The organism is Cohnella sp. CFH 77786 (assembly GCF_019400745.1).
Classification (GTDB): Bacteria; Bacillota; Bacilli; order Paenibacillales; family Paenibacillaceae; genus Cohnella.
Map to the genome: position 1 here is coordinate 172,159 of NZ_WJIB01000001.1, position 56,371 is coordinate 228,529.

Here is a 56,371-nt window from a genome sequence, read left to right on the forward strand (position 1 = left end):
TTCACCTCAAACTCAAGGATAAACGACGATCGCCACTTCGGACGGCGAATACGTGGGGATCGCCGCCAGCGTTCAATCGCCCGCCAGCGCCCGAAGCGCCTCCGAGGCGGCGCGCTGCTCCGCTTCCTTCTTCGAGCGTCCCGCTCCTCTGCCGAGCGCCTTCTGCCCGACATGCACGACGGCGACGAACTCGCGGTCGTGGGCGGGCCCGCGCTCTTCGACGATCCGGTATTCCAAGGGACCTTGTCCCAGCTGCTGAACCTTCTCCTGCAGCTCCGTTTTGTAGTCCTTCAGCGGCGCCAGTCCGTCCTGCGGCAGATGGGGAAACATGTACCGCTCCAGAAAGCCGCGAACCGCTTGCAAACCTTGATCCAAGTACAGAGCCCCCACGAACGCCTCGAAGGCGTCCGCGAGCAAGGAGGGGCGCGTCCTCCCTCCCGTCAGCTCCTCCCCTTTGCCGAGGAGCACGACCTGCCCGAATTCGAGCGCTTCGGCAAAACGGACAAGCGACGGCTCGCAGACGATGCTCGCGCGCAAACGGGTCAATTCCCCCTCCGGCCGGTCCGGAAACCGCCGGTATAAATATTCCGATACCGTCAGCTGCAGGACGGCATCCCCGAGAAACTCCAGCCGTTCGTTGTCCGACGTGCGCGCGCCGCGGTGTTCGTTGACGTAGGACGTATGGGTGAAAGCTTGACGAAGCAGGCCCGCGTTCCGGAACGTAACGCCCGTTCGGTCCTGCAGCTTGCTCAGAGGGTCGTTCATGCCTGTCGCACCTTCCTCATCCTTCCGGAAACGGCAGCGACGCAGACGGCACCGGCCGCCTGCGTCGCCGTATTCCGCGCCGATTAGGCTTCGTATTTGCGCAAGATAATGGTGGCGTTATGTCCGCCGAATCCGAAAGAGTTCGACAGCGCCGTCCGAATGTCCGCCTTGCGGGCATCATTCGGAACATAGTCGAGATCCAGCTCCGGATCCTGATGGTCCAGGTTGATGGTCGGAGGCAGGATACCGTGTTGCAGCGACAGCGCCGTAATGACCGCTTCGACGCCGCCGGCGGCGCCGAGCAAATGACCCGTCATCGACTTCGTGGAGCTGACGGCCAGCTTGTAAGCGTGTTCGCCGAACGTCTTCTTGATGGCGATCGTCTCCGATCTGTCGCCGACCGGAGTGGACGTTCCGTGCGCGTTGATGTATTCGATTTCTTCCGCCGGGATGCCGGCGTCCTTAATCGCCCGGGCCATGGAGCGCGCGGCGCCGTCCGGATCGGGTTCCACCATATCGTAGGCGTCACCGCTCATCCCGTAGCCGATCACTTCGGCGTAGATATGCGCTCCGCGCTTCTGTGCGTGTTCCAGCGATTCCAGGATGAGCACGCCAGCGCCTTCGCCCATGACGAAGCCGTCGCGGTCCGCGTCGAACGGACGGCTGGCCTTCTCGGGCTCGTCGTTGCGTGTGCTCATGGCTCTCATCGAGCAGAAGCCCGCCAGCCCGATCGGCCGGATCGTCGCTTCCGCGCCGCCGCAGATCATCGCGTCGGCGTCTCCGCGCTGGATCATTTTGTAGGAGTCCCCGATGGAGTGGGTGCCCGTCGCGCATGCCGTGACCGCCGTCGTGTTGGGCCCCTTCGCCCCGGTCAACATGGACACTTGGCCGCTGGCCATGTTCGCGATCATCATCGGGATGAAGAACGGACTTACGCGGCGCGGTCCCTTCTCCATCAGCACCGTGTGCTGCTCTTCCCACGTGCCGAGTCCGCCGATCCCGGAGCCGACGATGACGCCGACCCGTTCGGGGTCCGCGTTCCCGCCGATTTCCAAGCCGGAATCTTTAAGCGCCATTAAGCTGGCCGCCGCGCCGAATTGCACGAAACGGTCCATTTTGCGCGTGATCTTCTTATCCAAACCGAATGCTTCGGGGTTCCAGTTCTTGATTTCCCCCGCGATTTTCGTTGTATACTCTTCCGTATCGAACGCTTCGATCCGGCTGATCCCGGATTTGCCCTCGATCAGGTTGTTCCAGAATTCGGAGATCTCGGTCCCGAGGGAAGTCACGACTCCCATCCCGGTCACTACCACGCGGTGTTTCAAAACCTGTTCACCTCTTCGGGTATCTCAATCCGCGTTCCCGAACGGAAACGACGCCTTGAATGTGGAGAAGTCCCGTCTTACGAACGGGACCTTGGCGACCATTACGAATGAGATTGTATGTAATTTACGACTTCTCCCACCGTTGTGATCTTCTCTGCATCCTCGTCGGAAATCTCCAAGTCGAATTCGTCTTCGAGCTCCATCACGAGTTCTACCACGTCGAGAGAGTCAGCTCCCAAATCGTCTTTGAAGGAAGCTTCGGCGGTAACTTCCGCTTCTTCCACTCCCAGGCGTTCGACGACGATGCGTTTCACACGCTCATAAACATCGGACATCCGGTTCACCTCCCTTAACGTATTATACGTGAATCATGGACAAAAAGCCATAGAAGTAAGCGTAAACGGAAACGCCGAAAGATGCAAGTTCCGGTTCGCCGCGGGGCGTTCCCGGGCTTAAGCGGGCCGCCGTGACGGTTCCGATTACATGTACATGCCGCCGTCGACGTGAATCGTTTGCCCGGTCATATAAGACGAGGCATCCGACGCCAAATACAGGACGGCCGCGGCGATTTCTTCCGGGCGGCCGATCCGGCCGAGCGGGATGTCCTTCTCCAGCTTCTCCTTCATGTCCGCGGGCAGCTTGTCCGTCATGTCGGTCCCGATGAATCCCGGGGCGACCGCGTTCACCGTGATGTTGCGGGACGCCAGCTCGCGCGCGGCCGATTTGGTGAGGCCGATAACTCCGGCCTTGGCGGCTACGTAGTTGGCTTGCCCGGCGTTGCCGAGAGTGCCGACGACGGAAGAAATGTTGATGATGCGTCCCGAGCGCTGCTTCATCATCGAGCGGGTAACGGCTTTGATGCCGTTGAACACGCCCTTCAGATTCGTCTCGATGACCTCGTCGAACTCTTCTTCCTTCATCCTCATGATTAGGTTGTCACGGGTAATGCCGGCGTTATTCACCAGGATATCCAATTTTCCGAATGTTTCCAACACGGATTGTACCATGGCTTCGAATTCCGCCGCTTTGCCGACGTTCGCCTTGATCATGACCGACTTGCGGCCCAGCGCCTCGATCGCCTTCACCGTCTCCGCCGCGGCGGCTTCGCTGCCGGCGTAGTTCACGGCGACGTCGGCGCCCGCTTCCGCGAGGGCGATGGCGATCGCACGGCCGATCCCCCTGGACGCTCCCGTCACGAGCGCCGTTTTGCCCGTCAAATCCCACATGGCCATCGTAAGACCTCCTTGAGGAAAAATGGCATTTCGTCTGCGCGGCAGCTTGTGAGACCGGCTTAAGTTTCGCTACCTCGACGCTCCCGCGTGAGTAAAGCTTGCCAGACCGGCCGATCTCTCAAAATCTCCCGTCATTTTGGTGGAGTTAAGGCCTTTTGTGCCTCAACTGGGCGGATTTCCCGCCTTTGTGGTGAGATAAGGCCTTTTGTACCTTAACTTGGCGGAACTCCCGTCATTCTGCCGGAGTTAAGGCCTTTTGTACCTTAACTTGGCGGATTTCACGTCATTCCGGCGGAGTTAAGGCTTTTTGTACCTTAACTTGGCGGAACTCCCACCATTCCGGCGGAGTTAAGGCCTTTTGTACCTTAACCTGGCGGATTTCCCGCCATTCCGGCGGAGTTAAGGCCTTTTGTACCTTAACTTGGCGGAACTCCCGTCATTTTGGTGGAGTTAAGGCCTTTTGTGCCTTAACTTGGCGGATTTCCCGCCATTCCGGCGGAGTTAAGGCTTTTTGTACCTTAACTTGGCGGAACTCCCGTCATTCTGCTGGAGTTAAGGCCTTTTTTGCCTCAACTTGGCGGATTTCCCGCCATTCCGGCGGAGTTAAGGCCTTTTGTACCTTAACTTGGCGGAACTCCCGTCATTCTGGCGAAGTTAAGGCCTTTTTCACTTCTCCTTAAGCCTGCCCGAGCGCGGCCGCGGCCGTGTTCACCGCCACCACCTGCACGGCTTTGTCGATTTTGCGGATCAGACCCGCCAGCACGGTGCCCGAGCCGATCTCCACGAACGTGTCGACGCCCTGCCCGATCAACCAGCGTACCGTATCTTCCCAGAGTACGGGCGATACGACTTGCCGGACGAGCAGCTCCCGCAGCTCGGCTCCGGAAGTGACGGGCAGCGCATGCACGTTGGCCACGACGGGCACGGCCGCGTCACGGAATTCCACGCCGGCCAGCGCTTCGGCCAAACGGTCCGCCGCCGGCTGCATGAGCGAGGAGTGGAACGGGCCGCTCACTTCCAGCGGGATGACCCGCTTGGCTCCGGCTTCCTTGCCCCGTTCCCCTACTTCGGCGACGCCTTCGGCGGTGCCGGAGACGACGATCTGCCCCGGGCAGTTGACGTTCGCCAGCTCGACGCGGCCGACCTTCTCCGATACGTCGCGGCACAGCGCCGCAAGCGGCTCCCTTTCCGCGCCGAGCACGGCTGCCATCGCCCCGCGTCCTCCGGGGACCGCTTGCTCCATGAATTGCCCGCGCGCCCGGACAAGCCTAACGGCGTCCTCGAAGCCGAGCACGCCCGCCGCGACCAGCGCGCTGTACTCGCCGAGGCTGTGTCCGGCCACGAAATCCGGCTTCACGCCTTGCCCTCTGTAGACATCCAGCAGCGCCACGCTCGTCGCGAGCAACGCCGGCTGCGTGTTGGCCGTCTGGCGAAGCTCCTCCTCCGGACCTTCGAACGCCAGACGGCTCAGAGGAAACCCGAGCGCGTCGTCCGCGCGGTCGAACGCCTCGCGCGCCGCCGGCGCCTGCTCGTAGGCGTCTTTGCCCATGCCGACCGCTTGCGCGCCTTGGCCGGGAAATACGAATGCGATTTTACCCAACTCGATAGCCTCCCAAACGCTTAGCTAACTTTTACGAACGAAACGGATGCCCAACCTTCTACCAAACCAATACCGAAGAGCCCCAGGTCAAGCCGCCTCCGAAGCCGACCAGCACGAGTCGGTCGCCTTCGCGGATCCGGCCTTCCTCGGCGGCCTCGGCCAGCGCCAGCGGGATGGAAGCCGCGGACACGTTGCCGTACCGGTCGAGATTGACCATCGCTTTGTCTTCCGACAAGCCGAGGCGCTCCAGCGCGGCTTGCACGATGCGGATATTGGCCTGATGCGGGACGAGCAGATCGATGTCGCTTTTGTCCAAACCCGCCTTCGCCAGCGCTTCTTCCGCCGAGCTTCCCATGACGCGTACCGCGAATTTGAACACGTCGCGGCCGTTCATCTCCAGGAAGTGTTTCTTATCCGCCACGGACCGCTCCGTCGCCGGTACGCGCGAGCCTCCGCCGCAAATGCGGAGCAGCTCTCCGCCCGATCCGTCCGCTCCCAGCACGAACGATTGGAAGCCGCGGCCTTCGGGCACTTCGCCGACGACGACGGCGCCAGCCCCGTCGCCGAACAGGATGCAGGTGTTGCGGTCCGTGTAATCCGTTATGCGGGACAGCGTTTCCGCGCCGACGACCAGGACGCGGCGGTACATGCCCGTTTTGATGAAATTGGTTGCCGTCGCTAGACCATAGATGAAGCCGGAGCAAGCCGCCGACAAATCGAAAGCGGCCGCTCTTTTGGCGCCCAGCCGGTCCTGCAGCAGGCAGGCCGTGGACGGGAAAAACATGTCGGGCGTAATCGTCGCCACGATGATGAGGTCCACGTCTTCCGCCGAAAGTCCCGCCGATTCCAGCGCGCGGAGCGACGCTTCATAGGCCAGGTCGGACGTCGCCTGTGCCGGATCCGCGATTCTCCGCTCCCGGATGCCCGTCCGGGTGACGATCCACTCGTCGCTCGTCTCCACCATCCGTTCCAAATCCTGATTCGTCAGCCGGCTCTCCGGAACGTACTTGCCCGTTCCGAGGATGCCGACGGGGATATCACGCATGCCGCTTCTCTCACTTTCCGCTGAATTCGCCCTTGATCGCTGTCAGGAGTCCGCCGGACAGGGCGGTGCGTGTCTGGCGGATCGCCGTCAGCATCGCTTTGGCGTCGGAGGAACCGTGTCCTTTGACGACCAGCCCGTTTAATCCGAGCAGCGGGGCTCCGTTGTATTCGTTGTAATCCATCTTCTTCCGGACGCGGCGGAAGCCGGGTCTCAGGACCGCAGCCGCCAGCTTCGACTTCCAGGACGAAGTCAGCTCTTGGCGCAGCACCTTGAAAATGACGCCTGCCGCCCCTTCGAACGCCTTCAGCATAATGTTGCCGGAAAAACCGTCGCATACGAGCACGTCGCAAGCGCCTTCGAGCACGTCGCGTGCCTCCACGTTGCCGACAAAGCGGATCGGCGCCTGCTCGAACAAGTCGAACGCCGCCTTCGTCAGCTCGTTTCCTTTGGCGGCCTCCGTGCCGACGTTCAGCAGCCCGACTCGCGGTTTCGCCATGCCGTGCACCTTCTGACGGTACAGGCTGCCCATGAGGGCATATTGCAGCAAATGCTCCGGCTTCGCGTCCATGTTCGCGCCCAGATCGAGCGCAAGCACGCCGACGTCGTCGATCGTCGGAAGCATGGGGGCAAGCCCCGGCCGTTCGATGCCGGGCATGCGCCCGACGACGAGCAATCCGGTAGCCATCAAAGCTCCCGTATTGCCCGCCGAAATCATGGCATCCGCGGCGCCCTCCTTGACCATGCGCCCGGCCACGACCATCGACGAACCGGTTTTGCGCCTGACGGCCCGCACCGGCTCGTCGTCCGCTTGGATCACCTCCGCCGCCTCTTCGATCGAGACGTTCGAAGGCTTCCCGTTCCCGAACAGCGGCTCCAGCGCTTCCGGGCGGCCGACGAGAACGAAATGCGTATCCGGCCACTGCGACGCGGCTTGCACGGCCGCCTCTACCTGTGCCTTGGGCGCATGGTCGCCGCCCATGGCGTCAATGGCGATTCTCACGGGCTCCGCCTCCTTCCTGACCGGTTTCTCCTGGCGAGCGGTAGATGACGAAATTGCCCTGAAACACCATCTCTTCTCCGACATACGTGAAAACTTCGACTTTCGCCTTGCCCTTCTGGCCGCCGCTGGACCGAACGTACGCTTTGGCGATGCACTTCTCCCCCAGCCGGGCCGGGCGGATAAAGCGGATATCGGCGGACGAAGTCAGCGCGATTTCGTCGTTTATGACCGCCACCGCGAGCGAATTCGCCTGCGCGAACACATGGTGCCCGCGCGCGATGCCGCTTCGGGAGAACACGTGCTCGCCGCCGATTTCGAATATCGAAATGCCGCTCTTGTCGAGCTGAAGATCGACGATATCGCCGATCACTTCATGCAGCGGCAAAGATTTCACGGGATCGTAGGAACGTTCCGCCATCATTTTCAGCCGCTCGCGCAGCTCCGGAATGGCCAGCTCTAGACGGTCCAGCCGGATGGTCTGGATGCTGACCTTCAGCAGCCGGGTCAATTCGCGGTCCGTCAGAAACGGGTTTTCCTCCAGCAGCTTGCTGAGCTGCTGATGACGCTGTCGTTTCGGAACACGTTCCAAACTCGCCACCGCTTTCATCGAATTAATCGTGGATGCTCTGAACACCGGGCCCCTCGTGACTTCTATCCCCAAAAAGTGAAGCTTGCCTTTGATGCGCATTCCGATTCCTTTTCGGGGGCCCCGTTGAAAGCACGTCACGATTTGGGAAGTGATTTTAATACCAGGTAACAAAAAAAGTATAAAGAAAAACGCGCCCGCATGCAACGGCGATCGGCTTGTCGCGCGGGCCGTCCCGAAGGTCCGTTCCGCACCGCTTCGCCGCCCGGCTGGGCGCGTCGACAGGCATTATTGCTTGATTACTTCACGCGATTTGTAGGTTCCGCATACTTTGCAAACGCGGTGCGCCAGCTTCAGCTCGCCGCACTGCTCGCATTTCACCATGCCCGGAACGACCAATTTGAAGTGCGTCCGACGCTTGTTTTTGCGGGATTTCGATGTTTTTCCAAAAGGTACTGCCATGTTCCCACCTCCTTACCGTATTCTCCGTCCCCATGCGGACACGCCGTTTCGGATCATTCGGGTTTGAACCAATTCTGCAGCGCTTCAAGACGGGGATCGATGCGATCGGTCTTGCAGGAGCAGGCCTGTTCGTTCCGATTCGTGCCGCATTCCGGGCACAAGCCCTTGCATTCTTCGCTGCAAAGCGGCGCCAGAGGCAGATGAACCACCAGCTCTTCTTCCAAAAAGGGACGCAATTCGATCCGTTCTTCCGTCACCGGCACGACATCTTCTTCTTCGTCCGGCTCCGGATCGCCTTCCTTCATCACCTGGAACTGCACATCGAACGGAATGGAGAACGTCTCGTCGATCGGCGCCAAACAACGCGAGCACAGCAAGCGGAGCCTGCAGTTCAGCTCGCCGGCCACGACGATTCTCCTGTTCGACGCCTGAGCGGTCAAGCGGTATTCCAGCGGACCGAGCGGGATGACGTCCCGCGAATCCCGGAACAGCTCGCCCAGTTCCAGCGTACCTTTCAACTCCGTCGGCTGCTGCCGGGAGAGAAGCTCTTGGACACGAAGAAGCATAGGGATCACTCCAAACAAACAAAAGTTATTATATCGAGATGGAACGCCATTTGTCAATGACGCGCTTTCGGATCCTTGGCAAAAAGAACCTGGACGCTTTCCCGAGACGACCTGTGACGTGATATAGTAGGGGCGAGGTCATGTTTCGTTCCGGAGGGTGTCATGCGGACAGTCGGGGTCATCGTCGAATATAATCCGCTTCATAACGGTCATCTCTATCATTTGCAGCAATCCAAAAAAATAACGGGCGCGGAAGCCGCCGTCGCCGTCATGAGCGGCCATTTCCTGCAGCGGGGCGAACCCGCGATCGCCGACAAGTGGGCACGGGCCGAAATGGCGCTTCGGGCGGGCTGCGACCTCGTGCTCGAGCTGCCGGTCGCCTACAGCGCGCAGCCGGCCCAATGGTTCGCTTACGGCGCGGTGGCGATCCTGGAAGCGACGGGCGTGGTCGACGCCCTCTGCTTCGGCAGCGAGAGCGGGGACGTTACGGCCCTGGACGCGGTTGCCGGCGTGCTGTCGGACGAGCCGGGGACGTTTGCCGCGGCTTTGAACGCGGAGTTGAAGAAGGGCGTACCCTATCCCTCCGCCTATACGTCCGCGGCAAGGGAGTTGCTGGCCGCCCGGGGACTCTCGGACTTCGCTTTCTCGCTGGAGCAGCCCAACCACACGCTCGGGCTCCATTATTTGATAGCCCTCCGCCAGCTGCGCAGCCGCATCGTTCCTTACACCGTGCGCAGGGAGAAGTCCGGCTACGGCCAAACGGACATCACCGACGCCGCCATTGCAAGCGCGACGGCGTTGCGCAGACGGATCGCCGAATCCGGTTCCTGGGACGAAATCGCGCCGTTCGTTCCGTCCTTCACGCTCGAAATCCTGAAGAGGGAAGCAGGGGCCGGCAGGGCTCCTGTCGATTGGGAGTCGTTCGCCCGGCCGCTGTTCCACGAGCTTCTCCGATCCGACGCGGCGGATTTGAGCCTTTACGCGGAAGTGACGGAAGGATTGGAGTACCGGATCCGCCGGGCGGCGGCCGAATTGAGCGAGTGGAGCGTAGAAAGTCTCCTCGCGCATCTGAAGACCAAACGGTATACGCGGACGAAGCTTCAGCGCACCCTTGTCCGCATCCTGCTGGGGCATGGCAAGGAACTACTGTCCCCTGCCCGTTTGGCCGAGGGCCCCGGCTACATCCGCGTACTCGGGTTTACCCCTCGCGGACGGGAGCTGCTCCGGGACATGCGCAAGCGGTCCGCCGTTCCGGTCGCGGATTCCGCCGCCCGCGGCGGCTGGTCCTTCCTGGCCATGGATGCCCGGGCTTCGGCCGTTTATTCGCTCGCATTCGGGAGTCCCGATCCGGCCGCCGCCCTGCGGGATTACACGCAGCCCCCGCTGCAAATATAAGATTCAACTGCCCTGGATCGGCCGGACAAGAGGTCTAACCCTTGTCCCCCCCGCGTACGATGGTAAGGAGTCGTGGCAAGGGGGATGCCGTCATGTCGATACCGAACCGCACGCGCCAGGCGCTGGCGTCCGCATGGCTGGGAGGCGCGGCGCTGCTGGTCGTCATAGGAGTCGTCCATTCGCCCGGAGAAGCATTCCGGGCTTCTTTGTCCGGTCTGCAAATCTGGTGGCAGCAAGTATTCCCGGGGCTCGTCCCCCCGCTCATCCTGGCCGAGCTGCTGGCGGCTTCCGGACTTCTGCACGGGTTCGCCGTCCTGGCCGAACCGCTCACGAGACGATGGTTCCGGCTGCCGGGCGCCGCCGGATGGGCGGTCGCCTTCGGCTGGTCGGCGGGCATTCCCGCCGGCGCCAAAGAGACCGCGCGCCTTCGGGAGGCCGGGCTGATCCGCGCGGAAGATTCGGATACGCTGCTGCTCGTCTCCCACGTTCCCAACCCGTTCCTGATCGTGGCGATCGCCGGCGCCGGCTTCCTGCATTCGCCCCTGCTCGGTTGGGCGATCGCGGCGGGCGTCTGGTCGGCGGCCATCCTTGCCGGAGTCATCTGGTCCCGACTGTTCCGGTCGGCGGAATCCGCGGCGGTCTCCGTCTCCACGCAGCCGGCCCAGCCGCTGCTCCGCAGAGCGGTTCAGGCGGCTGAAGAAGGCCGCCTGGGCGACGGAAGGCCGCTCGGCAAGCAACTGGCGGACGGCGTGACGCAAGCGGTGGCGACGCTCATGGGCGTAGGCGGGCTGATGATGATGGCGTCCGTCGTCCTGCGCCTGGTACAGCTCCGGATTCCGGGATCCGACGCGTGGCTCGCGTTTCCCGGTTTGTACGAGATGCATCTGGGCGCTTACGAAACGGGACGTTCCCCGCTGTTCGAATCCGCGCCCGCATCCGCCGCGGCCTTGATTGCCGCGCTGCTGGCTTGGACGGGCTGGAGCGGCCTCCTGCAAGCGCGCGCCGCGTTCGGCGCGGCCGGCGGCTTCCCGTGGGGCCGGCTGATATCAGGCAAGCTGCTGCAATCGGCGCTGGCGCTGCTGATCACCTTCCCGCTGGCCAAGACGGCGCTTGCGGGCGCCCCCATGTTCGGCGAAGCGGCGCTTGCCTATCTGCCATACGGCACCCTCGCCCGCGAGATGGCCGCATCCGCCGATCCCGCGTGGGCCGCGTGGCGGCATTGGCCGGAGATTTGGCTGTCCGGCCTGTTCAGTCTCGCGGTGTTCCTGCTGCTGGCCCTTCTCGCCGCGATCATCCGCCCCAAGCGCAAAAACCGGCCCCCGGATTCCAAATAAAAAGAACCGTCATCCCGGACGGTCCCCCGTATACTTCTTCCGCAAGGCGGCTTCCACGGCGGGCGGCACGAGATCCTGCACGGGACCGTGGAATTTGGCGATTTCCTTCACGATACTGGAGCTTAAATAAGAATATTTCGGATTCGTCATCATGAAAATCGTCTCGATGCCTTCGTCGAGCTGCCGGTTCGTGGACGCCATCTGCAGCTCGTATTCGAAATCCGTCACCGAACGGATGCCGCGAATGATGATTTGCGCCTGCTTCGACCGCATGTATCGGACGAGCAAGTCGCGGAAGCTGTCCACCTCCACGTTCGGCAGATCCTTCGTGATTTCGCGGAGCAGTTCCACCCTCTCTTCCACGCTGAACAGAGGGCTTTTGGTCAAATTGTTGAGGACGGACACGATCAAATGGTCGAATTGCTTCGCGGCCCTCCGGATAATATCCAGATGGCCGAACGTAACGGGATCGAAGCTCCCGGGGTACACGGCGACTCGATGATCGCCTTCTCCGCGGCCAATGTGGGCATTCATGGTTCGGTTCCTCCTTCCGGGGTTTGTTCGGGTTCCGAAATCGGTTCGGACGCCTCCCGTTCCCCCCGGCATCGGTAAATGGATAAGGCCGTTTCGCCGTACGCGGAGAGACGGGTACGCGCAAACCCGCCGATGCGGTCCGGATAATCGACCCTGGCGGCGTGCTCGATGACCGCGACAGCCCCGTCCGCCGTCAATCCGCGCTCCTCCAGCTCAAGAAGCAGCGCATCGCAATCTTCCATCGCGTAAGGCGGATCCAGAAATATCAGGTCGAACGGCACCCCTGCGCGTTCCAGCGCCTTGATCGCTTTGCGCGCGTCGTTGCGGTAGACCTCCGCCTGCCCCGCCATTTTCACGGCATCCAAATTGCGGCGGACGACCTCGACGCTGCGGGGATTCGCGTCCACGAATACGGCATGTCCCGCCCCGCGGCTCAGCGCCTCGATGCCTAGACCCCCCGTGCCCGCGAACAAATCGAGCACCCGCTCCCCGTCGAAATACGGGCCGATCATGCTGAACAGCGCTTCCTTCACCTTATCGGTGGTCGGCCTCGTGGTGTTTCCGGGCACGGCCTTGAGCGGCCGCCCTTTGGCTTGTCCCGATATGACCCTCACTCGTTCATCTCCCGGCTGCGAATCCGCCAGCGGAGCCGTTCGGCTGCCCTGGCAACTGGTGCTATGTTACCACATTCCGGTACGTTGCAAAAGCGCGGAGCGGAGGCGCACCCGGCGAACATGCGCGGATCCGGAAATTTTTTTCCGCGGGCATGTATATTTCCATCCCCGGAAGATCAACATGATAGTACCGGCGCCGAGAGGTGCCGGGGACAACCGCGGAGAAGACTTACGTTTCCCCATAAGCTCTTCGTCCGGTTTCTCCTCTCCCATGAAGGGCCCCGTCGCGAGACGGGGCTCGACTTTATTCCGCGGGGAATCCGACGATGGACGAACATTTGCGCCATGCCTTGGAAGAAGTCCGGAAACGACGTAAAAGAAATCCCGCGGGAACGGGGATGGCTCGGAATCCCGCCCTGCTGCTATCCGTGCGGATCCCCGCAAGGCTGGCCGCACGTCCTGCCGATCATTCCCGATTGCGAAAATCCTCCTTCCTTGTGATAATATAGTTGTACATTATCGGAAGAGGAGCATAAGGTTTTGAAGATCGCACGCATTCCCATGGGGTCGAAACTGCCGAACGGGTACACGTACACGGTCGGGGCAAATGATGAAAAATACGGGGAAATTTATATCGATGACGTAAAAGGCGGCCTGTACACCATCGAACAACGCGCAGGTACATTGGACCAGCTGGAAGAATTGTTCGTGGTGCAGAGGATTTTCCAGGATGCCAAGGAACGGGGCTTGAACTGATGGCGGAGTCTCCCTTAGGGGGGACTCTTTCCTTTTTCGGCGATTTCATCTGCTTTTCAGGTTCTTTTCACCTTGCTTTCAGGTTGGCCGGATAAGATGGTTCTACCAACCCCACTTGATATAGATATTTGGACCCGCAGAGATGCGGGTCGCTTTTTTTTATCACGGGGTCGCCAAACAGGAATCGGAATGAGCATCGGACATTAGCGCCGCTTGCCTTGGAGGAACGGATGTCCCAATTTATTCGACATAAGGGTTTTCGCGTAGAACCATCCTTGTCCCGGGTGCATTGGATATAGGGATGTCACGGGAAGCGAGGTGATCGAATATGTTCGGTTCTTTCAGCTTGGGATCGCGGTCCGGAACGAACGTGGATTTCAGCACGGGCATCAGCCCGGGAGCCGGCTCTGGCGGAAGCTTCAGCTCCGGCACGCAACCACTCTCCGGCGCGCGCTCGGGATCCGGAAGATCGAGAGGCGCAGGCATCCCGCGTCAAGCCGATCTGGTGCTCATCAGTTGGACCCGGAATCCCCTGAATCCCGGATCGGCGCGGAGAATCACGGCATCTGCCGTGATCGGGAGCGCCTCCCCCTGCACGCAGTTCCTGATTTCCGGGAGACGTCTCACGAACGCGCTCAATTGTTTGCTGAGGAACGGCTTCGTCGTCGTCGTTCAGCGGAGTACGTCGGCTATAAGCGGATTCGTGCTTCTCCAACGGGGAGGCAATATCCGCTGACGCCGTTTGCCGTCCCCAGATGAAAACCGCACCCCCGACGGGATGCGGTTTTCTGGTTCCGGGCCAAGACCAGCTCAGGAATTGCGGGGCTTCTCCACCGCGATCAAAGCGATGAAGGAAGCAAGACCGATAATGAGTATGCCTAACCAATCCATTCACAAACCACCCGCTCACATCGTTTTATCGATCATAAACGATCCCGGGCGGGATTTCTGTAACCTTCGTCACATTTTTATTCGATCGCCGCGTGCACGGCGGCTCAGGCCAGCCGGATTTTACGGCCCGTCCTGGCGCTCTCGACGGCGCCGAATACCATGGCCGCGCTTTTGATATTGTCCTTGCAATCCGTCTCCGCGGGGCGGCCTTCCTCCAGCGCGGCGAACATCTCGTCGAGGCAGCCGCGGTGGCCTTCCCGGCCCAGCCAAGGTTCGGTCAGCGCAACGGGCTTGACCGGACGGCTGAAGCCGCCCTGCCGGGATTCGTCCACGACTTCCGCCGAGGCGGGTCCCGTCCCGTCCCACCGCACCGTCCCCTTGTCCCCGATGATCCGCCAGTCGGCTTCCCATGAGGTGTTGAAGCCTTCGCTGCACCAGGAACCGCGGTAGGTATAAACGGAACCGTCGCTCATTTCGAAAATGCAAACGGCCGAAGCGTTCCCCGCATACCAGGAGCCGGGCGGATTGAATTCGTGGCAGTAGACCGACACCGGATCCGCGCCGGTGAGAAACCGGGCCTGGTCGAACGTGTGGATGGCCATATCCACGATCAGCGGATTTTCCATCGCGTCCCGGAAGCCTCCGAAATGCGCCCCGATGAAGAAATCGGAATGAACCGTTCCCACCGTTCCGATCCCGCCGCGCGCCAGGAAATCGCGAATCGGGCGGATATGCTTCAGATACCGGCGGTTCTGCATGACCGAATACCGTTTGCCCGCCGCTTCCGCGGTCCGGACGACCTCTTCCGCGTCGGCCATCGACTCCGCCATCGGCTTCTCCCCGAACACGTGGCAGCCCAGGCGCAGCGCGGCCGTCGTAATCGATTTATGACTCGCCGGAACGGTCACGTCGAAGACGAGATTCGCTTCCGTCCGCTTGATCGCTTCCGATATATCGGTGAAAACGGGGACCTGCAGCCCGCGCCGCTCCGCCATCGCCTTGGCGCTTTCTTCGTAGAGGTCCACCAGCGCGACGATCTCGGCATTCCCGCGCTGCGCCGCGTCATCCAACCACGCGCCCGCCATGCTCCCGCAGCCCGCGACCGCGATGCGATGTTTCATTTTCCATCTCTCCTTCAGCTCGCGTATCACCTGTAATCGTACAAGAACGTCAGGACCGCCGCTACGCAGAGGATTACGGTCTTTTCGCACGATTTTCCGATTCTGCCCCCAGAAACTGCAGATGTGCAGGCATATGAACCGCAAAACGTGATAAAATCGGTTGTATGCTCTGCGATAACGAAGCGAGGAGGCGGTGGACATGTCGCGCGCAACCCCGTATAAAGAACAAACCGTGCTTCCCGACCGCGGGTTTCCGATCAACGTCTTTTTCGTCGGTCCTATCCCTCATCATTGGCATGACCACATCGAATGGATCTACGTGAGGCAGGGGACAGCCCGCATCCAGGTCGACGCTTCGTTCGAGACCCTGTCGCAAGGGGAGCTCGTTTTCGTGAATTCCAAGCAGCTTCATGGAACCGACTGGCTATCCGAAGACGCCAAACTACTCTGCATCGTATTCAACGAAGCGCTCGTCAGGGGAAGCGGACTCGACGTGACGGAGCATCACTATTTTCTTCCCTACCTGCATCAGCGCAGCGAATGGCCGGCCGTCATGCGCAAGGATCATCCGATCACCGGGGAAATCGGGGAGGCGTTCGCCCGCCTCGTGGAAGAATTCGGACGCAAGGCTCCGGGCTACGAGCTGCTGGTCAAAGCCGAGCTGCTGCGGATCTTCGGCCTCTACTTCCGCTATGCCGAACAAAGCGCCAGGCAGAATTCATCCCTCATCCGCCAATCGAACGAGTTCGCGGCTCTGCTGCACATGATACGGGACCGCTACGATCAAGCGATCAGCGTCAAAGAAGCGGCGGAATTCGTGAGGCTGAGCCCGAACCACTTCTGCCGCGTCTTCAAGCAGCTGACGGGCAAAACGCTCGTGGAATACGTCCACCTGCTCCGGATCAACGAGGCGGAACGGCTGCTGCTGGACACCGACTGGCCGGTCACGGAAATCGCGGGCAGAGTCGGCTTTCCGAACCTGACCTACTTCGGGCGGGTCTTCAAAAAGCTGAAAAGCGTCTCTCCGTCGGCGGTGCGGACGGCGGCCGGCATGAGGGGCATATGAAAAGCGAAAGGCAGCCGCGCAAGGTCCGGCAGGAATCGCGATCCGGTCCTTCGAAGCTGCCTTCTTGGCGCTTATTCAACGGTTACGGTTCCCTGCATGGTCGGGTGGACCGAGCAATAATACAGATAAGAGCCCTTCTCCTTGAACGTGTAGCTCCACCGGCCGCCGCTCCGGATGCTCTTGCTGTCGAAGCGGCCGTCCAAATCGGTGGCCGTGTGCGGTTCCTTATCCTTGTTGACCCACGTGACGGTCGTCCCTGCCGGGATCCGCAGGTCCTGGGCCTTGTAGGAAGTCGCGTCGATTTCGACGATCTCCCCGTCCGGCAGCGCGCTTCCGCCGTTCTGCCCGGCCGTGCCGCCGGAATGATTCGAATGCTCCGGTCCCTCATGGGCGCCATGGGAAGCAGGCTCTTCCGCCTGCCCGCCGCCGAGAACCGCGTTCGTCCCTTCCTCCGTCGTGGAAGGGGACGGCGGCAGCGCCTTGACCGTCAGCGTCCATTCGCCGGACGGACCTTTCTTCAGCTTCGCGCCCATGTACGTTTCCGCCAGCTTGGCCGGCACGAGCACCGCGCCTTTCTCCGCGACCGGCAATACCGGCAGGTTGACGGCCTTGCCATTATAGAACGCCGGCTTGCGCCCAGGCGAGAACTTCAACTCGTTGGCCTTCATCGTCAAAGTGTACAGGCCGGCGGCCTTGTCAACCTCCAAGCCTGCTTGCGTCGCTTCCCGCAGCAGAGTGAGCGGCAGATAAAGCTGTCCATCCCGGACGGCAGGAGCCGTATCCAGCGCGATACGCTTGCCGTTCACCCACGCTTCCTTGCTCCCCGCCGCAAGCTTTGCCGTGGCGTCCGGCAGCGCCGGCTCCACCATCATCATCGTATGCATGCCGCCCGGATAAACCCCGTTGTTCGTGTTGTCCGTAATATTGTGGCTGTGAATCGGAAAATGCCCGCTCTGCGTGAGTTTGACGAGAATGTCGTACCGTTCGGCGGGTCCCACGTTGATCGTGTCCTTCCCGATCGGCGAAGAGAGCGGCCGTCCGTCCGACGCGATCACCTGGAAATGAAACCCGTGCATATGGATGCTGTGGGATTCGTAACCCGAATTGATCAGGCGGATGAGAATCGTATCGCCGACGCGCCCTTCTACCCTCGACATCGGATCCTTCTCCGTATCGGGGTAAGATTTGCCGTTGATCGTCCAATATCTCGGATGGTAAGAGGTCCGGTCGTACGCTTCGCCTTTCTCCACGGCCTCGTGCCAGGCGGGATCGATCTCGTTCAGCTGGAACGTATACGCCCTGTCGTACCTCGGTCCGCCCGTCCAAGCTTCCGGGCTTCCGCTCTTGGCCTTCACGATAAACGCGCCATGCATGCCCATCTGCATATGCTCGATCGTATCTACATGGCAATGGTAGAAATACGTCCCCGCGTGCGTCGCCGTAAACCGGTACGTGAAGCTTTCCCCGACCAGAATGGCTTGGGAAGTGTGGGGAACGCCGTCATTGGCCTGATCCGTATCCAGCCCGTGGAAGTGGATCGTATGGGCCGGCTTTCTGACCCCTTCCTTCTTCGGTCCGATATTGGTCAGCACCACCTCGACCCGGTCTCCTTCGTTCACGGTCAGCGTCGGAGACGGAAATACCGCGGTGCCCGGCTCGTTTTTCGAGCTGAAGCCCCAGATGTAGACTTCCTTGCCGTCCGGCAGCGCGAGACGCCCATCCGTGGCGTACAGCTCGAACCGCTTGACCGCGGAGCTTCCTTCCGCGGCGACTATTTGCACCCGCGAACCGTACCAGGTCACCAGCAAGGCGAGCAGCAAACCCAACAGCAACAGAAGGGCCTTGCCCGCCGGGACCGGTTTTCGAAATCTATTCTTCATGTTCTCCCTCCGAAAACAGGGAAAGAGAGGCGACCGCGCGCCTCCCCCTCCGATTCCGTTCTTATTTCGTCTTGAGCGTGAACGTCAACGCGGTCTGATCCCAGCTGTAGGCTTTGCCGAGGTGGTTCGCCACGGCATCAAGAGCCACATAGGTCGTGCCGCTCTTCTCATACGGCGCGGAGTCGCTGCCGCTGACGAGCGCTTTGCCGTTGATCGTCACTTTCTTCTTGGCGACGGCCGCTTTCGCGCCCAGCGCCTTGGCAACCGCGTTCACCGGAGCGAACACATGGCCGTTTTTCACTTGCGTATCCAGCACGACCGCTTTGCCGTCGACGACCAGCTTCGCGGCGCCTTTGGCGGCGACGACGACTTTGCCGGTAAAGCCCCAGAACGGATCGGTGATCGTATACGTGCCCGGTTTGGTGAAGGTCAGGCGGAACGGATCCGGACCCATCATGATGCCGGAGGTCGCCATGCCTTTGCCGTCATAAGCTTGTTTGGACGGAGTCATGAGCAGCGGGTTCGGGCCTTGCTCGGTGAACACCTGCAGGTCTTTCGGCATGTTGACCACGACGAGATGGACTTCGGGCGAGGGATTCGTCCACTCGATCGTATCGCCTGCGTTGATGTAGAGCTCGCCCGGCAGGTAGGCGTTGATCATGACTTCCGCGCTCGCCGCGGAAGCGTAAGCTTTATAAGTCAACGTTCCATTGCTGTTTTTGCTGTAGTTCACGACGCCGCAGTAGTTTTTCAGCCATTCCGCCTGCTTCATCAAATCTTCTTCGTGCGCCTTCTGCGCCGCCGCCTGTTCCACTTTGCTCGGGATCGGCTGGCCTTTCGGAAGGACGACGACCGTTCCCTTCATGGTCGGATGGTACGCGCAGTAGTAAGCGTAAGCTCCGCTTTTCGTGAACGTGACCGCGTACGAGGCTTGAGGCATCAGCTCTCCGGAGTTAAGGAGCTTGCTTCCGTCCCATTGCACGCCGCTCGGATCGGTGGCGATCGGCGATTTGTCGTCGGCGATCGGCGGACCGCCGACCAGGAAGGTCACCGTATGGGGGGCCGCCATGTCCCGGTTCGTGAACGTGACCGTATCCCCTTCATGAATGTAAACGGTGCCCGGCTGCATGGAGAAAAACATCGCCGAATCGTGATCCATCGCCTGCCCGACCGACACGTCCCAGGATTGCGGCGCGCTCTCCGCCGCGCCTTCCGCCGCGTAAGCGCCGGTCGATCCGACCGTCAGCAGGAGCAGCGCCAGCAGCAACATTCTTACTTTCTTCATCATGTTCTTCCTCCCGTATTCCATTGATTGACACGAATTGAAGTGTAAATCAGAAACCGGAATTCGGGGAGGATGAACTTTTTTCACCCCTCCCGCCTGGAAACGAGCCCGAGAATATATGCCGTTTCCGGCAATCGTGATAAAATAAAAAGGTTGAAAAATTTTCATTATTTCCGGGGGATGAACCCTATTTTCGTCTATATTCTCATGTTTCTGTCCCTGTGGACCGTCGCCTTCACGATTCTAGCCAAAAACATCCGCGGCGACGCCTCCAACCGCTGGATCGGCATCTCTCTGTTCGTCGGCGGCTGCGCCAGCTTCGCCTTCTCGATCCACGCGACGATCATCCCGTTCCTCGACCGCCATGACGCCCTTACCCCAACGCTGCAGCGCGCGCTCGAGCTCGTCAGCATCCCGGCGTTCTGGCTGTATTGGCACGGCCTCGGCTACTTCATGCTAGTCAGCGCCCTGCTCTACTCCCGTTTGCTGCGGCCCCCTGCCGCCCGGATCGCCGCCATTCTGCTTGCGGTACCCCCGGCAGCGGTGTTCGTCCGGACCGCGGATTTCACTCTTCCCTTCGAATTGGAGCTGAGCGATGTCCGGCTGGTGAACGGCCTCTACGTCGGAGCGGCCATTCTGCTGTTTTTCGGAGGAATCCGGCTGGAGAAAGACGCCCGCAAACGGAAAAACCTCGTCCGGACGGCCGTCGTCCTGTCCACTGCGATCCTTTGGGCGTACGTGAACGATTTTCTCGGCATGATCCGCTTTTCCTTCGGCAACCGTCATTTTACGCTCGAAAGCAACGGCATGTGGGAATACAACTATCTGATCATTTTCTGGCTGGTCGCATGCTTCCTGTATTACGGGCTCAAATACGGCTTTCTGGGGGTTAAGCTCAGGGTCGAGGAGCAGAAATTCGAGGATTCGATGCGGAATTTGACGCACGGCACGCAAATCTTGAATCATTCCATTAAAAACGAGGTCCAGAAAATCCACTATTTGGCCGGACGGGCCCAGACGTTCCTCAAGGACAACCGAAGCGACAAGGTGGAATTAAGCCTCACGGGGATCGGGCAGGTCGCCGACCATCTGCTCGACATGATCGACCGGATCAAGGGCAAAGCCGGGGAAGTCGAATTGAAAGAATCGAAGGAAAGTCTCGTCGAACTGATAGACTCCGTGCTGGGTGCGGTGAGGCCGCTTCATCCCGGGCAGGTCAGCGTGACGAAGGACTACGCGGCGGACGGCCTGCTTCTGTGCGACAGGTCCCATATCCGGGAAGTGCTCGGCAACCTGTTCATGAACGCGTTCGAAGCGATGCCGCGGGAGAACGGGCGGCTGCACGTCCGGACGGAGTACAAGAAAAGGAAGCTGCGGATCACGATTACGGACAACGGCTGCGGCATCGACAAAGACAACCTGCCCCGCGTGTTCGCCCCCTTCTTCTCCACCAAGAAGGATTCGCTGAGCTACGGTCTGGGCTTGAGCTATTGCTATTCGGTGATCGGCAAGCACGGCGGCAAAATTTACGTGGAATGGAGCGAGCCCGGGCAAGGTACGTCCATGCGGATCGAGTTCCCTGCCGCCCGCTTCGAGCCTGCCGCGACCGCCGCGTCAGTCCCGTTTGTCGTTCACTAGCTTCTCCCGGATGCTGCGGAGCTGGGTCTTGATCGTGTTGATCGATTTATTGAGCGTGCTGGAGATCTGGCTGCGGGTATAGCCCTTCTCCCGCATCTCGTACAGCTCCCTCTCCGAAGGGGTCAGCTGGCTGAGCTGAATTTCCTGCACGAGCGCGGGCACCGCGTCCGGATGAAGGGCCGGACGGCCGGCGTGCGCGTCCCGGATCGCCTGGACGATGTCCTTGTAGCTTGCCTTCGTGATGTAATTGTGCGCGCCGTTCTGGAACGACCGGACGATGATTTCTTTCTCCTGCAGGGATGTCAGCATGATGACCTTCACGTCGCGCCCGCTTCTGAGCTTGATTTCCCTGGCGGCTTCGAGGCCGTCGAGACGGTTCTCCGTCAAATTGATGTCCATGAGCACCACATCGACGGCAGCCTGCTCCAGCAGGGAGCAGGCTTCTTCTTTCGCGGAGGCGATGTGCGTGACGGCCAGATCCGGTTCGCCCGCCAAATCCTCCGCCAGCGTCCGCTGCCAGAACGGGTCGTCTTCGACCAGCATCACTTTGATTTTGTCCATGAAGCTCCCCTTTTCTACCGATCGCGGGTGCCGGCGGATACTCCCATAAGACCAGTATAAGGCATTCCGCTTGAACGGATAAGGTTGAAATTCCGTCACCCCCATTCCGGCCGTCCGTAACACCTGCGGGTATTCGCCGCGATCGCGTCCCGGACGGCAGCTTCGCCGAGCCCGCGGAGAACGGCGATTTCCCGGACGGAATCCAGCACCATCCGCAAATCCGTCCGCCTGCCGGCGCAGGGTCCCTCGAACGGCCACGGCCCGTCCGTCTCGACGAGCAGCAGCTCCAGCGGATACGTACGGGCGAGGTGCCGGGTTTCGTCCTCGTACAGCACTTCCGGGGTCACGGAGATGAAATGGCCGCCCCGAACCATTCGCTCCACCGTGCTCGGGCTTCCTTTGAACCAATGAAAATGGGCGTTCCGGACGCCGTACCGTTCCAGCAGGTCCATCGCGGCGTCGGCATCCTCATGGACGGCATGCAGGGCGATCGGGCGGCCCAGCTCGGCCGCGAGGCGCACGAACGTTTCCAATTGGCGCAAGTACGGCGCGGAGTCGAAGGCGATACCGGCCGCTTCGGCTTCCTTCCGAAGGAAGTAGGGCAGTCCCACCTCCCCGATCGCGAACGTCTCTTCCCGCGGCAGCCCGGAGATCCAGCCGCACATCCGCGCGAGCTCCGCTTCCGTCAGCGGCGGCTGTTCCGGGTGGTGCCCATAAGCGGGCAACACCCGGCCGGGAAAACGTTTCGCCAGCCTGCGATTCTCCTCGCACGATGCCAAGTCCATCGACACGGCCACGACGCCATGCACGCCGGACGCGAACGAGGTCCGAAGCATGTCGTCCCGCTCCGCCGGCTCATATTGATGCAAGTGGATGTGCGCGTCAAACAGCATGGGCATCCCCTTTCCCCAGCAGGTCCAAAATCTCCCGCTTCAGCTCCGTAAAGGCCGGCTCGGTCCAGACGTCGGAGCGGCGCGGGCGTCCGAAAGGCACTTCGATTTCGCGCAGCACGCGCGCTGGGGCTTTCGACAGCACGTAGATCCGGTCCGACAGCGTCAAAGCCTCTTCGATGCTGTGCGTGACGAACAGGACGGACCGGCGCTCCGCTTCCCACATCCGCAGCAGCCAGCCCTGCATCTCCGTCCGCGTCAGCGCGTCGAGCGCGGCGAACGGCTCGTCCAGGCACATGAGATCGCGCGGCATGAGGAGCGCGCGCAGGAACGAAATCCGCTGCTGCATGCCGCCCGAGAGCACGCCCGGATATTCGCGCGCCACCGCCGCAAGGCCGATCCGCTCCAGCCATTCCCGTGCCGTCCGGCGGGCTTCCTCCCGGCGGACGCCGGCGATTTCGAGCGCGGACGCGATATTGTCCGTCACCGTCATCCAGGGAAACAGCGACGCCTGCTGCGGCATGTAGCTGATGAGGCCCGGAGTCCCGGTCGCCTCGCGCCCGCCGATCGATACGCGACCCAGGTCGGGAAGCTCGATCCCCCCCACGATCCGGAACAGCGTCGACTTGCCGCTTCCGGACGGCCCGAGCAGCGTCACGAACTCCCCTTCGCGCACCCGGATCGAGACGCCGTCCAACACGGCGAACGGCCGGCGGTCCCTTTCGTAGCTTTTGAATACGTCCGCTACTTCCAACTGAAACCGTTCTTCCCGCGTCATTTGCGCCAACCCGCCTTTACCGGCCGGGTACGGAGCCGCCGCCGCACGACCCCTTGCTCGAGCAGCGACGCCAGCCCGTACAGCGCCAGGCATAGCGCGACGATGCAGAGGACGGCTCCGAAGACGGCGGACGTGTCGTACCCTTTGAATTTCAACACGAGGTAATAGCCAATGCCGCGGCTGGCGCCTAGCCATTCCGCCACGATCGCGCTCGTCACGCTGTACGTGACGGTGATCTTAAGCCCGGCGAACAGATACGGAAGCGAAGCCGGCAGCTCAAGCCGCAGCAGCATGTCCCGGCGGGAGGCCCCGATCATGGCCAAATATTCGCGCAAATGCGGCTCCGCACGTCCCAGGCCGGCCAACATCGACCAAGCCACCGGGAAGAAACAGACGAGCGTCAGTAAAATCAGCTTGGGCGTCAGGCCGAAGCCGAACCAGATCATGAGCAGAGGACCGAGCGCGATCAAAGGGACGTTCTGGGAAGCGATCACGAAAGGCGACAGCGCCGACCGGACGAAGGGCATCAGGTGAAGCAGAATGGCGACCGCAACGCCTGCCGCCAGGCCGATCGCGACGCCCGAAAGCGCGAGCTGCAGCGTGGCGCCCAGGTGTCCGGCCAGCAGCCCCGCATCCTCCTTCATGCGGAGGGCGATCGCAGAAGGAGCGGGCAGGATCCAGGGATCGACGCGCCCGAAGTCGCAAGCCGCCTGCCACAAGGCCACGAAAACGACAAAGGCGGCGGAAGGAGGCCACACCCTCCGCCACGCCGCTTTATTTGCCATCGGGATACTTCTCCAGCAGCCGTTCCATCGAGGCGTTCGGGCCGCCGACCAGCAGTTTGACCTGGGACATGACCGACGGGCAGCCCATCTCGAACATCGCTTCGTTCATCCGCTTCAGAATGCCGAGCAGTTCGTCGAACTCCCCTTCCATCGTCGTCTCCAGGGGCCCGACGCGGTAATTCACGCCGGACGCCTTGATGACCTCGATCGCGCGGTCGACATAGGGAATGACGTCCTCCCCGTTCGGCGTTTTCGGTATGATTTGGACGCTGAGCAGCGCTTGCGCCATGCGGATCCTCTCCTTCCGCCGGACTGGCCGGCCTCGCCTTATTTCGGCAGGAATTCGTTCGTGAACATGGCGTCGAAATCAAGCTTCTTCTTCATGATGCCATGGCTCGTCATCCAGTCCGCATACCCTTCCCACACTTCCTTCTTCTGTTCGCCCCAGCGCGGCGCGTCGTCCTGATAGCGCGGGCTCAGCCATTTCTGGCTGGCGCGAACGAGGTCCGCGTTCAGCTCCGGCACCGCCTTGATCAGCACTTCCGCCGCGTCGTCCGGATGGTCGATCGCGTACTTGTAGCCTTCCGCCGCCCCTTCCACGAACGCGCGGACGACGTCCGGCTTGCCTTGGATCATTTTCTCGCTTGTCATGAGCAGCGGCGTGTAGTAATCGAGCCGTTTGTCAAAGTCTTTCATCCAAACGATGTTGAGCGGCTCTTTGCGGACGTCGGTCGCTTCTACGCCGGTCCAAGCGTAATAGATCCAGGCGAAGTCGATGTCGCGCTTCACGGCCGTGAAATAGTCCGCCGTACCGATGTTGACGATCTTCACCTTGGAAGGATCGGCGCCTTGGTCTTTCATCAGCGTCTCGATCACGGCCTGCTCCACCGGCGACCCCCAGCCTCCGTAGGTTTTGCCCTCGAAGTCCTTGGGAGACTTGATGTTCTTGGAGACCGGCGATGCGAAGCCCGACGTGTTGTGCTGGATGATCGCCGCCAGGGACACGAGCGGAACGCCGTTCTCGCGACCGAGCGTCAAGTCTTCCTGGTAGCCGACGCCGAATTCCGCCGCCCCGCTGGCCACCGTCTGGCTCGCGCCGGTTTCCGGAGGCTGCACGATTTCGACCTTGAGGCCGCGTTTCTCCCAGAACCCCTTGTCCCGCGCGACGTACAGACCGGTATGGTTCGTGTTCGGCGTCCAGTCGAGCACCACTTTCACTTCCGTCAGCGGCTTGGCGGATTCCGCCGGAGCCGAAGCCGAAGGAGATGGCGCCTGGGATGCCGACGGCGACGCCGATGACGAGGGAGAAGCACCCCCGTTCGAACCGCCTTTGTCCCCGCAGCCTGTCAGAAGCAGCAACCCCGCGAGCACTCCGGCACCCGCCATTTTCCACGTTTTGAAACTTCCCTTCATCTTGCTCTCCCTCTCTTGTCTCATCTCGCTCGACGCGGATTCGCGAAGAAAGGTCCGGCGCAACCAAAAAAACGCCCCCCGATTCCGGAGGGCGTCCACAAACAAACATGAACCTGCGCGAAAGCAGCCATGGGGCCGCTCGCTCCCGCCTTCCTACGCTGGTGCTAACCAGATCAGGTGATAAGGGTCTGCATCGATCGGGATGCACTCTCAGCCGGCCGTAGCTCCAGCTCCCCCGGGGCTTATGGAAATGTCGTAACCTTTCTTGCACTTCCCATTATAGCAAAGGTTTCTCCGATGTCTACCTTTTCGTCATGCCCTCAACCCGGACAAGTCCGCCATTGCAACAACCCGGAGTGAGAAAGGGTTAGCTTTCCGCGCCTAACGTTGCCAGAATGGCGTCGATCCGTTCGATATCGGAAGCAAATTGCGGGTAGCCCGCGACGCGGGAGCGATAGGCATGAAGGGCCGCTTGAAACGATTCGTCGGTCGCCAGGAACCCGTCTTCCCTTGAAGCGATCATCATATCCAACCAGTCCGAGAACGCGCTCCAGCCGACGAGATTGTTATTTTGAAGGGGGTGCAGCCGAAAATAGCTTAACGCTTCCGGAATATACACCGCTTTTCCTTTGGACAGCAAATTCAGCCAGGCCGCCATATCGGTCAGAAGGGAATACGGTTTCCCTTTGTAAAGGCCGAATGGTTCGCCGAGATCGTTCTTTCGGAATAACGCGGTCGTCGGCTCGCCGATCACGTTGAGACACTTGGTCAAAGCGATATCCGCGAGCGTTTTGCCGTCCATGATCCTGGTTTCGCCAAAGAGCTTCGCCGTTGCATACATCGGCGGAAGCCATTCGCCGGCTTCATTGATCGTCTGGCGGTAAGAGGTCACGAGCGCAATGTTTTCGAATTCCTCGAAGAAATACATCATTTTCTTGATTTTATCCGGATGAAAGACGTCGTCGTCCATCAAATAATTGATATACTCGCCCGATGCCAAATCGAAGCACTTATGCCAATTTCCCAGAGACAGGGTTTTCCCGTTTTTATGGTACTGAATCTGAGGATGGCTGCGCAAATAAGGTTCCAGCATGTTTTGCACATCATCGTTGGTGCTGTCGTCGCAAATAATGATTTCGATATTCGGGTAGGTCTGTTCCAACACGCTGTCGAGGGCGATGGACAGCATGCGCGGCCGATTGTACGCCGGAATGACGACACTAACCATTGGAGCTTCCAGGGATAACACCGCCTTATTCGGAAATTCCTTTCTCCAGGTAAAACCGCCTGATCAGTCTGACGACGCGGCGAATGTGCCCGACCTTCATCCCGCTGTATAACGGCAGGCGGACCAGCCGCTCGCTTTCCCGCGTCGTATGGCGGTCAACCCCATGAAAACGGCCATACGCTTTGCCCGCGACGGACGAATGAAGCGGGACATAATGGAAGGTGCTGTAAACGCCATTCTCCTTCAAATGCGCAATCAACCGGGTACGTTCTTCCAAATCGCGGGTTTTCACGAAGAAGATATGAGCATTGTGCCGACAATCCTCCGGGACGCTCAGCCGCTCCAACCGCTTTGAGCACGGCATCCCTCGCAATTCTTCTTCATACCGGCGCCAGCTGTCCATCCTGTCCGACAACAGTTCCTCCGCAGCCAGCAGCTGTGCGTACAGAAAGGCAGCGTTGATGTCGCTCAGCAAATACGAGGAGCCTACGTCCTCCCAGGAATATTTGTCCACTTCTCCGCGAAAAAACCGGCTCCGGTTCGTCCCTTTCTCCCGGATGATTTCCGCCCGCTCTATGAAACGGGGATCGTTGACGAACAATGCGCCGCCTTCTCCGCAGTGGATGTTCTTCGTCTCATGGAAGCTGATGCAGCCCAAATGGCCGATCGTGCCGAGCGGCCTGTCCCGGTAATACCCCAGCAGCCCCTGCGCCGCATCTTCGATGACGATCAGCCCGTGCCGCTCCGCCACCTTCATGACGACCGCCATGTCGCAGCCGACGCCGGCATAATGAACCGGCACGATGGCTTTTGTCCTGGGCGTAACGGCTTCCTCAAGCAAGTTCTCGTCCAGGTTCATCGTATCCGGCCGGATGTCGACGAACACGATGCGGGCGCCCCGCAGCGCGAACGCGTTCGCGGTGGATACGAACGTATAGGAGGGCATGATCACTTCGTCTCCGGGACCGATGCCGGCGAGCATCGCCGCCATCTCCAACGCATGGGTGCAGGAGGTCGTCAGCAAGGCTTTCCGAGTCCCGGTCGTCCGCTCCAGCCACTGCGAACAGCGGAGGGAGAACGGACCGTCTCCCGCCAACCGATTCGCTTTCATCGCTTCGCGGATGAACGTGATTTCCTTTCCGGTTACCGCCGGTTTATTAAAGGGGATCATCGCCGGCTCACGATTCCGAACGCAAATATTTTTTGAGGCATACGGTCTCGAACGTGCTCATTTTCTTTCGGTCGATGCATTCGAACCAAATATCTTCCTGCTCTTCGATCCATTCGAGTTTGCTCAGCAGGTTCTCGTTCATTTGATCTTTCGGCACGATCACGACTCCCGTATCGTCGCAGACGGCGATCGTGTTCGCGTAGGTTTCCCTCCGCTCCCTTACGAACGAAGCGTCAAGCGGTTGCGTGGGCTTATCGTTGGAACAGCCGATCGGATTAAAGCCCGTGCACCAAACCGGCCAGTTCTCCTTCATGATCCTCGGCACGTCGCGCACTTTGCCGGTGACGACGACGGCGGCGGCTTGCCGGTACAGAAACAGGTATTTGCACACGAGCTCCCCGAAGACGGCTTTGTCATCGCAATCGATCGCTTCTACGAACACGACGTCTCCTTCTTCGACATCCTGGATTTGTTCGTGCACATTCCAGTTGGTCCCGCCGAACGCGCAAGTCCAGAACACTTTGCCGACCCTGAAATGCCCCCTGTTGACAGCCGACACGCCTTGCACCCCTCCCCGCTTGCCCAAGCAATCGGCCAATTCCGTGGAGGATACGCGGTTTCGTTTGATATAATCGATCATTTTCTCCATTCGATTCACGCTCCGTCTGTCAGAGTAGGCCGGTTCAACCGATTGAACAGCGTGTTTTCCCGCGAATAGGAATCGTCTTTGAACACGATTAACGCAAATTCGAAAGGCATGTAATCGTTGCGCAGGACGACGTTCCGGGACAGCCGGTACGCATAAGAGAGAATGCGTTCGGGACTGCTGTGGTACGTATGCGGAAGGGTGTACTCCACCTTGTCCGACAGATAGTCGAAGGCCATGCCGATGTCGCATAGCTGAAACGCTTTTTCCATGCAGGTGCGAATAAACAGCTCATTGTCGCCATATTGGAACCGGTGATTGAACATGCCGGAGGACAGGACATAATCGAAACGGCGGTCGAAGCTTGCCGACAGAAAATCGCCCGCCATGAACCGGATATGGGGTTCGGGGTATTTCTCCCGGCCCGTTGCGACCAACTCTTCGACCAGATCGATGCCCAAATACGTATAATTCGTGCATTTCTTCCTCAGAACCCGGTTCAAATCGCCGAAACCGCAGCCGACATCCAGAATCGAAGCGTTGTTCAGATCGAACAGCGAGGTCAGGCAATCGAAACGTACCTCCTGCTTGCCTTTGTCCCATCCGAGCGTGCGCGGAGAATAGCCGAACTGACGAAACCGGTCCTGATAGCGGCGAATGGTCTGCTCGTGATCTTGCCGCATGCCTTCGTATTCGTCGTTCACCTTCACCACTCCGTAACGTATCGGGATAAATTTCGGTATGCGATGTTTTCCCGCTGCGAGGAAGTCGCGCCTGCGGACAAGGCTTCGAATCTTCCGCGCATCGTATGAAGATCGAATTCCGGACTGTCCGAACCGATGCAGATGCGCCGGTCGAATCTCCGGAAAGCATATTGAATATCGAGATCCAGGGAGCTTGCTTCGTATTTGCACAACGTAAACGACAAATCCAGCAGAACGTCGGGATACGCTCTCGCGATTTCGATCGTTTCCAGCAACCGTACCGTCCCGCCATGAAGCAGGACAAGCTTGCAGCCCTTCACCCGTTCGAGCAGTTCCTCCAGGTATTCGAACCGATGCTTCGCTTGCCCCCCGCAGAAGTAGGTACAGACCATGGGTAAGATTCGACGGCGGTTCGCTTCCGCGATCAGACCGGCGATCCGGGGGTCGGTTAGCGGCACCCCTAGACGCCTGGGGTGAATTTTGACCCCAACGTATCCGAGCCGCTTCAATTCCGTGATGAGGCCGGTTCGAACGCCATCAGGATCGAGGTCGTCGGACGCGATGCCGGCAACGGGATACAACGCGTCCGAATGTTGGCGGACCCAGGCGGCGTAATTCGCCGGGTCGTAACCTCCGATTCCGGGCATGCCGACCGCGAACGCCCACTGCACATTCGTTTCCGCCATGCTTTGCAAGAGATCGGTCAAGGAATTGGGTCCGCTTCCGGAACCGGGAATCCATTCGCCGCTTGGGGTCGGATGCGTCAAACTGTCGAAGATCGGAATCTCAGGCATAACGGACCTCCAGCATGCTTCGGATCATGGAAGCTCGGGAGCGGACTTCCGCCTCGTCTTGGCCCGTGGCGAGAAAATACCCTGCCCGTGAACCGTCATCCCGGGGAACGGCGACCCGGTCGCCGGAACGGACCGACAAGCCGGCATCCAGAACAAACGGCAGGCTGCGGATGGCCTCCATACCCGTGATTTGAGCAATCGTTCCCTCCGGCAGAAGGAAGAAGCCCAGTATCGCCGCAAGACGCGGCCGCGGGATTGGCATCCGCGGCAGAGCGCCGACAGGCTCGCCGAGCGCCATGCGGATCAAGAGCTCTTGTGCATCTACGCCGCTCACGGCCGGTACGATATGGGAGGAGATCTTCGTGCCGCCGCCGCGTGCCGCCGCTTCAATCAAGTAAAACCGGCCTTGATCGATTTTGTATTCCGCATGCGTGATGCCGAACGGCAGCTTCATCGCTTCGATCATCCGGTTGTGGGTTTCCATCACTTTCTCGTAATCGATTTCGGGATCGTCCCCCGTGTACAGCAGTTCGCTTGCAATCGTCCGTTCCGCATTCAAATGCTTCTTGCGGGAAACGGCCAGCGTCGTATGCGACCCGCCGATCGCAAGACCTTCCATCGTGATCTCGAAACCGCCGATATATCGTTCCGCCAGGATCGGCCTTCCGCCCGCATGAAGGAGAGTGTCCGCGTACAGCTCAGGCAAATCCGCGACGGAGGCAACTTTCTTTACCCCCCGGGAAGCTTGGCTGGAGACCGGCTTCAGAATGATCGGAAGTCCGTTCTCGCCGATGAAATCTTTCACGTCTTCCATCGTCCGGCAAAGCCGAAACGGCGGACAAGGAAAACCGTGCTCCAGACAAAATTGCCTCATCCGGGATTTGTCGGTAAACAATCCGGCGATATCCGTGCCGATCCCCGGCAGCCCGCTTCTCTCGCAAAGCCGGGCCACCGTCGGCACCGCGATGTCGGTTTGGTCCGTGACGATCGCGTCTGGCCGGAACCGCTGCGAGATTCGCTCGTGCGCCGCGACGTCTTTGACGTCGGCCAGTTCGTGGAAGTCCGCATAGGCAAAACCGGGAGAATCCGGATACGGATTCGTGCACAGAACGGTCAGCCCCATATCCTTGGCTTTGCGGATGAGCGGCACTTGCCATTCTCCGCCCCCGACAACCATGACTTTGGCGGGTTTTGTCACGGCCCTGCACCGCCGTACCATTCCTGCCTCGGAAGCCGCGCAAATAAACCGAACGTCATTCTGTTCGCTTTCATCGGATTCTGAGCCGCTATTTCCAACACCACCTTGCATGCGTAAAGATTTGTCCGGCGCGTACACTCAGCATATTCAGGGAAAGAATGAATGTTTGGGGTACTCCCCATTCGGCATCAAAGTAACTCGCAGGATGCAGCATGACTAGCAGAGGGAATTTCACGCGAATATGGACTTTTTGTGCCGCATGCGCCCTGTCCAGAAATCGAACACTCACATAATCTAACCAAGTAAAAGCAGGTCGCCGGCCGATCCCGCGCTTCGCTTGGGCTGCCTCCTGCACCGGGACCCTTGCATGCGGTTATCAAGGTACAAAAATCGAAGAGCAACCCCGAATGGAGCTGCTCTTGGCATACAAGGAGAGAGAATTTTGAAGCTTATTGCTTTCTATTTGCCGCAATTTCATGAGACCGAAGAAAATAATCGATGGTGGGGAAAAGGATTTACCGATTGGACCAATACAAGAAAAGCAACGCCGCTGTTTCCCGGACACGATCAGCCGCGAGAGCCGTACCAAGACTATTACTATGATTTAACGGACGAATCCGCCCGGGAATGGCAAGCACAAATGGCGCGCAAATACGGTATTTACGGATTCTGTTATTACCATTACTGGTTTAGGGGAAAAAGATTCCTTCATAAACCGTTGGATGCAGTGCTTCAAATAGGGGCTCCCGATTTCCCCTTCTGTCTTTCCTGGGCAAACGACCCGTGGTTAAGAACATGGAGCGGTTTAAATAACGAAGTGCTCGCAGAGCAAAATTACGGGGAAGAAAAAGATTGGAAAGAACATTTCGATTTCCTGCTGACCGTATTTAAAGATAAAAGATATATCCGAGTAGATAACAAACCCATCTTCCTCATTTACCGTCCCAGCGAAATTCCCCAATACGAAGAGATGTTGGAGTATTGGAGAAAATTAGCCGTAGAAAATGGGCTTGATGGAATCTACTTTATCCAAACTTTAAACAGATTCAACAATCCCGAGCTGAAAGGTTTCGATGCCCGCGTCGAGTTTGAGCCCGGATACACCATGTTTCTAACCAATGGTATCCATTCGATCAGAGCTGTTGACGGCTATAAGCAAAAATTTATTCTCATGGATTACGATAAATATTGGGGCTCTATATTGGAAAGAAACGCGGACAAGGCCCGCACGAAAACTTATTTGGGAGCGTTCATGGACTGGGATAACTCCGCCCGGGTGGGAGGGAATAAGCCGCTCATCTACACCGGCGTATCTCCCGAGAAGTTCTCTTTCTATTTAACGAAACAAATCAAAAAATCTTTGGAAATAGGCAGTGATATGTTGTTTATTAATGCCTGGAACGAGTGGGCTGAGGGAACTTATTTGGAACCCGATAAAAAATTTGGATTTCAATACTTGGAAGCCGTAAAAAAAGCGTTGGAAAATAACGGGCTCCGGGCAGAGGTGACCGAAAATGACGGAACATCTATTTCCCATTAGTCAATTGTATCAGTTCATCGATTCGGTCTACGGGTGGTTGACGACCGCGGAGCAAACGGCCCTGCTGCATTTGCCGGCTCTCGTCGACCATTTGGATGGGGAGATTGTCGAGATTGGTTCCTATAAAGGGAGAAGCACGGTTGCCTTAGGTCTCGGAAGCAAGTGGATCAGCGAAAAGAAACGAACGATTTATGCCATTGATCCTTTTGTTTCAAACGGGTATTACGTCGACTATTGGAATGAGTTTCAGAATAATATTCTCCGTTTCTGGCTTGCCAACTATGTAACGCCAATCAAAAAATTCAGCGAGGAGGCACTACAGGATTGTCCTGCCAGAATATCCGCGCTTTATATAGATGGAGACCAAAGTTATTCGGGCGTAAAAAGAGATATAGAGTTATATGCTCCGAGAGTTGTCCGCGGAGGATATATAGCCTTTCATGACTACACGATCTATCCGGATATTCGAAGAGCGGTCGACGAACTATGCGAGAGCAGGGAATTTGTGCTTGTTTGCGATTACGAAAGCTTGCGCCTCCTGCGCAGATGCCAAAAGGGGAATGATCATGTCATCGGATAGGACGCCCTTGTTGACGGTCCACCTTTTCGTATCCGGAACAATGGATAAAGACGACCTGACGGCATTGGTGACGAAGCTGGAAGAACACCATTTGACGGTCGAGGTGTATGGAGCCGATGACCCGCTGCCGGATCGCAGCCAGCCAAAAGCGCCGCACGTCTACATCTCCGCGGGGGGAGAATGGGAGGAGTTTCCGGCGCTGGTCAGGCTGCCTTTTCACGAGAAAAAACGCTGGCTGCACTTTCGTACGGCAGACGAAATTCAGCCCCATCATTTGTTTTTCTGCTGGCTCAGGGCAACGGACCCCCTCCCGGAGAATAAAGCGATTCCGCCGGCGCGTTTTACTTCCGGCACCCCTCTGGTGTCCGTGTTCACGGCGAGCTACCGGTCAAAAGAAAAAATCCAAAGGCCCTATCGATCCTTGTTAAAGCAGACCTACGAGAATTGGGAATGGGTCATTGTCGACGACTCCGATGACGAGGACGAGAACTATAAGCAGCACTTGCTTCCCCTGGAAGATCGCCGGGTGAGGCGATACCGCCAAGACTCCCGGAACGGCTATATCGGCGCCATCAAACGGTATGCAGCCGGCCTATGCACAGGGGAAATATTGGTGGAGGTCGATCATGACGACGAACTGACTTCGGACTGCTTGCAGAAAATCGTCGATGCCTTCAGGCAGAATCCCGAGTGCGGATTCGTTTACGGGGATAGTGCCGAGGTGTATGCAGGGAGCAATGACGCTCATTGGTATGGTTGGAATTGCGGTTTCGGCTATTGTCTTTATTACCGGGTCTGGGTCCATGAAATGAACAGATGGCAGAATGCGCTGCGGCATACGACCCTTAACGGGAGTACCATTCGTCATCTGGTCGGTTTGCCGAATCATCCTCGCGCGTGGACAAGAGATTGTTACCATCTGATCGGAGGCCATCGGGAAGAGCTGTTGGTCGCGGATGATTACGACATGCTTGTTCGGACGTTTCTCTGTACCAAATACGCTGCGATACCGGATTTATTATATATCCAATATCGCAATGAACAAGGGAACAACACCACATTTCTTAGAAATAAACAGATTCAGATCCTGATCGGGGAGATCTACCGTGTCTATTATCCGAGAATACTTGCGAGGTTTAAGGAGCTTGGTTTGCCGGAGCCTTTACCCTTCTGCCGAATATGGGAAACTTCAGGAGATGCTCCTTCCCGGAAAACGGCCCATGTGATTCACGAGGATGCGTCCAAAGTGTCGATCCTTTTCCCTATCCCGTATGATGCGAAAGAGGATCATAGGCAGTTAGATCGAACCCTCCAAAAAAGCATGGACGAGAACTTTCAAAAAACCGAAATTGTGGTGGTTGGCCGTATTCCGCCGAAAATCGAAACCTATGCCTCCAAAGCGCCCCGTGGAGCGATTCGATGGTGGCCTATGGAGCAAAATGACTCCTTGGAAGCATGTATAAGCTATGCCAAATTCATAGCTTCCTGTAAAGAGAAAGTGGTTGTGATGCCGCTAGAGTGAAGGACTTGGTTTTGACGCAGCCACCTTGCATCGTGTGTCCGGAACTGCGCCAGCGTTTACGCTGGCGTTTCTTTGCGTACCCCTTCGTCAGCCCTAACCGGATGTACCAGTCAATCTCGTCCGCTTACACTGTATAAGGTCGCATTCTCTTTGTTACGAAGAACCTTGGATGTCGAGGTGGACCATCCCAGAACTCACCGGCTAGAAGAAACGTGCTTCGCTGGCCGCGCTGCAAACAGAAAGAGGACCCAAATTTCGGGTCCTCTTTTGATTCGTTACAGCTTCGATTACGGTCCTTGAGTTCCTTGAGGTCCTTGCGGTCCTTGTTCGCCCTGAGGTCCTTGAGTTCCTTGAGGTCCTTGGTCGCCCTGCGGTCCTTGAGGTCCTTGGTTGCCTTGAGGTCCTTGCGGTCCTTGTTCGCCCTGAGGTCCTTGAGTTCCTTGAGGTCCTTGGTCACCTTGCGGTCCTTGAGGTCCTTGGTTGCCTTGAGGTCCTTGAGGTCCTTGTTCGCCCTGCGGTCCTTGAGGTCCTTGTTCGCCCTGCGGTCCTTGAGTTCCTTGAGGTCCTTGGTCGCCTTGAGGTCCTTGAGGTCCTTGGTTGCCTTGAGGTCCTTGAGGTCCTTGTTCGCCCTGCGGTCCTTGAGTTCCTTGAGGTCCTTGGTCGCCTTGAGGTCCTTGCGGTCCTTGTTCGCCCTGAGGTCCTTGAGTTCCTTGAGGTCCTTGGTCGCCTTGAGGTCCTTGCGGTCCTTGGTCGCCCTGAGGTCCTTGAGTTCCTTGAGGTCCTTGGTCGCCCTGAGGTCCTTGAGTTCCTTGAGGTCCTTGGTCGCCTTGAGGTCCTTGTTCGCCCTGAGGTCCTTGAGTTCCTTGAGGTCCTTGGTCGCCTTGAGGTCCTTGATCGCCCTGAGGTCCTTGAGTTCCTTGAGGTCCTTGGTCGCCTTGAGGTCCTTGAGTTCCTTGAGGTCCTTGGTCGCCTTGCGGTCCTTGATCGCCCTGAGGTCCTTGAGTTCCTTGAGGTCCTTGGTCGCCTTGAGGTCCTTGGTCGCCTTGCGGTCCTTGGTCGCCTTGCGGGCCTTGGTCGCCTTGCGGTCCTTGGTCGCCTTGCGGGCCTTGGTCGCCTTGCGGGCCTTGGTCGCCTTGCGGTCCTTGGTCGCCTTGCGGTCCTTGGTCGCCTTGCGGGCCTTGGTCGCCTTGCGGGCCTTGGTCGCCTTGCGGTCCTTGGTCGCCTTGCGGTCCTTGGTCGCCTTGCGGTCCTTGGTCGCCTTGCGGTCCTTGGTCGCCTTGCGGTCCTTGGTCGCCTTGCGGTCCTTGGTCGCCTTGCGGTCCTTGGTCGCCTTGCGGGCCTTGGTCGCCTTGCGGTCCTTGGTCGCCTTGCGGTCCTTGGTCGCCTTGCGGTCCTTGATCGCCTTGCGGGCCTTGGTCGCCTTGCGGGCCTTGGTCGCCTTGCGGGCCTTGGTCGCCTTGCGGTCCTTGGTCGCCTTGCGGGCCTTGGTCGCCTTGCGGTCCTTGGTCGCCTTGAGGTCCTTGAGTTCCTTGAGGTCCTTGAGTTCCTTGAGGTCCTTGAGTTCCTTGAGGTCCTTGGTCGCCCTGCGGTCCTACAGGTCCTTGCGGCCCTTCATCCGTACCCAGGAGCTCGTCCGACAGGATTCGATGGGCAGCCACCAATTGACCGTTCGCGTCTTTACCCCACACGGAAACTTGCGTTTCTTCCTCTGCTGCTCCGCCTGTGGTGAAGACAAATTCCCAAGCGTCGAAATTTGCGAAATAGTTTCGGGTGATAACCTGATTCGGCCCTACGGCCAGCAATTCTTGCACGTACATCGTTCTGGCGCCGTTTAAAAAGAACCCTTCGATTAAGATCGTCGAGGCATTTACGGCACTCCGGTTATCGATTTTGACCGTGACGAATTGCGTAGGTCGTACGCCGCCGACAGGATTGTTGGCTACAGGTCCGGTTGACAATACCGCCATTCAGGCAATTCCTCCTTTCCGTGAAGATACGGTCCTTAAGTCCCTAATTCCTCGTCAGCCACAATCCGTTGAGCGCTGACGATTTCGCCATTTCCGTTCAGTCCCCAAACCGAAATTTCCGTGCTTGCTTCCGCTGGGCCGCCAGTCGTAAAGACGAATTCATAAGCAGCAAACGCAGCGAAGTAATTCTTCGTAATGACGGCATTGGGAGCGATAGCGAATTGTTCTAGCACGTATAAAGTTCTTGAACCGTCTAAATGGTACCCCTGAATCAAAACCGTTGCGCCATTGACTGCATCTCGATTCACAAGCTTGACAAGGAGCCGTTCGGTCGAAACAGGGCTATTATCGACTGGTCCGGTTGACAATACCGCCAATAAGTTTACACCTCCCGTTAACGAATAGGGGAGTTGCTAGATTCCCTCCCCTCTATAACGTATTAAGGATGCATTCCCCCTGCTTGTTTCTTTGCCCCGCTGTAAAAATACAATTGGATGAGAAAACGGAAAGCCCCTCATGGATGAAATGAGGGGCTTTCCGATGATCGCACCGTGCGGAAGTTCACTTCGCGTAGTCCTTGAGCAGCGCGTACATTTCGTTGATATAATGGATGACTCTTTCGTTGATTTCCGACCGCATGACCTCGCGTACCATCCCGAAACGCTCTTCGTACCCGCGGCACACGTAGCGATGATAGACAACGAGATCAGCCTGCTCATCGTTCAGGATTTTAATATTGCGCCGCCTCAGTTCGCGCTTCACGTTGTACATATCCTTGGTGACTCGATTCATCAGCAGCTGCGTCAACGCGGCGAATACCTTTTTCAGGACGTTCGGGGAATGTTGAACCTCTTCCAAGCTTTTTTGCAAGATGGTCAATAGATGCGGGAGCAGTACGTAATCCCGGATCATCCTTAGTTCCTCCGGCGTCGCCTTGCCTGCAGGTTTCGCATCATGACGCGACTCATATTGCTCCTGATGCTCGGTCAATAACATCTTGGATTGCCACCGTACGTTGCCCTCAAGTTTACTCACCGGTAATGACCTCCGATCTGTGCTGCGCGCTCGCGCGCTACGCCCGACTCCAGCAAGGAGGATGCCCGCATGATCGCGGCATCGCCGAATCGGTCCTTGATCGAATCCGTGGCCCGCTCAAGGTCGTATAACAACGCGCGGTCCTCGAACAGCGTGAGCTGGTACGCGTCGTCGTCGGAAAGTTGGGTCAGGGAAATAAAGAGACGGCTGATCGCCATCCCGCGCCAGTGCTCAGCGAACAATTTACGCGCGGCAGCGGCCACCTCGTGCGTCAGCGATGTCGCATGCGGCAGCGTCGTTTGCCGCCCGAACGAGAACGTTCGCTCCCCGTCGGTTTCCGCGGCCCCGACCGCCACGACGCGGCCTTGTTTGCCGAGGCGGCGCGCCCGGCGGCAGACTTCGATGACGAGTTCGAGGAGAACGACTTCGATGTCGGCTAATTTCCGGTAAAGGCTCGCGCGCAACGCTTTGCCGTGGCTAACCGATTTCAAAGCGCCGCGGACCGATGCGACAACCGGACTCGGATCGATGCCGCGCGCCGTCTGCCAATAGTATTCCGCTTGGATATCCGATTGTTTCCCCATTTCCCGCCGCATCTTCCGCTTGAACTCGCCAAGATCCGTTCGCGCGATGTCACCGATGGTTTGCAGGCCCATTCGCCGGAAATGGTGCGTCATGCGGTTGCCGACCATGAACATTTGGTGTACGGGAAGCGGCCATAAATCCGATTCGAGATTGCCTTTGCCCAGCTTGAAGATGCCGTCCGGACGCTTCTTGGCGAAGTTGTCGGTTGCCATTTTGGCAAGTATTTTCGACGGGCCGACGCCAACCCGCGACCATACCCCCGTAGACAAAAGCACTTTCGTCTGGATCTGGTGCGCAAGATCCCCGGCATCTCCCCGCGACAGCGACCCCGTCACGTCGAGAAATTGTTCGTCGATCGAATACGGCTCCACCAAGTCCGTGAAGGATTCGTATATTTCCGTGATCAGGAGGGAGATTGTAATGTAGGTCTGCATCCGGGGGCGTACGACGATGAGATCCGGACACTTCGCGATCGCTTCCCCCACGCGTTCGGCGGTCGTGACGCCGCGCGCTTTCGCGACGGGGCACGCCGCGAGAATGATTCCCGATCTTCGCTCGGGATCTCCGACGGCTACCGGCTTATCGCGATATTCCGGGTGAGCGGCTTTCTCGACCGAAGCGTAAAACGATTGACCGTCAATTAACATGATCGTGCGCTCTTGTTGTTTACCGGCCGCCACCCGAACCCCTCCGAACGAACGTTTGTTCCCCGAGTGATTCTTATTATATCCAGAACGCATGTTCCTATTCAAGTGGCAAATTGCGGAGTCTGCGCGAGTTGGGCTCGGTGAGAAGGCGTCGAAGATCCGGACAGCTGACCCCGCAAGGTTACGCACGTCTTTTCCCCTGCGTCCCGAAGCTGGTACAATCGGAATCAGACGGGTTTCGATCGGAGGGTTCGGGATGTGCGGAAGATATACGATCACCATCACGTTGGAAGAACTGATGCTGCGCTATTTCGCCGAGCTGCCCGCGGCTGAGTTCCACCTGCCGCGTTATAACGTGGCGCCGACGCAGATGGTTCCGGCTGTCGTGAACGACGGCCGGCGGAACCGCCTGGGGCTGCTGAAGTGGGGACTCATCCCCCCGTGGGCGGAAGACGAGAAGGCCGGCAGCCGTTTGATCAACGCCCGCGCCGAAACGCTGGAGGAACGCCCGGCTTACCGGGACGCCTACCGGCGCAAGCGGTGCCTCGTTCCCGCGGACGGCTTCTACGAGTGGAAAAGCGAGCCCGGCAAAGGGGGGAAACGCCCCTATCGGATCGTGCTGCGGGGCGGGGGCATGTTCAGCATGGCCGCCTTGTACGAGACGTGGACGGCGCCGGACGGGCGCAAAGTCGGCTCGTTCGCCATCGTGACGACCGAGCCGAATGCGCTGATGGCCGGCATTCACGACCGGATGCCCGTCATCCTGCGGCCGGAGGACGAAGCGCTGTGGCTGGACCGGCAGGTGCAGGACCCGAGCCTCTTGAGGCATCTGCTTGTTCCCTATCCGGCGGACGAGATGGAAGCTTACGAAGTGGACAAACGCGTCGGCAGTCCCGCCAACGACGACGCGGGGTGCCTGGAGAGGGTGGGAAGTTGACCGAGCCGGCGGCTTCCCGTCAGCATGACAAAGAGACAGCGCGGACGCTGTCTCCCGAGAGGACAAGCTTATGCTAGAATGCAAGATTACCGAAACATGGCCCACAGCTTGATGAGATGCAGCGTGTTGTTCGGGTCGATTTTCTGCGCCAGCACGAAGGCCACGAGCTGCTCTTCCTGAATGTCCGTCAGCGGTTCGTTCAGGATGCGCGCAGCCGTTTTCACCAGCTGGCGCACCTTGGCCCGATCCTGGAGATCGTACTTCGTGACTCCGTCCAGCAATGCCTTGATCCGGTCCTTGATGACCGGATTTTTCATTTTCAGCTTGACGCGTTCCACCAATTGCGGTTGGATGCCGTATTTTTGCCAGCTTGCGTTCATGGCCGTTTCCCCGCCCTTTCCGCCATGACTTCCGTTCATCTTATGCCGGATGAGTGCGGAAGATGATCGGGGCAAAAGCGGAGATGCGGCAGCGGATCGGCGAACCGTCCCTCGCGGGATTAAGGTTCCGTTCGTCCCGAGGAGCGGGCGGCTTCCTCCGGGACGTACCGCCACCCTCCGAAGGACGTCACGTCTTCCGAACCGGCTGCTGCATACGCTTCGCAGACGAAACCCGGCAGCTCGGAACCGTCCCGCAGCTCTACCTTCCCGATCCCAAGGGGCGCGGGAATGGCGGCGGCGAACGCCCCGAAGGCGGCTTTCGGCATTTCCCACACCTCCAGCTCGATCGAGGCGCCTCCCCCCGGCTGCTTGATGAGGCCCGGTTTCGCCGGAACGGTCGGCAACCGATACAGCCGGTATCGGGGAGCGGTCGCATCCTCCCGCACGAACCGGGCGCCATGCTCGCGCATCTGCTGTTCCAACGGATAGCCGCGCATGTGCAGTCCGCACACGGCAACCAGCGTCGTTTCCGTCGGCGGCGAAGGGGGAGCGTTCAAGAAAGATTCCGCAGCGCTCCACAGATAGCTCTCGTTCTCCGCGAGGGCGAACAGCGTGATGCCGAACGGAAGCTCCGGCGCCGCATCGTTCCCGGGCACGGCGACCGCGCATAAATCGAGCAGGTTGCAATGGTTCGTATAGCGGCCCATATCCCGGTTCGTTCCGACGGGATTCTGCCGAACCTGCTCGCGCGTCCACGTGCCGCCGCACGTCGGCATGGCGAGCACCGCGCCGTCGAGCCGTTTCCGCGTTTCCAGCCTAAGCGCCTGCAGCCGGTGCATCGCCTGAAAGAGCGAGGCCGCCGTATGCTCCGCGGAATTGCCCGAGCGGAGTATCCGCTCCGTCACCGGCAAGGCCGAACCCGGATGCGGGCCGATGAAGCCGCCCAGCGCGGCCCAGCGTTCAGCGATCCACGGCCCTTCATACAGCAAGGCCGCCGCTTCCTCGAACGGTTCGCAGTCGACAAATTCGATCGGGATGTTCAGCCGCCCCAGGCGCGCAACGGCCGCCTCCCATGCAGCTTTGTAATCCTCGGCGAAAGGCCCATAGAACGCGATGGAATCCCGGGGCAGAAGCAGTTTACGGGGGCCGTTTTTGCCGGCGGCAGGGTTCGGCAAACACCTCGACCAAGGATCGTCGGCATGATAACCGCGGGCAACACCGTCCACCCGCATCGCATCCTCCAGTTCGCACGCAAATACCGTCACGCAATCCAGGCTCGCGCAGGCGGGAACGACGCCCAAAGTCGGCCAGGCACCAAGGCTCGGCTTATAGCCGACAAGCCGGTTTAGCGCAGCCGGCACGCGTCCCGATCCCGCGGTATCCGTGCCGAGCGCGAATGCGGCATGCCCGCGGGCCACCGATACGGCGGAGCCGGAGCTGGAGCCGCCGCTGATCAGCTCGCCGCGCAGCGAGTTATGCGTTTCGCCGAACGGGCTTCGCGTCCCGACAAGGCCGGTCGCGAATTGGTCTAGATTCGTTTTCCCGAGCGGAATCGCCCCGGCTGCGATGAGCCGCTCCACCACAGCCGCATGATGGTCCGGCGTGTAGGCGTAATCCGGGCATGCGGCCGTCGTGGGAATACCGGCCAAATCGATATTGTCTTTGACCGCGAACGGGATGCCCCACAGCGGCAGGCTCTCCGGATCCAGGGAAGCGATCCGTTCCAGATAGGGACGGAGCGCCTCCAGGGACGGAGGCGTGATCCAAATGTTCATTTCCGCGTCCGACTCTGCCCGGCTTACGATTTCGGCGACGACGTCCGCCGGTGTCAATTCCCCTTTCTTGTACAGCTCCCGCAAGCCCCCGATCGTCAGCAACTGCGGAACCGCGGCGGTTGATCTGGTCATGCGCTCTCCACCTCCACTTCGGATTCCTTCGCGATTCCTGCCAGAAGCTGGCCCGCGTGAACCTGATCGCCGGGTCTCACATGGACGGAAGACACGACGCCGTCGCACGGGGCCAGCTGCAAAAACTCCATTTTCATGCTTTCCAGAATCGCCAGCTTGTCGCCCTTCTTCACCCGCTGGCCCGGTTCGATCAGCACCTTCCAAACGCTCCCGGGCATGGCGCCGCGAACCGCGACCGCGTCCGAGTGGAGCTCCGCCTCTTCCCCGGTTTGCGCCGGTTCCTGCTCGGATACGTATTCCGCAAGACCGAGGGCCTTCCAGCTTTCCCGTTCCGCTTCGAAAGCCGCTCTTTGCCGATACCGGAACGATTCCGCGCTGTCTTCGACCGACTCCAGAAAGGCCAAGTACTCCCCCAAGTCGAACGAAGTTTCCGTGACTTCCGCCTCGAACCGACCGCGCAGGAAATCTTCGCGCAGCTTGAGCAGTTCGTCCGCCTCGACCGGATAAAACCGGATCTGATCGAAAAAGCGCAGCAGCCACGGCTTGCCATCCCGGAAGCTTTCCGTCTGGCGAAGGCGGTTCCACATCTGGATCGTCCGGCCGACGAACTGATAGCCGCCCGGTCCTTCCATGCCGTACACGCACATATAAGCGCCTCCGATCCCGACGGCATTTTCCGGCGTCCAAGTGCGCGCGGGATTGTACTTCGTCGTGACGAGGCGATGGCGGGGGTCGGTCGGCGTCGCCACCGGCGCGCCCAGATAGACGTCCCCCAAACCGAGCACGAGATAATTCGCGTCGTAAACGATTTTTTTCACTTCGTCCACGCTGTCCAGCCCGTTGATGCGCCGGATGAATTCGATGTTGCTCGGGCACCACGGCGCGTCGGGGCGCACGTTCTGCTGGTAGCGTTCGATCGCAAGCTGCGTGGCCGGGTCATCCCACGATAAAGGCAGGCGCACGATCCGTGACGGCACCCGATAAGATTCCAACGGCGGCAGCTTCGCGTCGATCTCCATCACTTTGAGGCACGCCTCTTGTACGGTTGTCTTCGAAGGGTCGATATGGATTTGCAGGGAGCGGATACCGGGCGTCAAATCCAGCGCCGGAATGTCCCCGCTTTCCCGGATCGCCTGCATCAGCGCATGCACTTGGAAACGGAGCAGCAAATCGAGCTTCGGCTCGCCGTATTCGACGAGCAGATTCCGGTCGCCGCTGCAGCGGACCGTAATCGCGAATCTGCGGTTCCCCTCTTCCCGCGCCAGCACCGGATAGCCGGGTTCGAGCAGCCGCGCCTCGGGCAGCCGGGGGATCGCGGAGATTTGCCGCGCGCCGTTTTCGATCGCTTTCAGGCCTTCCTCCTGCTGGCGTCTGAGCGCTTCCGCGTCCTCCAGCGTCAGAAGGCGGAAACGGATTTTGTCGCCGGGACGGAGCTGGCCGAGTTTCCAAAACTCCGCCGAAGCCGTCGTCGCCGGGCAGACGAATCCGCCGAGGCTCGGACCGTCGGGTCCGAGCAAGATCGGCATGTCGCCGGTCAAGTCCAGGGCGCCGACCGCATAGGCGTTGTCGTGAATGTTGGACGGGTGAAGGCCGGCTTCGCCGCCATCCTCCCGGGCCCACAACGGCGCGGGTCCAACCAGCCGCACGCCGGTGCGTGAGCTGTTGAAATGCACCTCCCATTCCGTTTCCGTCAACTGCGCCAAATATTCGGGCCGAAGGAATTCCGTCGTGCAGTGCGGGCCCGGGATGACACCGACCGTCCAGTTCGGGAGCAGCATCGGTCGGTGCGCAGCGGCGAGCGCTTCCAGCCGCGCCGGTTCTACCGCTTCGCGAACCGCCAGCACGTCTCCGGGCCGGAGCGCCCGTCCGCCGTGGCCGCCGAAGCCGCCGAGCGTAAAGGTCGACGCGCTGCCAAGGTTGAGCGGCATGTCGAATCCTCCGGCAACGAGCAGGTAAGCCCGCATCCCTGTCTTCGCCTCGCCGAGGCTCAGCACTTGGCCTCTGCCCGCACGAACCGGTTCATAGAGCGGTACCGGCCGTTCGTCAAGCGTCGCCTCCATGTCGGCCCCGGTCAGGCAGAACCACATGTCGTTCCGGAACCGGAAAGAGCCGCCCCGAAGCGTCAGCTCAAGGCCGCTCGCGGAATCGTCGTTGCCGAGCAGCTTATTGCCGATCCGGAAGGAGAGCGGATCCATCGGACCGCTCGGAGGGACGCCGACATCCCAGTAGCCAGTCCTCCCAGGCCAATCCTGGACGGTCGTCTGCACGCCGCCGTCCAGCACCTCCAGCGCGTGTTCCGCTGGCTCGAAGCCGGCGAGCAGCCGGGTATGGACGTTTCCTTCCCTCACCCCCGGATCGTCCAACAAAGCCTGCAGATATTGAAGGTTGGTGGTCAAGCCGTAGAAGCGCGTCTCCTCCAGCGCTTGCAGCAGCTTGGCGATCGCGTCGGCCCGATCCGCTCCGCGAACGATTATCTTCGCCAGCATCGGGTCGTACAGCGTCGTAACGGTGACGCCGTCCCGCACCCACGTCTCGTTTCTCGAGGATTCCGAGAACACGGCGCGGTCCAGCTGTCCCGCGCTCGGACGGAATTGCTGCAGGCAATCTTCCGCGTAAATCCGCGCCTGGATGCTATGGCCTTCCGGTTCGCGGACGAGCGACCGCAGATCGCGGAGCCCGCCTTCGGCCTCCCGCACCATCCATTCGACCAGATCGATGCCGAGCACTTCCTCCGTTACGCCATGCTCGACCTGCAGCCGCGTGTTGACTTCCAGGAAATAAAACTCGCAAGTTTGCGGATCGTACAGGAATTCCACCGTGCCCGCGCTCCGGTAACCGGCCGCCTCCGCCAGCCTTACGGCAGCCGCGGACATGGCAGCGCGGACGCCGGAAGGCAAATTCGGAGCCGGGCTTTCCTCCACCACCTTCTGGTTGCGGCGCTGGATGGAGCAGTCGCGCTCGCCCAGCGCGACGACTTCCCCGAACCGGTTGCCGAAGATTTGCACTTCGACGTGGCGTGCCTTCGCGATGTATTTTTCCAGAAACACGCCGCCGTTTTTGAAATTCGTTTCGGCCAAGTGGCGGACGGCCTCGTAGGCTTCGCGAAGCTCGTTCTCGTCCGCGCATACGCGCATGCCGATGCCGCCTCCGCCAGCAGTGCTTTTCAGGATGACCGGATAACCGATGTCTGCCGCCTCGCGGACCGCTTCCGCCAATTCAGCGATCAGCGCGGTTCCCGGCAGCAGCGGAACTCCGGCTTGCTTCGCGATTTCCCGCGCGGAATGCTTAAGGCCGAAAGCTTCCATCTGCTCCGGCGCCGGACCGATGAAGACGATCCCCCGTTCCCGGCACGCGCGCGCGAATCCGGCGTTTTCGCTCAGGAAGCCGTATCCCGGATGGATGGCCTGCGCGCCCGTCTCCACCGCGGTTTTCATAATAAGCTCCGCGTTCAAATAGCTTTCCTTGGCCGGACCTTCTCCGATGAGCACCGCCTCGTCGGCAAGATCCACATGGAGGCTGTCCTGATCGGCCTTCGTATAGACGGCGACCGAAGCGATCCCCAGCTTGCGGAGCGTCCGTTCGATGCGGACGGCGATCGCCCCCCGGTTGGCGATAAGCACTTTTGTGAACATGCGGTCCCTCCTCGCGGATGTCGCGAACGCCTTACGAATCCCAGATGAGAAGGCGGATCGGCGTCGGATTGTAGGCGTTGCACGGATTGTTCAGTTGCGGGCAATTGCTTATGAGCACGATCGTGCGGCACAGCGAGCGCATTTCCACGTAGCAGCCGGGCCCGGATACCCCGTCGGCGAACGTCAGGCCGCCGTCCGGCGTGACGGGCACGTTCATGAAAAAATTGACGTTCGGCGCCAAATCGCGCTTCGTGAAGCCGCCGTCCCGTTTGGCCAACTGCAGCATGAACGTATCGCGGCAGTTGTGCATGTGCAGTTTCTCATGCGCATAGCGCACCGTGTTGCTTTGCGCCGAGCAGGAGCCGCCCAGCGTATCGTGCCGGCCGCACGTGTCGGCCACGATTTCCAGCAGCGCTTTGCCCGATTCGGCACGAAGCACTGAGCCCGTCGTCAAATAAATGTTGCGCTGTCCGGCGATCGTCGCCATGGCGCTGTAGTGGTCTTCCGGATGATCGGCGTCATAAAAAAGCGTATCCGCCGCCTGGTTGCCTTCTACGTCCACGATTCGCAGCACCTGGCCCGGCAGCAGGTCGTACATCCAGCCGTCGCCTGCCGGAACCGTCATATCGTAGATGGCATCTTCGGCGCGGCGCGGGCTTTCCACCCTATGGAATGCGGTCATCTTCATCATCCTCCTTGTCGTAGATTGCGGCCCGCCTATCGGCCCAAGAGCGCGTAATATTCCCAGGTATTCTCATAGGCGCGGCGGTTTTCCGGCCGATGATTGACGCAAACGTCGTCGCCGCAGACCGGCTCTGCCTCCCTCGCTTCGATTCTGACCGGGACGGATGGATACGCCCGGCTTGGATCAAGCGGATTCGGCGTGTTCGAAAGCACCAGAAGCACATCCATTTCCGTACGAAGCGTCACCGCGGCACCGGAGGGACAGTGGCCGGCGGCAAATTGCATGTTGCCCGCCGCGTCGCAGACCACCTTCGAGAACAAATTGACAACCGGCGACAAATCGCGTGCCCCGAGTCCGTTCCGGACAAGCTCCGTGACCAGGTTTTCCTGCCCGCTGCGCAGCCAACCGTTGCGAAGTTCCTGGTACGTGGTGACGCCGTATCGGGCGTCCGTCAGCTCCCGGGTCGTGTACCCGCCAAGCGGATCGTGCCAGCCCAGGTTGTCGTCCACGAAACCGGCCATGGCCCGGCCGTTATCGCTCATAAGCACGTTCCCTTTCGTCAAATGCGAGGTGTGCTGCGCCTTCAGCGTATCCGGCATATTGTAGTGTTCCGTCAGATCCTTCGCGTTGAACATCAGCAGGGATACGTTCGCCCCTTCTCCAAGCGCCGTAAATCGGATCCGCTTTCCCCTTCCGACCGTCCCCGACCATTTACCGCCGGGCTCTAACGTTTTGCTCCAAATGACCTCCATCTTCGTCCCTCCCGCAAGATAAGAAAAAGCCCGAGATACTTTGCGTTCTCCCAGGCTTTTGTCCTTCCGTGTTATACGGCCGTCCCGCAAGCCGCGAAAGACCGTACGCCGTCTCTCGGACCAGTCCCGCCCCGGTTCGGGGCGGCGGAACCCTAGACAGCATTGGCGTTGACAAGGCTTAAAGGCAGCCCGGTCAACCGATATTCGATTATGTTCAATCGTGATGGTGCCCGATCATGGACACGATCTGCTTCTTCAATTTCAGGAACGGCTCTGCGTCCCGTCCGTCGGGGTGGCGCTTGATATCCTCCGGAATCGCGATCTCGGCGCGGATTCTGCCGGGATTTGGATCCATCACGTACACCCGCTCCGACAAGAACACCGCCTCTTCGATATCATGGGTAATGAACACGATCGTCGTCTTTTCTTTCTGCCAGATGTCCACAAGCATCGTTTGCATGGCTTCCTTCGTCTGGGGATCGAGCGCCCCGAACGGTTCGTCCATGAGCAGCACTTCGGGATTCGCCGCCAACGCCCGCGCGATCGCGACCCGCTGCTTCATCCCGCCCGACAGCTCTTTCGGAAACGATTTGGCGAATTTCGTCAGCCCGACGAGCTCCATGAACCGGTCCGAAACGGCGCGTTTCTCGAACAGCGGCACATTCTTGAGGGTCATTCCGAACTCGATGTTTTCCCGGACGGTTAACCAAGGGAACAACGTATATGACTGGAAGACCATGCCGCGGTCGGCGCCGGGACCTTCGATCGTGCGGCCGGAGACGAGAACCGTTCCGTCGCTCGCCTCCTCCAGCCCCGCGAGAATGCGCAGAAGCGTGGACTTCCCGCAACCCGACGGGCCGACGAAGCTGACAAAGTCATTTTCGAAAACTTGAAACGATACCCGGTCGAGCGCGAGCAATTGCTTGTTTTTGGAGCGGTACATTTTGCTGACGCTTTCTCCGCTGATCTTGAGCTTCGCGGGTTCCGCGTCCGTCAATGTGATTCTCGCGGCGGACAGCATGTTATCGGCCTCCTTCCAGCCAGGGGAAAAAGCGTTTGTGGCAAATGGCGAAAGCGCGGTCCGTCAACAACCCGAGCAAGCCGATCGTGATAATGCCGACGAAGATGACGTCCGTATTCAGGAACCGCTGGGCCTTCAGAATCGAAAACCCGAGTCCGCTGCTGGCTGCCACGAGCTCCGCGACGACGAGATACGTCCAAGCCCAACCGATCATCATCCGCATCGTGTTCATCAGATCCGGCATGACCGCGCGCAGCAGCACTTGCTGGATCGCTTGCCGTCTGGTGGCCCCAAGCGTGTATGAGACCTGGAGCAGCTCGCCCGAAACCGAACGCACGTTGTCCGCCACCATCAGGATGATCTGGAAAATGCAGCCGAGAAAAATGACCCAAATTTTCGCCATCTCCCCGATACCCGCCCAAACCATGATCAGCGGCACGAACGCGGTAGCGGGCATGTAGCGGATGAATTCGGATTGCGGGAGCACGACCGCTTCCGCGAACCGGAACGTCCCCGCGAAGATCCCGATCGGAATACCGACCAAGCACGCCAGCAGGAATCCGATCGAGACGCGGGAAATGCTGATGCCGACGTGATTCCAAAATTCGGGGCTTACGATCTGGTTGCCGAACTGCTCCAGCACCTGCAGCGGCGTGGGGAGGAACGTCCGCTCCACCCATCCTCCCCAGCTCGCCGCGCTCCACAGCGCAAGCACGATAACGAAGGTGCCGGCGACGCCCCCCAAGTACCAGCCCCGGCCGATTTCTCCGCGGATTTGCAGGATGGATGATCGCTTTTTCATGATGCAGGCCTCCGCTCGCTTATGGGTTTCTTTCCTTGGCGACTTCCTCTACGAAATGTCCGTCCAGCACGTCCGTCAAATCCGGCACTTGCGATACCATGCCGACGTCCTTCAAGAATTGCGCCGTCGTTTTGCCGGTGTAAGCGAGCGAAGTGTAATCCTGCTGGTCGCCGAATGCCTTAAGCGTGTCTTCGAGGGTGAAGATTTTGACGCTGTCGACGCTTTTCTTGTATTCCTCGACCGGCGTCTCTGCGGCCTTCGCCATGATCGCGAGAGATTCGTCGGGATGGGCTTTCCAATAATCGAGCCCGTCGTACCAGGCTTGAATGATTTTTTTGACGTCGTTCGGCCGCTCCTTGGCGATTTCCTCCTTGAAGACGAGAAGGTCGGGAATGAGTCCGGGCGTGTCCGCCGACGAAAACAGCAGCTTACCTTTCCCTTCGCTAACGGCTTTGCTGAGGAAGGGCTCCCACAGCACGGCGGCGTCGAGGTTGCCGGAGATAAACGCCGGTCCCGCATCGTTGACCGTCATGTTCGTGAAATTGACGTCCTTTTCGGTCAGACCCGATTTTTGCAGGCCCGTCAGCATAAGGAGGTGATCGACCGTCCCGAGCTCCGTCGCGATCTTCTTGCCCTTGAGGTCGGCCAGAGACCCGATTTCCGGTTTTACGACGATCCCGTCCCCGCCGTTCGAATTATCGTTGACCAGCACGGCTTTCAGCTTGATGCCCTTGCTGGCCGGCGCGATCGTATCGCTGAGCGTTTGGCTGTTTGCGTCCACCTGGCCCGTGGCGAGCGCGGACAGCGAATCGCTGTACACCGGAAACCAGACGAGCTCCACATTCACGCCGTTTTTCTCGAAAAAGCCCTTTTCCTTGACGAGATACCAGACGAACCAGCCCGGCCAAGGACTAAGCGCCAGCTTGATCGGGTCCGACGAACCGGAGCCGCCTCCGGACGACTGCCCTTTCCCGCCGCCGCATCCGCTTGCCAGCAAGGAGATTAGCAGCACAACCGACAGAAGAGTCAAAATCCGCTTTTTTCTTGTCATCCCCATCATCGCTCCCTTATCTTTGTTTTCAGGTTCTGGGACACGATTGTTCCCGAAAAATAAAAGCCCGGAAAGATATCGTTGCGGATATCCTCCCGGGCTTTTGTCCCTCCGTGTACACGCGCTTGCCGCACGTGCGTTTTCTCTTGGACCAGACCGGCGTTGGAAAGCGAAATCCCGCCGCGGAACCCTAGAAAACCGAACGTTATTCAATTGGGTTGAGGTAATTGTACACAAACCCCTTTTATGTGTCAATATATATTACATAATTTTATTTATTATGCTCGATACGCAGTGTTTTGTATGTGTGATGTAAGTTATTATTACACGAGGGCTGATGAAATTTCCTTTCCTCCTCTTCCCGCTTACTTCGGAATAACAGAAGTTCGAGCCTTGCAAAAAGCGAGACGAAAAAGCCTTGACCCATAAGGCCAAGGCTCACACCCTCAATCCAGAGGCTCCCCCTGCAGCCGGGCCTCCCGAAGCAAGTATTCCCGCAGCCGGGCGTAAGCCGCCGAAGTCCAGAAATCCTCCTTCGCCGTCAGCTCCGCAGCGTCGTCGCGGGCCTGCTCCAGCACGGCGAAATCGTTCAGCAGGTTCGCGAGGCGGAACTCCGGCATGCCGCTTTGCTTCGTGCCGAAGAAATCGCCGGGACCCCGAAGCTCCAAGTCGCGCCTCGCGATTTCGAAGCCGTCGTCGGTTTCGGTCATCGCCTTCATCCGCTCCTGGCCGGTCTCCGATTTCGGGTCGGCAATGAGCACGCAGTACGACTGATGTTCGCCGCGCCCGACCCTCCCGCGCAGCTGATGCAGCTGGGACAGGCCGAACCGCTCCGCATCCATCACGATCATGAGCGTCGCGTTCGGCACGTCCACCCCGACCTCGATCACGGTGGTGGACACGAGAACGTGCGTCTCGCCCGCCGCGAACGCGCCCATCGCCGCCTCTTTCTCCGCCGGCGTCATCCGGCCGTGCAGAAGCCCGATCGACAGCCGCGGAAGCGCCTGGCGCAGTTGCGCATGCAGATCGATGGCGTTCTGCACGTCGAGCTTCTCCGACTCTTCGATCAGCGGACAGATGAAGAACGTCTGACGTCCGGCGTCAGCCTCCCTCCGGATAAACCCGAGCACCCGATCCATCATTTCATGCTTCACCCAGTACGTCTTGATCGGCTTGCGTCCCTTGGGACGCTCCCGTAGCGTGGACACGTCCAGATCTCCGAATACGGTGATCGCGAGCGTCCGCGGAATCGGGGTCGCCGTCATCGTCAGGACGTCGGGGTTCATCCCCTTCCGGCGGAGAATGCTGCGCTGGTTGACGCCGAAGCGATGCTGCTCGTCCATGACGACGAGACCCAACCGGCGAAAATAGACATCCTCCTGAATGAGGGCATGCGTACCGACGACGATGTCGAGGAGGCCCATCTGCAACGACGCGATGACGTCGCGGCGTTTGCGCTCCGTCAGGCTTCCCGTCAGCAGCCCGACCTGGATGCCGTGCGGCTCGAACAGCTTGTCCAAGGAGCGGGCATGCTGCTCGGCCAATATTTCCGTCGGCACCATCAAGGCGCCCTGGTTACCGTCCCGCACGGCCGCGTAAAGCGCCACGGCGGCGACGACCGTTTTGCCCGCGCCCACGTCGCCCTGCAGCAGCCGGTTCATCGCGTACGGACGTTTCATGTCGAGCAGGATTTCGTTCAGCACCTGCTTCTGCGACTCGGTCAGCTCGAAAGGCAGGCCGCCCACGAAAGCGCGGATCTCCTCGTTGTTCACGCGGTGGGCGATCCCGTCCGGCTGTTTGCGGTTCGCCGCGCGGTAAGCCTGAAGCTTCATCTGGAACAGGAACAGCTCTTCATACACCATGCGCCGGCGCGCTTCCTGCCCCTCGTGCGTGTTCTCGGGCCGATGGATCCGCATGACGGCTTCCCGGCGCGGCATCAAGTCATGGCGGGAGACGAGCTCCGCCGGCAGCAGCTCCGGAATCAGGGCCCCGTACTGGTTCAAGGCCCGGTCGATCGTTTTGCGCATCCAGGACTGCGTGATGCCGCCGCCGACGGAATAAACCGGCTGAAGCGTCCCCGATTTGGCCGCGCCGCGGTCCGGGAATTCCGACTCGGCCACGGTGATCTGCCGCCGTCTCTGCTCCCATTTGCCGGTGAGCGTAATGTCACGGCCGATCGTCAAATGCTCCTGTAGGAAGGCGCGGTTGAACCAAACCGCCGTCAGCAGCAGCCCCTCTACCGTCACTCGCACCGTAAGCCGCGATTTGCGGCCGTAGCGCTGCAGGGAAGGCATGGACGCGATCGTCCCCTGCACCGTGATTTTTTCGCCGTCCTTCGCCTCATGAAGGGGGCGGACACGGTAATCCTCGTACCGGAACGGATAATAATCGATCAGATCTCCGACCGTGGAAATGCCCAAGGCGTGAAGCTCCCCCGCTTTCGAGGTGCCCACGCCTTGAAGCCGTTCCACGGGAATGGCGAATATATCGTTCATCATGCCGGGGTCACGAACACGCCTACGGTTCCCGGCCCGGCGTGCGTGCCGACGACGGGTCCGATGGCCGTCTCCAAGTAAGAACGGACGTCGAAACGTTGCTTGAGCAGCGCCGACAGTTCTTTGGCGGTCTCGTCGAATCCCGGCGTGAGCGCGATCATGAGGTTAATGGGGCGGCTGCCCAAATTCGCTTCGAGAAGCTCGGCGATCCGCGCCATCGCTCGTTTCTGTCCACGCACCTTGTCGACCGAGGTAATGACGCCGCCATCGTCGATGGTCAGAATCGGCTTAATGTTCAGCAGCGAGCCGACCAAAGCCGCCGCCTTGCCGATCCGGCCGCCTTTCTGCAAATATTCCAGCGTATCCACGAGGACGTACAGGCGCATGGCCCGGCGCAGCCGATGCACCTCCGCGACGACTTCCTCCGCGGCAGCGCCCCGGGCCGCAAGCTCGGCGGCAGCCACCACGATATGGCCGTAACCGTAAGAGGCCGAACAGGAGTCGATCACGGTGATGTCCGCCCCGTCCTCGAACATCGATTTCGCGATGACCGCCGATTGATAGGTGCCGCTGAAAGCGCCGGACAAGTGCACGGATACGACAGAACGCCCTTCGTCGGTCAATTTTTTGAAGACATCGTAAAAATCGGCGGGCGAAGGCTGGGATGTGGTCGGCAGAGCTTGCGAACGGGTCAGCTTCTGATAGAATTCGTCCGGCTGAAGCTCGATATTGTCCAGATAGGTTTCGCTCCCGAACATGACCTTCAGCGGCACCATGGAAATGCCGAGCCGATCCCGCAGTTCGCGCGGAATGTCCGCGGTGCTGTCCGTTACCAATGCGACCGATGCCATGTGCTTGTCCTCCCGACAGGTTCTTTAAGGTTCAACCGCGAACAAGAACGGGTACAGCGGCTGTCCGCCCTCGTGCGTTTCCACTTCGGCATCCGGATAACGTTCGCCGAGCCAAGCCTCGAGGCGTTCCGCCTGCTCTTCGGCCGCGCCTTCGCCGGTCAGGATGGTCACGATTTCCCCGCCGCCGGATAGCATCCGCTCCAGCAGCCGGAAGCCGGCTTCTTCCGCGCTGTCCGCCGCCGCGACGATCGTTTTGTCCAGGATGCCGATATATTGGCCCGCTCGGATGTCCAGGCCGTCCATTTGCGTGTCCCGTACCGCCTGAGTAACCGATCCGGTCAGCACGCGTTCGAACGCTTTCGTCATCCGTTCGACGTTCGCCGATTCGGAATCTTCCTCCTGGAAAGCGAGCATGGCCGCCATGCCTTGCGGAATGGTGCGGGTCGGCAGCACCGTGACCGGGCGGTCGGCCAGCTCGGCCGCCTGTTTGGCCGCCAGCAGGATGTTCGGATTGTTCGGAAGCACGAGCACCGATTGGGCGGACAAGGAATGGATCGCGCCCAGCAAATCTTCCGTGCTCGGGTTCATGCTCTGTCCGCCGGAGAGGACCACGTCCACGCCGAGGCTGCGGAACAGCTCCGCATTGCCTTCGCCGACGCTGACCGCCACGACCCCGTATGCCGCCATTTCATGGGCGTCGGGATTCGGCTCGCTTTCGGGGGACGCGGTGACGCCGGCCAGCTCGTATTCTCCGGCCGGAATGCCGGACGCCGCCTCCAGCCCCAGCGCTTCCGCGCCTTCGGGAGGCTTCGGCGCTACCGGCGCCGCGGCGGTTCCGTCTTGCGGCGCGGCTGTCCCGGGAGCGGCCGCTGCCGCGGGGCGCAGCAGCTCCCGGTGCTGTTCGCGCATGTTCAGGATATGCAAATGCGTCAGCTCGCCGTGGGCCAGGGCATAGTTGAGCACGTCGCCTGGCCGCCGGCTGTGCACGTGAACCTTCACGATGTCGCCGTCCTCGATCAGGATGATCGAGTCCCCGTCCCGCTCCAGGGCTTGGCGGAACGACTTCTCCGGAAACGGAGCCGAAGCGGGCGCGCGTTGGATGAAAAATTCCATATCATAGGGGAAATCGATGCTTTCCGTTTCCAGCTTGGCTTGCGCCGCGCTGCCCGCGGAAGGCTTCGGCGCCGGAACGGCCCTGGAAGCCTGAGGAGCGGGAGCGGCCGCCGCGGCAAACATCGTTTCCCCCGCGGTATCGACGGCCGGCATGCCGGTCAAGTAGGCCAGGAAGCCTTCGTACAAGCAGACGAGGCCTTGGCCGCCCGAATCGACGACTCCGACCTGCTTCAACACCGGCAGCATTTCCGGGGTGCGGTTCAGCGTCTCGGACGCTTTGGCGAGCACTTCCCGCATGAATTCGGTCAGGTCCGCCGTCCGGCGGGCCGATGTCGCCGCTTGCCGCGCAGCCTCCCGCGCGACCGTGAGGATCGTCCCTTCGACCGGTTTGACGACCGCCTTGTAAGCGGTGTCAACTCCTTGCTGCAAAGCGTTTGCGAATTGGGTCGCGTTCATTTCGCGCTCGCCCTGGGCGGCACGGGCGAAACCCCGGAACAATTGCGACAGTATGACCCCGGAATTGCCCCGGGCGCCCATCAACAGTCCTTTGGAGAGGGCCTCGGCGGCTCGTCCCACTTCATCCGAAGGTTTATGGTTCAATTCGGCCACGCCGGCCGTCATCGTCAAGTTCATGTTCGTTCCCGTGTCCCCGTCCGGTACCGGGAAGACATTCAAGGCGTTGATGCGGCTCTCGTTCGCGGATAATCTCGCCGCGCCGGCCAGCACCATCGCCGTCCATTCCTTTCCGTTCAAAGAACGCCTGCTCAAGCTGACTGTCTCCTTCCTATAGTGCGTTCGGTGAAGCGCGCCTCTGGCGTCACGTCCGAACATGCACAAGTGCGTTCGGTGAAGCGCGCCCTTGCGTCACGTCCGAACATGCACAAGTGCGTTCGGTGAAACGCTACTTCATGACGCGTACGCCTTGCACGAAGATGTTGACGAAATCGACCTTCAGCCCTACGACTTCCTCAAGCACGTATTTCACTTTCGACTGAATGTTGTGGGCGACCTCCGATATTTTCGTGCCGTAGCTTACGATGACGTACAAGTCCAAATGGACCAGCTCTCCCTCGCGCCGGACCTCGACGCCGCGGGACAAGTTTTCCCGTCCGAGAAGCTCCGCGATGCCATCCTTCAACCCTTTGCGGGAGGCCATGCCCACCAGTCCATAACAATCCATCGCCGCCGATCCGGCGATGACGGAGATCACTTGATCCGCTACGTCGATTTTTCCGTTTTCCGTGGCCAGCTGCATGGGCATGGAAATTCACTCCTTTATGCCTGTATTATGGACCATACCTCATTGTACTATAAAAAAACGGGAGATTGAAGCCGTTTTCTCCGCTTCCCGTCCGAAACCGGCGAAATCCGACACCGTTCGTTCCTTCCGCAGCGCTCTGAACAAAGTCCCGCCCGATTTTCGGGATTGCAACGATTGACCGCCCTGTGATATGATAATGTGGTGTTTGTAAGGTATCGGTAGGGAGGTGGATTTTCAATGGCTCGCAAATGTTTCGTTACGGGAAAGAAGCCGGGCACCGGCAATCATGTCTCTCATGCCAACAACCATAACAAACGCTCTTGGGGCGTCAACGTGCAGAAAGTG

At 59.7% G+C, this 56,371-nt stretch carries 55 protein-coding genes and 3 riboswitches (1 of these 58 cut by a window edge); of the genes, 12 read left to right on the plus strand and 43 right to left on the minus strand.

Annotated elements, in window-relative coordinates:
- Positions 1–72 precede the first annotated feature (72 nt).
- The 10 genes from rnc to GE107_RS00875 form a co-directional block, all read right to left on the minus strand.
- A complete protein-coding gene (gene rnc, locus GE107_RS00830; RefSeq protein ID WP_219637536.1) occupies positions 73–765 on the minus strand; it encodes a ribonuclease III in 693 nt (230 codons plus the stop codon).
- A gap of 83 nt (positions 766–848) precedes the next feature.
- A complete protein-coding gene (gene fabF / locus GE107_RS00835) occupies positions 849–2,090 on the minus strand; it encodes a beta-ketoacyl-ACP synthase II (RefSeq protein ID WP_219637537.1) in 1,242 nt (413 codons plus the stop codon).
- A gap of 101 nt (positions 2,091–2,191) precedes the next feature.
- Positions 2,192–2,425 (minus strand): acyl carrier protein, encoded by a 234-nt coding sequence (gene acpP / locus GE107_RS00840; protein ID WP_219637538.1) that lies wholly within the window; start codon positions 2,423–2,425, stop codon positions 2,192–2,194.
- Between the two features lie 144 nt (positions 2,426–2,569).
- The gene (gene fabG, locus GE107_RS00845) at positions 2,570–3,316 is read right to left on the minus strand and encodes a 3-oxoacyl-[acyl-carrier-protein] reductase (RefSeq protein ID WP_219637984.1); all 747 of its coding nucleotides are present in this window, start codon (positions 3,314–3,316) and stop codon (positions 2,570–2,572) included.
- A gap of 682 nt (positions 3,317–3,998) precedes the next feature.
- Positions 3,999–4,922: an ACP S-malonyltransferase gene (fabD, locus tag GE107_RS00850; RefSeq protein ID WP_219637539.1), complete on the minus strand. Its 924-nt coding sequence runs from the start codon at positions 4,920–4,922 to the stop codon at positions 3,999–4,001.
- A 58-nt stretch (positions 4,923–4,980) separates the two neighbouring features.
- Positions 4,981–5,967, minus strand: coding sequence for a beta-ketoacyl-ACP synthase III (locus tag GE107_RS00855; protein WP_255570074.1), 987 nt, complete (start codon positions 5,965–5,967; stop codon positions 4,981–4,983).
- A 10-nt stretch (positions 5,968–5,977) separates the two neighbouring features.
- Positions 5,978–6,967 carry a phosphate acyltransferase PlsX gene (plsX, locus tag GE107_RS00860; RefSeq protein ID WP_219637540.1) on the minus strand — a complete coding sequence of 330 codons (990 nt, stop codon included), beginning with the start codon at positions 6,965–6,967 and terminating at the stop codon, positions 5,978–5,980.
- Positions 6,951–7,574 (minus strand): transcription factor FapR, encoded by a 624-nt coding sequence (gene fapR / locus GE107_RS00865; RefSeq protein WP_219637986.1) that lies wholly within the window; start codon positions 7,572–7,574, stop codon positions 6,951–6,953. Before fapR ends, plsX begins: the two co-directional genes overlap by 17 nt.
- A gap of 267 nt (positions 7,575–7,841) precedes the next feature.
- The gene (gene rpmF, locus GE107_RS00870; RefSeq protein WP_123040002.1) at positions 7,842–8,015 is read right to left on the minus strand and encodes a 50S ribosomal protein L32; all 174 of its coding nucleotides are present in this window, start codon (positions 8,013–8,015) and stop codon (positions 7,842–7,844) included.
- Between the two features lie 53 nt (positions 8,016–8,068).
- Positions 8,069–8,581 (minus strand): YceD family protein, encoded by a 513-nt coding sequence (locus GE107_RS00875; RefSeq protein ID WP_219637541.1) that lies wholly within the window; start codon positions 8,579–8,581, stop codon positions 8,069–8,071.
- A gap of 162 nt (positions 8,582–8,743) precedes the next feature.
- Between GE107_RS00875 and GE107_RS00880 the strand changes: the two genes are divergently transcribed.
- Positions 8,744–9,976 (plus strand): nucleotidyltransferase, encoded by a 1,233-nt coding sequence (locus GE107_RS00880; RefSeq protein ID WP_219637542.1) that lies wholly within the window; start codon positions 8,744–8,746, stop codon positions 9,974–9,976.
- Positions 9,977–10,068: 92 nt separating this feature from the next.
- On the plus strand, positions 10,069–11,310 hold the full coding sequence (locus GE107_RS00885; RefSeq protein ID WP_219637543.1) for a hypothetical protein: 1,242 nt from the start codon (positions 10,069–10,071) through the stop codon (positions 11,308–11,310).
- A gap of 9 nt (positions 11,311–11,319) precedes the next feature.
- Here the strand turns inward: GE107_RS00885 and coaD are convergent, their stop codons facing one another.
- Positions 11,320–11,844, minus strand: coding sequence for a pantetheine-phosphate adenylyltransferase (coaD, locus tag GE107_RS00890; RefSeq protein ID WP_219637545.1), 525 nt, complete (start codon positions 11,842–11,844; stop codon positions 11,320–11,322).
- Entirely contained in the window at positions 11,841–12,458 is a 618-nt protein-coding gene (gene rsmD, locus GE107_RS00895; protein WP_219637547.1) for a 16S rRNA (guanine(966)-N(2))-methyltransferase RsmD, read from the minus strand. Before rsmD ends, coaD begins: the two co-directional genes overlap by 4 nt.
- Before the next feature lie 540 nt (positions 12,459–12,998).
- Between rsmD and GE107_RS00900 the strand changes: the two genes are divergently transcribed.
- Together GE107_RS00900 and GE107_RS26295 are read left to right on the plus strand one after the other, a co-directional pair.
- Positions 12,999–13,214, plus strand: a complete 216-nt coding sequence (locus tag GE107_RS00900) for a hypothetical protein (protein WP_219637549.1) — start codon at positions 12,999–13,001, stop codon at positions 13,212–13,214.
- A gap of 328 nt (positions 13,215–13,542) precedes the next feature.
- A complete protein-coding gene (locus tag GE107_RS26295) occupies positions 13,543–13,950 on the plus strand; it encodes a hypothetical protein (RefSeq protein ID WP_255570075.1) in 408 nt (135 codons plus the stop codon).
- A 259-nt stretch (positions 13,951–14,209) separates the two neighbouring features.
- Here the strand turns inward: GE107_RS26295 and GE107_RS00910 are convergent, their stop codons facing one another.
- Positions 14,210–15,226 carry a Gfo/Idh/MocA family protein gene (locus tag GE107_RS00910; protein WP_219637551.1) on the minus strand — a complete coding sequence of 339 codons (1,017 nt, stop codon included), beginning with the start codon at positions 15,224–15,226 and terminating at the stop codon, positions 14,210–14,212.
- A 199-nt stretch (positions 15,227–15,425) separates the two neighbouring features.
- On the opposite strand from GE107_RS00910, the gene GE107_RS00915 reads away from it, so the two are divergent.
- A complete protein-coding gene (locus tag GE107_RS00915; RefSeq protein ID WP_219637553.1) occupies positions 15,426–16,292 on the plus strand; it encodes an AraC family transcriptional regulator in 867 nt (288 codons plus the stop codon).
- Between the two features lie 71 nt (positions 16,293–16,363).
- Here the strand turns inward: GE107_RS00915 and GE107_RS00920 are convergent, their stop codons facing one another.
- Both GE107_RS00920 and GE107_RS00925 read right to left on the minus strand, forming a co-directional pair.
- Entirely contained in the window at positions 16,364–18,172 is a 1,809-nt protein-coding gene (locus GE107_RS00920; RefSeq protein WP_219637555.1) for a multicopper oxidase domain-containing protein, read from the minus strand.
- 61 nt (positions 18,173–18,233) lie between these two features.
- Positions 18,234–19,460: a plastocyanin/azurin family copper-binding protein gene (locus GE107_RS00925; protein ID WP_219637557.1), complete on the minus strand. Its 1,227-nt coding sequence runs from the start codon at positions 19,458–19,460 to the stop codon at positions 18,234–18,236.
- A 177-nt stretch (positions 19,461–19,637) separates the two neighbouring features.
- On the opposite strand from GE107_RS00925, the gene GE107_RS00930 reads away from it, so the two are divergent.
- Positions 19,638–21,095, plus strand: coding sequence for a sensor histidine kinase (locus GE107_RS00930; protein ID WP_219637559.1), 1,458 nt, complete (start codon positions 19,638–19,640; stop codon positions 21,093–21,095).
- On the opposite strand, the gene GE107_RS00935 is transcribed toward GE107_RS00930, so the two are convergent.
- The 12 genes from GE107_RS00935 to GE107_RS00990 all read right to left on the minus strand — a co-directional run bounded on the left by GE107_RS00935 (position 21,072) and on the right by GE107_RS00990 (position 31,263).
- Positions 21,072–21,656: a response regulator gene (locus GE107_RS00935; RefSeq protein WP_219637562.1), complete on the minus strand. Its 585-nt coding sequence runs from the start codon at positions 21,654–21,656 to the stop codon at positions 21,072–21,074. The genes GE107_RS00930 and GE107_RS00935 overlap by 24 nt on opposite strands.
- Before the next feature lie 95 nt (positions 21,657–21,751).
- Positions 21,752–22,555, minus strand: coding sequence for a TatD family hydrolase (locus tag GE107_RS00940; RefSeq protein ID WP_370636197.1), 804 nt, complete (start codon positions 22,553–22,555; stop codon positions 21,752–21,754).
- The gene (locus tag GE107_RS00945) at positions 22,539–23,324 is read right to left on the minus strand and encodes an ABC transporter ATP-binding protein (protein ID WP_219637564.1); all 786 of its coding nucleotides are present in this window, start codon (positions 23,322–23,324) and stop codon (positions 22,539–22,541) included. The genes GE107_RS00940 and GE107_RS00945 overlap by 17 nt, the downstream gene beginning before the upstream one ends.
- Entirely contained in the window at positions 23,321–24,109 is a 789-nt protein-coding gene (locus tag GE107_RS00950) for an ABC transporter permease (RefSeq protein ID WP_219637566.1), read from the minus strand. The genes GE107_RS00945 and GE107_RS00950 overlap by 4 nt, the downstream gene beginning before the upstream one ends.
- Entirely contained in the window at positions 24,099–24,398 is a 300-nt protein-coding gene (locus GE107_RS00955) for a thiamine-binding protein (RefSeq protein ID WP_219637567.1), read from the minus strand. Before GE107_RS00955 ends, GE107_RS00950 begins: the two co-directional genes overlap by 11 nt.
- Before the next feature lie 38 nt (positions 24,399–24,436).
- Positions 24,437–25,522, minus strand: a complete 1,086-nt coding sequence (locus tag GE107_RS00960; RefSeq protein ID WP_255570076.1) for an ABC transporter substrate-binding protein — start codon at positions 25,520–25,522, stop codon at positions 24,437–24,439.
- 133 nt (positions 25,523–25,655) lie between these two features.
- A riboswitch (TPP riboswitch) is annotated at positions 25,656–25,769 on the minus strand.
- A 120-nt stretch (positions 25,770–25,889) separates the two neighbouring features.
- On the minus strand, positions 25,890–26,750 hold the full coding sequence (locus tag GE107_RS00965) for a glycosyltransferase family 2 protein (RefSeq protein WP_370636198.1): 861 nt from the start codon (positions 26,748–26,750) through the stop codon (positions 25,890–25,892).
- A 25-nt stretch (positions 26,751–26,775) separates the two neighbouring features.
- Positions 26,776–27,921 (minus strand): dTDP-4-amino-4,6-dideoxygalactose transaminase, encoded by a 1,146-nt coding sequence (gene rffA / locus GE107_RS00970; protein WP_219637569.1) that lies wholly within the window; start codon positions 27,919–27,921, stop codon positions 26,776–26,778.
- Positions 27,922–27,928: 7 nt separating this feature from the next.
- Entirely contained in the window at positions 27,929–28,570 is a 642-nt protein-coding gene (locus GE107_RS00975) for an RraA family protein (protein ID WP_219637571.1), read from the minus strand.
- Between the two features lie 5 nt (positions 28,571–28,575).
- Positions 28,576–29,271 carry a class I SAM-dependent methyltransferase gene (locus tag GE107_RS00980; protein WP_219637572.1) on the minus strand — a complete coding sequence of 232 codons (696 nt, stop codon included), beginning with the start codon at positions 29,269–29,271 and terminating at the stop codon, positions 28,576–28,578.
- Between the two features lie 2 nt (positions 29,272–29,273).
- Complete coding sequence (locus tag GE107_RS00985; protein WP_219637574.1) at positions 29,274–30,065, minus strand: amidohydrolase family protein; 792 nt, start codon at positions 30,063–30,065, stop codon at positions 29,274–29,276.
- Complete coding sequence (locus GE107_RS00990) at positions 30,058–31,263, minus strand: ATP-grasp domain-containing protein (RefSeq protein ID WP_219637576.1); 1,206 nt, start codon at positions 31,261–31,263, stop codon at positions 30,058–30,060. Before GE107_RS00990 ends, GE107_RS00985 begins: the two co-directional genes overlap by 8 nt.
- A 442-nt stretch (positions 31,264–31,705) precedes the next feature.
- Here GE107_RS00990 and GE107_RS00995 point away from each other — a divergent pair, with 442 nt between their 5' ends.
- The 3 genes from GE107_RS00995 to GE107_RS01005 are packed head-to-tail and all read left to right on the plus strand — an operon-like array spanning position 31,706 to position 34,905.
- Positions 31,706–32,803, plus strand: coding sequence for a glycosyltransferase WbsX family protein (locus tag GE107_RS00995; protein ID WP_219637578.1), 1,098 nt, complete (start codon positions 31,706–31,708; stop codon positions 32,801–32,803).
- Positions 32,778–33,383 (plus strand): class I SAM-dependent methyltransferase, encoded by a 606-nt coding sequence (locus GE107_RS01000; RefSeq protein ID WP_219637579.1) that lies wholly within the window; start codon positions 32,778–32,780, stop codon positions 33,381–33,383. Before GE107_RS00995 ends, GE107_RS01000 begins: the two co-directional genes overlap by 26 nt.
- The gene (locus tag GE107_RS01005) at positions 33,370–34,905 is read left to right on the plus strand and encodes a glycosyltransferase (RefSeq protein ID WP_219637580.1); all 1,536 of its coding nucleotides are present in this window, start codon (positions 33,370–33,372) and stop codon (positions 34,903–34,905) included. The genes GE107_RS01000 and GE107_RS01005 overlap by 14 nt, the downstream gene beginning before the upstream one ends.
- A 124-nt stretch (positions 34,906–35,029) precedes the next feature.
- Here GE107_RS01005 and GE107_RS01010 read toward each other — a convergent pair whose 3' ends face one another.
- Positions 35,030–35,362, minus strand: coding sequence for a hypothetical protein (locus GE107_RS01010; protein WP_219637581.1), 333 nt, complete (start codon positions 35,360–35,362; stop codon positions 35,030–35,032).
- A 496-nt stretch (positions 35,363–35,858) separates the two neighbouring features.
- On the opposite strand from GE107_RS01010, the gene GE107_RS01015 reads away from it, so the two are divergent.
- Positions 35,859–36,740: a hypothetical protein gene (locus GE107_RS01015; protein ID WP_219637582.1), complete on the plus strand. Its 882-nt coding sequence runs from the start codon at positions 35,859–35,861 to the stop codon at positions 36,738–36,740.
- A gap of 167 nt (positions 36,741–36,907) precedes the next feature.
- Here GE107_RS01015 and GE107_RS01020 read toward each other — a convergent pair whose 3' ends face one another.
- The 3 genes from GE107_RS01020 to GE107_RS01030 form a co-directional block, all read right to left on the minus strand.
- Positions 36,908–37,249: a hypothetical protein gene (locus GE107_RS01020; RefSeq protein ID WP_219637584.1), complete on the minus strand. Its 342-nt coding sequence runs from the start codon at positions 37,247–37,249 to the stop codon at positions 36,908–36,910.
- Positions 37,250–37,433: 184 nt separating this feature from the next.
- Positions 37,434–37,907, minus strand: coding sequence for a YhjD family protein (locus GE107_RS01025; protein ID WP_219637586.1), 474 nt, complete (start codon positions 37,905–37,907; stop codon positions 37,434–37,436).
- Positions 37,904–39,139: a DNA polymerase IV gene (locus GE107_RS01030; RefSeq protein WP_255570121.1), complete on the minus strand. Its 1,236-nt coding sequence runs from the start codon at positions 39,137–39,139 to the stop codon at positions 37,904–37,906. Before GE107_RS01030 ends, GE107_RS01025 begins: the two co-directional genes overlap by 4 nt.
- Before the next feature lie 256 nt (positions 39,140–39,395).
- Between GE107_RS01030 and GE107_RS01035 the strand changes: the two genes are divergently transcribed.
- On the plus strand, positions 39,396–40,076 hold the full coding sequence (locus GE107_RS01035) for an SOS response-associated peptidase (protein ID WP_219637590.1): 681 nt from the start codon (positions 39,396–39,398) through the stop codon (positions 40,074–40,076).
- A gap of 86 nt (positions 40,077–40,162) precedes the next feature.
- Here GE107_RS01035 and GE107_RS01040 read toward each other — a convergent pair whose 3' ends face one another.
- From GE107_RS01040 to GE107_RS01095, 12 genes are all read right to left on the minus strand, one after another.
- Positions 40,163–40,456, minus strand: a complete 294-nt coding sequence (locus GE107_RS01040; protein ID WP_219637591.1) for a stage VI sporulation protein F — start codon at positions 40,454–40,456, stop codon at positions 40,163–40,165.
- 119 nt (positions 40,457–40,575) lie between these two features.
- A complete protein-coding gene (gene atzF, locus GE107_RS01045; protein ID WP_219637592.1) occupies positions 40,576–42,363 on the minus strand; it encodes an allophanate hydrolase in 1,788 nt (595 codons plus the stop codon).
- Complete coding sequence (gene uca / locus GE107_RS01050) at positions 42,360–45,995, minus strand: urea carboxylase (protein WP_219637594.1); 3,636 nt, start codon at positions 45,993–45,995, stop codon at positions 42,360–42,362. Before uca ends, atzF begins: the two co-directional genes overlap by 4 nt.
- Before the next feature lie 31 nt (positions 45,996–46,026).
- Entirely contained in the window at positions 46,027–46,677 is a 651-nt protein-coding gene (locus GE107_RS01055; protein ID WP_219637596.1) for an urea amidolyase associated protein UAAP2, read from the minus strand.
- A 35-nt stretch (positions 46,678–46,712) separates the two neighbouring features.
- Positions 46,713–47,432 carry an urea amidolyase associated protein UAAP1 gene (locus tag GE107_RS01060; RefSeq protein WP_219637598.1) on the minus strand — a complete coding sequence of 240 codons (720 nt, stop codon included), beginning with the start codon at positions 47,430–47,432 and terminating at the stop codon, positions 46,713–46,715.
- A gap of 45 nt (positions 47,433–47,477) precedes the next feature.
- Positions 47,478–47,599, minus strand: a riboswitch (guanidine-I (ykkC/yxkD leader).
- A gap of 47 nt (positions 47,600–47,646) precedes the next feature.
- Positions 47,647–48,453 (minus strand): ABC transporter ATP-binding protein, encoded by an 807-nt coding sequence (locus tag GE107_RS01065; RefSeq protein WP_219637600.1) that lies wholly within the window; start codon positions 48,451–48,453, stop codon positions 47,647–47,649.
- 1 nt (position 48,454) lies between these two features.
- The gene (locus GE107_RS01070; protein ID WP_219637602.1) at positions 48,455–49,255 is read right to left on the minus strand and encodes an ABC transporter permease; all 801 of its coding nucleotides are present in this window, start codon (positions 49,253–49,255) and stop codon (positions 48,455–48,457) included.
- Between the two features lie 19 nt (positions 49,256–49,274).
- A complete protein-coding gene (locus tag GE107_RS01075; RefSeq protein WP_255570077.1) occupies positions 49,275–50,306 on the minus strand; it encodes an ABC transporter substrate-binding protein in 1,032 nt (343 codons plus the stop codon).
- A 90-nt stretch (positions 50,307–50,396) separates the two neighbouring features.
- Positions 50,397–50,511: riboswitch (guanidine-I (ykkC/yxkD leader) on the minus strand.
- Between the two features lie 241 nt (positions 50,512–50,752).
- Positions 50,753–52,804: an ATP-dependent DNA helicase RecG gene (gene recG, locus GE107_RS01080; protein WP_219637606.1), complete on the minus strand. Its 2,052-nt coding sequence runs from the start codon at positions 52,802–52,804 to the stop codon at positions 50,753–50,755.
- Positions 52,801–53,652 (minus strand): DegV family protein, encoded by an 852-nt coding sequence (locus GE107_RS01085; protein ID WP_219637608.1) that lies wholly within the window; start codon positions 53,650–53,652, stop codon positions 52,801–52,803. Before GE107_RS01085 ends, recG begins: the two co-directional genes overlap by 4 nt.
- A 24-nt stretch (positions 53,653–53,676) precedes the next feature.
- Positions 53,677–55,533: a DAK2 domain-containing protein gene (locus tag GE107_RS01090; RefSeq protein ID WP_219637610.1), complete on the minus strand. Its 1,857-nt coding sequence runs from the start codon at positions 55,531–55,533 to the stop codon at positions 53,677–53,679.
- 133 nt (positions 55,534–55,666) lie between these two features.
- Positions 55,667–56,026 (minus strand): Asp23/Gls24 family envelope stress response protein, encoded by a 360-nt coding sequence (locus GE107_RS01095; protein ID WP_219637612.1) that lies wholly within the window; start codon positions 56,024–56,026, stop codon positions 55,667–55,669.
- A gap of 237 nt (positions 56,027–56,263) precedes the next feature.
- Between GE107_RS01095 and rpmB the strand changes: the two genes are divergently transcribed.
- Positions 56,264–56,371 carry the 5' portion of a 50S ribosomal protein L28 gene (gene rpmB / locus GE107_RS01100; protein ID WP_219637614.1) on the plus strand. 81 nt of this gene lie beyond the right edge of the window, so 108 of the gene's 189 nt are visible here — the first part of the coding sequence; its start codon is at positions 56,264–56,266; its stop codon lies beyond the right edge, outside the window.

Coding starts and splice junctions, on each gene's coding strand:
- rnc (WP_219637536.1), bottom strand. CDS start 765: ATGAACGACCCTCTGAGCAAGCTGCAGGACCGAACGGGCGTTACGTTC.
- acpP (WP_219637538.1), bottom strand. CDS start 2,425: ATGTCCGATGTTTATGAGCGTGTGAAACGCATCGTCGTCGAACGCCTG.
- fabG (WP_219637984.1), bottom strand. CDS start 3,316: ATGTGGGATTTGACGGGCAAAACGGCGCTCGTGACGGGAGCGTCCAGG.
- GE107_RS00855 (WP_255570074.1), bottom strand. CDS start 5,967: ATGCGTGATATCCCCGTCGGCATCCTCGGAACGGGCAAGTACGTTCCG.
- fapR (WP_219637986.1), bottom strand. CDS start 7,574: ATGAAAGCGGTGGCGAGTTTGGAACGTGTTCCGAAACGACAGCGTCAT.
- rpmF (WP_123040002.1), bottom strand. CDS start 8,015: ATGGCAGTACCTTTTGGAAAAACATCGAAATCCCGCAAAAACAAGCGT.
- GE107_RS00875 (WP_219637541.1), bottom strand. CDS start 8,581: ATGCTTCTTCGTGTCCAAGAGCTTCTCTCCCGGCAGCAGCCGACGGAG.
- GE107_RS00880 (WP_219637542.1), top strand. CDS start 8,744: ATGCGGACAGTCGGGGTCATCGTCGAATATAATCCGCTTCATAACGGT.
- GE107_RS00885 (WP_219637543.1), top strand. CDS start 10,069: ATGTCGATACCGAACCGCACGCGCCAGGCGCTGGCGTCCGCATGGCTG.
- coaD (WP_219637545.1), bottom strand. CDS start 11,844: ATGAATGCCCACATTGGCCGCGGAGAAGGCGATCATCGAGTCGCCGTG.
- GE107_RS26295 (WP_255570075.1), top strand. CDS start 13,543: ATGTTCGGTTCTTTCAGCTTGGGATCGCGGTCCGGAACGAACGTGGAT.
- GE107_RS00910 (WP_219637551.1), bottom strand. CDS start 15,226: ATGAAACATCGCATCGCGGTCGCGGGCTGCGGGAGCATGGCGGGCGCG.
- GE107_RS00915 (WP_219637553.1), top strand. CDS start 15,426: ATGTCGCGCGCAACCCCGTATAAAGAACAAACCGTGCTTCCCGACCGC.
- GE107_RS00920 (WP_219637555.1), bottom strand. CDS start 18,172: ATGAAGAATAGATTTCGAAAACCGGTCCCGGCGGGCAAGGCCCTTCTG.
- GE107_RS00925 (WP_219637557.1), bottom strand. CDS start 19,460: ATGATGAAGAAAGTAAGAATGTTGCTGCTGGCGCTGCTCCTGCTGACG.
- GE107_RS00930 (WP_219637559.1), top strand. CDS start 19,638: ATGAACCCTATTTTCGTCTATATTCTCATGTTTCTGTCCCTGTGGACC.
- GE107_RS00935 (WP_219637562.1), bottom strand. CDS start 21,656: ATGGACAAAATCAAAGTGATGCTGGTCGAAGACGACCCGTTCTGGCAG.
- GE107_RS00940 (WP_370636197.1), bottom strand. CDS start 22,555: ATGCCCATGCTGTTTGACGCGCACATCCACTTGCATCAATATGAGCCG.
- GE107_RS00945 (WP_219637564.1), bottom strand. CDS start 23,324: ATGACGCGGGAAGAACGGTTTCAGTTGGAAGTAGCGGACGTATTCAAA.
- GE107_RS00950 (WP_219637566.1), bottom strand. CDS start 24,109: ATGGCAAATAAAGCGGCGTGGCGGAGGGTGTGGCCTCCTTCCGCCGCC.
- GE107_RS00955 (WP_219637567.1), bottom strand. CDS start 24,398: ATGGCGCAAGCGCTGCTCAGCGTCCAAATCATACCGAAAACGCCGAAC.
- GE107_RS00960 (WP_255570076.1), bottom strand. CDS start 25,522: ATGAAGGGAAGTTTCAAAACGTGGAAAATGGCGGGTGCCGGAGTGCTC.
- GE107_RS00965 (WP_370636198.1), bottom strand. CDS start 26,750: ATGGTTAGTGTCGTCATTCCGGCGTACAATCGGCCGCGCATGCTGTCC.
- rffA (WP_219637569.1), bottom strand. CDS start 27,921: ATGATCCCCTTTAATAAACCGGCGGTAACCGGAAAGGAAATCACGTTC.
- GE107_RS00975 (WP_219637571.1), bottom strand. CDS start 28,570: ATGGAGAAAATGATCGATTATATCAAACGAAACCGCGTATCCTCCACG.
- GE107_RS00985 (WP_219637574.1), bottom strand. CDS start 30,065: ATGCCTGAGATTCCGATCTTCGACAGTTTGACGCATCCGACCCCAAGC.
- GE107_RS01000 (WP_219637579.1), top strand. CDS start 32,778: ATGACGGAACATCTATTTCCCATTAGTCAATTGTATCAGTTCATCGAT.
- GE107_RS01005 (WP_219637580.1), top strand. CDS start 33,370: ATGTCATCGGATAGGACGCCCTTGTTGACGGTCCACCTTTTCGTATCC.
- GE107_RS01030 (WP_255570121.1), bottom strand. CDS start 39,139: ATGTTAATTGACGGTCAATCGTTTTACGCTTCGGTCGAGAAAGCCGCT.
- GE107_RS01035 (WP_219637590.1), top strand. CDS start 39,396: ATGTGCGGAAGATATACGATCACCATCACGTTGGAAGAACTGATGCTG.
- GE107_RS01040 (WP_219637591.1), bottom strand. CDS start 40,456: ATGAACGCAAGCTGGCAAAAATACGGCATCCAACCGCAATTGGTGGAA.
- atzF (WP_219637592.1), bottom strand. CDS start 42,363: ATGACCAGATCAACCGCCGCGGTTCCGCAGTTGCTGACGATCGGGGGC.
- uca (WP_219637594.1), bottom strand. CDS start 45,995: ATGTTCACAAAAGTGCTTATCGCCAACCGGGGGGCGATCGCCGTCCGC.
- GE107_RS01055 (WP_219637596.1), bottom strand. CDS start 46,677: ATGACCGCATTCCATAGGGTGGAAAGCCCGCGCCGCGCCGAAGATGCC.
- GE107_RS01060 (WP_219637598.1), bottom strand. CDS start 47,432: ATGGAGGTCATTTGGAGCAAAACGTTAGAGCCCGGCGGTAAATGGTCG.
- GE107_RS01065 (WP_219637600.1), bottom strand. CDS start 48,453: ATGCTGTCCGCCGCGAGAATCACATTGACGGACGCGGAACCCGCGAAG.
- GE107_RS01070 (WP_219637602.1), bottom strand. CDS start 49,255: ATGAAAAAGCGATCATCCATCCTGCAAATCCGCGGAGAAATCGGCCGG.
- GE107_RS01075 (WP_255570077.1), bottom strand. CDS start 50,306: ATGACAAGAAAAAAGCGGATTTTGACTCTTCTGTCGGTTGTGCTGCTA.
- recG (WP_219637606.1), bottom strand. CDS start 52,804: ATGATGAACGATATATTCGCCATTCCCGTGGAACGGCTTCAAGGCGTG.
- GE107_RS01085 (WP_219637608.1), bottom strand. CDS start 53,652: ATGGCATCGGTCGCATTGGTAACGGACAGCACCGCGGACATTCCGCGC.
- GE107_RS01095 (WP_219637612.1), bottom strand. CDS start 56,026: ATGCCCATGCAGCTGGCCACGGAAAACGGAAAAATCGACGTAGCGGAT.